39 protein-coding genes and 3 tRNA genes are annotated in these 45,985 nt (G+C 71.8%); 40 read left to right on the forward strand and 2 right to left on the reverse strand.

The features are described 5' to 3' along the window. From VKG64_08110 to VKG64_08260, 31 genes are all read left to right on the forward strand, one after another. On the forward strand, positions 1-2,834 hold a 2,834-nt coding region (locus VKG64_08110), incomplete at its 5' end, for a molybdopterin-dependent oxidoreductase (GenBank protein HKB25005.1). Further along, a complete protein-coding gene (gene nrfD, locus VKG64_08115) occupies positions 2,831-4,177 on the forward strand; it encodes an NrfD/PsrC family molybdoenzyme membrane anchor subunit (protein HKB25006.1) in 1,347 nt (448 codons plus the stop codon). The genes VKG64_08110 and nrfD, both read left to right, overlap by 4 nt. Then, on the forward strand, positions 4,161-4,700 hold the full coding sequence (locus tag VKG64_08120) for a DUF3341 domain-containing protein (GenBank protein HKB25007.1): 540 nt from the start codon (positions 4,161-4,163) through the stop codon (positions 4,698-4,700). The genes nrfD and VKG64_08120 overlap by 17 nt, the downstream gene beginning before the upstream one ends. After that, positions 4,697-5,203 (forward strand): cytochrome c, encoded by a 507-nt coding sequence (locus VKG64_08125; GenBank protein ID HKB25008.1) that lies wholly within the window; start codon positions 4,697-4,699, stop codon positions 5,201-5,203. Before VKG64_08120 ends, VKG64_08125 begins: the two co-directional genes overlap by 4 nt. Then, positions 5,200-6,312: a hypothetical protein gene (locus tag VKG64_08130; protein ID HKB25009.1), complete on the forward strand. Its 1,113-nt coding sequence runs from the start codon at positions 5,200-5,202 to the stop codon at positions 6,310-6,312. Before VKG64_08125 ends, VKG64_08130 begins: the two co-directional genes overlap by 4 nt. Positions 6,313-6,408: 96 nt before the next feature. After that, positions 6,409-7,635: a gephyrin-like molybdotransferase Glp gene (gene glp / locus VKG64_08135; GenBank protein HKB25010.1), complete on the forward strand. Its 1,227-nt coding sequence runs from the start codon at positions 6,409-6,411 to the stop codon at positions 7,633-7,635. A gap of 34 nt (positions 7,636-7,669) precedes the next feature. After that, the gene (ybgF, locus tag VKG64_08140) at positions 7,670-8,449 is read left to right on the forward strand and encodes a tol-pal system protein YbgF (GenBank protein HKB25011.1); all 780 of its coding nucleotides are present in this window, start codon (positions 7,670-7,672) and stop codon (positions 8,447-8,449) included. A 134-nt stretch (positions 8,450-8,583) separates the two neighbouring features. After that, complete coding sequence (gene dprA, locus VKG64_08145; protein HKB25012.1) at positions 8,584-9,477, forward strand: DNA-processing protein DprA; 894 nt, start codon at positions 8,584-8,586, stop codon at positions 9,475-9,477. Continuing rightward, the gene (gene topA / locus VKG64_08150; protein ID HKB25013.1) at positions 9,477-11,723 is read left to right on the forward strand and encodes a type I DNA topoisomerase; all 2,247 of its coding nucleotides are present in this window, start codon (positions 9,477-9,479) and stop codon (positions 11,721-11,723) included. The genes dprA and topA overlap by 1 nt, the downstream gene beginning before the upstream one ends. Further along, entirely contained in the window at positions 11,720-12,595 is an 876-nt protein-coding gene (gene xerA, locus VKG64_08155; GenBank protein ID HKB25014.1) for a site-specific tyrosine recombinase/integron integrase, read from the forward strand. The genes topA and xerA overlap by 4 nt, the downstream gene beginning before the upstream one ends. A gap of 8 nt (positions 12,596-12,603) precedes the next feature. Next, complete coding sequence (gene hslV, locus VKG64_08160) at positions 12,604-13,137, forward strand: ATP-dependent protease subunit HslV (protein HKB25015.1); 534 nt, start codon at positions 12,604-12,606, stop codon at positions 13,135-13,137. A gap of 91 nt (positions 13,138-13,228) precedes the next feature. Further along, positions 13,229-14,587, forward strand: a complete 1,359-nt coding sequence (gene hslU / locus VKG64_08165; GenBank protein ID HKB25016.1) for an ATP-dependent protease ATPase subunit HslU — start codon at positions 13,229-13,231, stop codon at positions 14,585-14,587. Then, entirely contained in the window at positions 14,584-15,450 is an 867-nt protein-coding gene (argB, locus tag VKG64_08170) for an acetylglutamate kinase (protein HKB25017.1), read from the forward strand. The genes hslU and argB overlap by 4 nt, the downstream gene beginning before the upstream one ends. A 16-nt stretch (positions 15,451-15,466) precedes the next feature. Next, positions 15,467-16,660 (forward strand): acetylornithine transaminase, encoded by a 1,194-nt coding sequence (locus VKG64_08175; GenBank protein HKB25018.1) that lies wholly within the window; start codon positions 15,467-15,469, stop codon positions 16,658-16,660. Beyond that, positions 16,660-17,583: an ornithine carbamoyltransferase gene (argF, locus tag VKG64_08180; protein ID HKB25019.1), complete on the forward strand. Its 924-nt coding sequence runs from the start codon at positions 16,660-16,662 to the stop codon at positions 17,581-17,583. The genes VKG64_08175 and argF overlap by 1 nt, the downstream gene beginning before the upstream one ends. Beyond that, the gene (locus VKG64_08185) at positions 17,573-18,781 is read left to right on the forward strand and encodes an argininosuccinate synthase (protein ID HKB25020.1); all 1,209 of its coding nucleotides are present in this window, start codon (positions 17,573-17,575) and stop codon (positions 18,779-18,781) included. The genes argF and VKG64_08185 overlap by 11 nt, the downstream gene beginning before the upstream one ends. A gap of 8 nt (positions 18,782-18,789) precedes the next feature. Beyond that, a complete protein-coding gene (locus VKG64_08190; GenBank protein ID HKB25021.1) occupies positions 18,790-19,509 on the forward strand; it encodes a 2-phosphosulfolactate phosphatase in 720 nt (239 codons plus the stop codon). A 37-nt stretch (positions 19,510-19,546) separates the two neighbouring features. Continuing rightward, positions 19,547-20,116: a CDP-diacylglycerol--glycerol-3-phosphate 3-phosphatidyltransferase gene (gene pgsA, locus VKG64_08195; protein HKB25022.1), complete on the forward strand. Its 570-nt coding sequence runs from the start codon at positions 19,547-19,549 to the stop codon at positions 20,114-20,116. Then, on the forward strand, positions 20,113-20,712 hold the full coding sequence (gene plsY / locus VKG64_08200) for a glycerol-3-phosphate 1-O-acyltransferase PlsY (GenBank protein HKB25023.1): 600 nt from the start codon (positions 20,113-20,115) through the stop codon (positions 20,710-20,712). The genes pgsA and plsY overlap by 4 nt, the downstream gene beginning before the upstream one ends. Then, positions 20,709-21,695 (forward strand): NAD(P)H-dependent glycerol-3-phosphate dehydrogenase, encoded by a 987-nt coding sequence (locus tag VKG64_08205; protein ID HKB25024.1) that lies wholly within the window; start codon positions 20,709-20,711, stop codon positions 21,693-21,695. Before plsY ends, VKG64_08205 begins: the two co-directional genes overlap by 4 nt. A 4-nt stretch (positions 21,696-21,699) precedes the next feature. After that, positions 21,700-22,695: a galactose-1-phosphate uridylyltransferase gene (galT, locus tag VKG64_08210; GenBank protein HKB25025.1), complete on the forward strand. Its 996-nt coding sequence runs from the start codon at positions 21,700-21,702 to the stop codon at positions 22,693-22,695. Between the two features lie 27 nt (positions 22,696-22,722). After that, a tRNA-Gly gene (locus VKG64_08215) sits at positions 22,723-22,797 on the forward strand. Between the two features lie 37 nt (positions 22,798-22,834). Continuing rightward, a tRNA-Cys gene (locus VKG64_08220) sits at positions 22,835-22,910 on the forward strand. Between the two features lie 39 nt (positions 22,911-22,949). Beyond that, positions 22,950-23,321, forward strand: coding sequence for a hypothetical protein (locus VKG64_08225; GenBank protein ID HKB25026.1), 372 nt, complete (start codon positions 22,950-22,952; stop codon positions 23,319-23,321). A 9-nt stretch (positions 23,322-23,330) separates the two neighbouring features. Further along, positions 23,331-23,417, forward strand: a tRNA-Leu gene (locus VKG64_08230). Positions 23,418-23,483: 66 nt separating this feature from the next. Then, complete coding sequence (gene lgt / locus VKG64_08235) at positions 23,484-24,275, forward strand: prolipoprotein diacylglyceryl transferase (GenBank protein ID HKB25027.1); 792 nt, start codon at positions 23,484-23,486, stop codon at positions 24,273-24,275. Positions 24,276-24,290: 15 nt separating this feature from the next. Beyond that, positions 24,291-25,691, forward strand: a complete 1,401-nt coding sequence (locus VKG64_08240) for an RtcB family protein (GenBank protein HKB25028.1) — start codon at positions 24,291-24,293, stop codon at positions 25,689-25,691. 75 nt (positions 25,692-25,766) lie between these two features. Further along, the gene (locus VKG64_08245) at positions 25,767-27,470 is read left to right on the forward strand and encodes a radical SAM protein (protein HKB25029.1); all 1,704 of its coding nucleotides are present in this window, start codon (positions 25,767-25,769) and stop codon (positions 27,468-27,470) included. Next, positions 27,470-28,489, forward strand: a complete 1,020-nt coding sequence (gene moaA, locus VKG64_08250) for a GTP 3',8-cyclase MoaA (protein ID HKB25030.1) — start codon at positions 27,470-27,472, stop codon at positions 28,487-28,489. The genes VKG64_08245 and moaA overlap by 1 nt, the downstream gene beginning before the upstream one ends. Positions 28,490-28,508: 19 nt before the next feature. After that, a complete protein-coding gene (locus VKG64_08255) occupies positions 28,509-29,219 on the forward strand; it encodes a chlorite dismutase family protein (GenBank protein ID HKB25031.1) in 711 nt (236 codons plus the stop codon). Between the two features lie 65 nt (positions 29,220-29,284). After that, positions 29,285-29,746, forward strand: coding sequence for a nitroreductase family deazaflavin-dependent oxidoreductase (locus VKG64_08260; protein ID HKB25032.1), 462 nt, complete (start codon positions 29,285-29,287; stop codon positions 29,744-29,746). Between the two features lie 158 nt (positions 29,747-29,904). Here VKG64_08260 and VKG64_08265 read toward each other — a convergent pair whose 3' ends face one another. Next, a complete protein-coding gene (locus VKG64_08265) occupies positions 29,905-31,353 on the reverse strand; it encodes a glutamate synthase subunit beta (protein HKB25033.1) in 1,449 nt (482 codons plus the stop codon). Next, on the reverse strand, positions 31,346-35,941 hold the full coding sequence (gene gltB / locus VKG64_08270; GenBank protein HKB25034.1) for a glutamate synthase large subunit: 4,596 nt from the start codon (positions 35,939-35,941) through the stop codon (positions 31,346-31,348). Before gltB ends, VKG64_08265 begins: the two co-directional genes overlap by 8 nt. 110 nt (positions 35,942-36,051) lie before the next feature. Between gltB and VKG64_08275 the strand changes: the two genes are divergently transcribed. The 9 genes from VKG64_08275 (at position 36,052) to VKG64_08315 (ending at position 45,854) form a co-directional block, all read left to right on the forward strand. Further along, complete coding sequence (locus tag VKG64_08275) at positions 36,052-37,050, forward strand: LysR family transcriptional regulator (GenBank protein ID HKB25035.1); 999 nt, start codon at positions 36,052-36,054, stop codon at positions 37,048-37,050. Then, positions 37,037-37,561 (forward strand): CBS domain-containing protein, encoded by a 525-nt coding sequence (locus VKG64_08280; GenBank protein ID HKB25036.1) that lies wholly within the window; start codon positions 37,037-37,039, stop codon positions 37,559-37,561. Before VKG64_08275 ends, VKG64_08280 begins: the two co-directional genes overlap by 14 nt. 201 nt (positions 37,562-37,762) lie before the next feature. Continuing rightward, complete coding sequence (locus VKG64_08285) at positions 37,763-39,634, forward strand: 2-oxoacid:acceptor oxidoreductase subunit alpha (protein HKB25037.1); 1,872 nt, start codon at positions 37,763-37,765, stop codon at positions 39,632-39,634. Next, positions 39,631-40,659 (forward strand): 2-oxoacid:ferredoxin oxidoreductase subunit beta, encoded by a 1,029-nt coding sequence (locus VKG64_08290; GenBank protein ID HKB25038.1) that lies wholly within the window; start codon positions 39,631-39,633, stop codon positions 40,657-40,659. Before VKG64_08285 ends, VKG64_08290 begins: the two co-directional genes overlap by 4 nt. Positions 40,660-40,678: 19 nt before the next feature. Then, on the forward strand, positions 40,679-42,124 hold the full coding sequence (locus VKG64_08295; protein ID HKB25039.1) for an FAD-linked oxidase C-terminal domain-containing protein: 1,446 nt from the start codon (positions 40,679-40,681) through the stop codon (positions 42,122-42,124). Between the two features lie 2 nt (positions 42,125-42,126). Beyond that, positions 42,127-43,443, forward strand: coding sequence for an FAD-binding oxidoreductase (locus VKG64_08300; GenBank protein ID HKB25040.1), 1,317 nt, complete (start codon positions 42,127-42,129; stop codon positions 43,441-43,443). Beyond that, positions 43,443-44,792: a (Fe-S)-binding protein gene (locus VKG64_08305; protein HKB25041.1), complete on the forward strand. Its 1,350-nt coding sequence runs from the start codon at positions 43,443-43,445 to the stop codon at positions 44,790-44,792. Before VKG64_08300 ends, VKG64_08305 begins: the two co-directional genes overlap by 1 nt. Beyond that, positions 44,792-45,115 carry a cupin domain-containing protein gene (locus VKG64_08310; protein HKB25042.1) on the forward strand — a complete coding sequence of 108 codons (324 nt, stop codon included), beginning with the start codon at positions 44,792-44,794 and terminating at the stop codon, positions 45,113-45,115. The genes VKG64_08305 and VKG64_08310 overlap by 1 nt, the downstream gene beginning before the upstream one ends. Before the next feature lie 4 nt (positions 45,116-45,119). Next, complete coding sequence (locus VKG64_08315; protein ID HKB25043.1) at positions 45,120-45,854, forward strand: (Fe-S)-binding protein; 735 nt, start codon at positions 45,120-45,122, stop codon at positions 45,852-45,854. Positions 45,855-45,985: the final 131 nt, after the last annotated feature.

Raw genomic sequence — 45,985 nt, forward strand, 5'->3', positions numbered from 1 at the left:
GCCAGCGGACGACCGAGAACATCCTGCCGCTGGTGGTGCCCAACGAGCAGCTCGTGCCCGGCGTCGCCGCGTGGTTCGCCACGGTGTGCCGCGAGTGTCCGGCGGGCTGCGGCGTGCTCGCGCGGAACCGTGAGGGGCGCGTGGTGAAGCTCGAGGGAAACCCCGACCATCCCGTGAACCACGGCGCGCTGTGCGTGCGCGGCCAGGCGGCGCTCCAGGGCCTCTACCATCCCGACCGCTTCGACGGGCCGGGCACGCCCGACGGACGCGGCGGGAAGCGCCTGGGCTGGGAGGCGGCGCTCAAGCAGGTGAGCGACAGGCTCGCCGAGCTCCGGAAGGCGGGGCAGGGGCGCGCGGTCGCCGTCGTCACGCAGCTCGAGAACGGCAGCCTCGGCGCGCTCCTCGACACGTGGGGCCGGACGCTCGGGGCCCGGCCGCGCGTGACACTCGAGCCCTTCGGCTACGAGGCGATCCGCGAGGCGAACCGGATCGTCTTCGGGCGGAGCGCGATCCCGTACCACGCGTTCGAGGACGCCGAGGTGGTGCTCTCGTTCGGCGCGGACTTCCTCGAGACGTGGCTGTCGAACGTGGCCCACGCGCGCGGCTTCGGGCGCATGCACACCTTCCGCGACGGCCGCGCCGGCACGTTCATCCACGTCGAGCCCCGGCAGTCCCTCACGGCCTCGAACGCCGACGTGTGGCTCAGGAACGCGCCGGGCACCGAGGCCATGCTGGCGCTCGCCGTGCTCAGGGCGATGCTCGAGGCGGGGCTCGGCGACCATCGCTTCGCTCCGTCCGTGGCGAAGGTCGACGTGGCGCGCGTCGCCGCCCAGAGCGGCGTGTCGGTCGAGCAGATCAAGCACGTCGCGGAGGTCTTCGGCCACGCCCGGCCCGGGCTCGCCGTCGGCGGCGGCGTCGCCGTGAGCGGGTCCAACGCCACGGACGCGCTGGTCGCGGTCAATCTCCTCAACGCGGCGGCCGGCAACGTCGGCAAGACGGTCCGCTTCGGTCCCGACTCCGCCTACGGCAAGGTGACGCCGTACGCGGAAGTGGTGGAGCTCGCGAAGGCGATGGAGCGCGGCGAGATCAAGCTCCTCCTGCTCGGGCCCGGGGTGAACCCGGCGTTCACGCTGCCCGGCGGCCTCAAGTTCGCCGACGCGATCGGGAAGGTCGGCCTCGTCGTGAGCTTCGCCGGCCTGCCCGACGAGACGACGGCGCTCGCCCACCTCGTCCTGCCGGACACGCACTGGCTCGAGTCGTGGGGCGACTACTCGCCCCGCGAGGGCGTCGCGGGCGTCATCCAACCGACCATGTCGCCCGTGCGCGATGCGAGGCCCATGGGCGACACGCTCCTGGCGCTCGCGCGCGCCGTCCTCGGCACGGAGGAGGGGAAGGGGCCCCTCCCGTGGCCGAGCTTCGAGGAGTACGTGAAGTCGGTCTGGGAGCCGGTCGTGAAGGGCGAGTGGGCGGCGGCGCTCCAGCGCGGCGGCGTCTTCAAGGACGTCGCGGCCGCGCCGGTCACGGCGAAGCCTGTCGCCGTCGAGGGCGCGCCGGCGAAGCTCGAGGGCGACGCGGGCGGGTTCGCGCTGCTCGCGTATCCCTCGCTCAGGTTCTACGACGGGCGCGGCGCGAGCCGGGCGTGGCTCCAGGAGACCCCGGACACGATGACGCAGGCCGTGTGGGACGCGTGGGTGGAGGTGCCGGCGGAGGCGGCCGGCAAGCTCGGCATCGTCACCGGCGACGTCGTGAAGGTGTCGTCGCCGTACGGCGCGATCGAGCTGCCCGCCTACGTCTCGCCGACGCTCCACGGCCAGGCGGTCGCGATCCCGATCGGCCACCGCTACTCGCCCTATCACGTGCCGCGCTACGTCGCGGCCCCGCGGACGCCGGCGAACCCGGTCGCGCTGCTCTCCGGGGCGGCCGACGCGGCCTCGGGCGGGCCGGCGTACCTCGCGGTCCGCGTGACGCTCGCGAAGACCGGCGCGCGCCGGCCGCTCGCCATCCTCCAGGCGACGCACGACCAGGAGGGTCGCGCGATCGCCGAGCACGTGGATCTGCGCGCGGCGCGCGAGCAGGCGCTCCGTGGCCGGCGCGCGAGCGAAGAGCACATCAGCATGTACCCCGAGAAGCCGTATCCGGGGTATCGCTGGGGCCTCACGATCGACGTGGACGCGTGCGTCGGCTGCCAGGCCTGCGTCGTCGCCTGCCAGGCCGAGAACAACGTCGCCGTCGTGGGCAAGGCGCAGGCCGCGTACGGACGGGGGATGCACTGGATCCGCATCGAGCGCTGGGCCGAGGGCAGGGCGGAGCACCCCACGAACGTCTTCCTGCCGATGCTCTGCCAGCATTGTGAGATCGCGCCGTGCGAGCCCGTCTGCCCCGTCTTCGCCGCGTATCGCACCGATGAGGGCCTGAACGCGCAGGTCTACAACCGCTGCGTGGGCACCCGCTACTGCGGCAACAACTGCCCGTATCACGTCCGCCGCTTCAACTGGTTCCAGTGGGAGATCCCGGCGCCGCTCGAGGTGCAGCTGAACCCCGACGTCACGGTGCGGCAGCTCGGCGTCATGGAAAAGTGCACGATGTGCCTCCAGCGGATCATCGCCGGCAAGGACCACGCGAGGGACGAGAAGCGGCCGGTGCGCGACGGCGACATCGTGACCGCCTGCCAGCAGACGTGCCCGACGCAGGCGATCACGTTCGGAAACCTCAAGGACGAGAAGAGCGCCGTGGCGAAGCACGTCCAGTCGCCCCGCGCCTACCACGTCCTCGCGGAGATCGGGACCCGGCCGTCGGTGACGTATCTCAAGAAGGTCGTGCGGGGGCACGCGTGAGCGACGGCCGCGCCGAGACGCCGACGTTCGCCGACGTCACCCGCGACGTCGCCCGCACGCTCGAGCCGCCGGGCAACCTCTACTTCGGCTGGATGTCCTTCGTGGCCCTGGTTCTCGCCGCGTTCATCGTCGCCTGGACGGGCCAGATCTGGTGGGGCATGGGCATGGCGGGCAAGCGCGTGCCCCAGATGTGGGCGATGTACATCACGAGCTTCGTGTTCTGGATCGGCATCGGCCACGCGGGCACGCTCATCTCGGCGATCCTCTACCTCTTCCGGGCGCGCTGGCGCACGCCCATCTACCGCGCGGCCGAGGCGATGACGATCTTCGCGGTGATGACGGCCGGGCTCTTTCCGCTGATCCACGCGGGCCGGATGTGGTTCGCGTATTTCCTGCTGCCGTATCCGAACCAGCGCGACCTCTGGCCGAACTTCCGCTCCCCGCTCGTCTGGGACGTGTTCGCGATCTCGACGTACCTCTCGATCTCGACCGTGTTCTTCATCGTCGGGCTCATCCCCGACGTCGCGGCACTCCGCGACGCGTCGACCGGCTGGCGGCGGCGCATCTACGGGATGCTCGCGCTCGGCTGGGAGGGCGCCGACTCGCAGTGGCGCCACTACCGGCGCGCCTACGGGCTGCTCGCCGCGCTCGCCACGCCGCTGGTGCTGTCGGTGCACAGCGTCGTGTCGTGGGACTTCGCGATGGCGCTCGTCCCGGGCTGGCACTCGACGCTCTTCGCCCCGTTCTTCGTCGACGGCGCCATCTTCTCGGGCTTCGCCATGGTGCTGATCCTGGTCCTGCCGATGCGGCACTTCTTCAAGCTCCACGCCTACATCCAGGAAAAGCACCTGGACGCGATGGGGAAGCTGATCCTCGTGACGGGCCTCGTGCTGACCTACTTCTACGTCTGCGAGATCTTCACGACGATCTACAGCGGCGACGAGATCGAGAAGGCCTCGCTCTTCTGGAAGGTCACGAAGTCCTACGCGTGGGCCCTGTGGCTCATGTACTTCTGCAACTGCGTCGCGCCGCTGATCCTCTTCTGGAAGAAGGCCCGGACGAGCCCGACGATCCTCTACGTGGTCTCGATCCTCGTCCTGATCGGCATGTGGTTCGAGCGGTTCAACATCATCGTCCCGTCCCTCGGCCACGACTTCTACCCGTACACGTGGGGCATCTTCTATCCGAGCCCGACCGACACGATGATCGTCATCGGCAGCTTCGCGTTCTTCTTCTTCCTGTTCCTCGGCTTCATCAAGCTCATGCCGTCGCTCTCGATCGTCGAGGTGAAGGAGACGATCCCCCTGCCCATGAGGGACCGGAGCCATGCCGGCCACCACTGAGACGATCCTCGGCGTCTTCGCCCACGTGGACACGACGGTCCGCGCGCTCGAGGATCTCAGGGCGAAGGGCTATCACGACCTGACGGTCTACACGCCCGTCCCGATCCACGAGATCGAGGAGGTGCTCGAGCGCGACCGCCCCCTCAGCCGCGTGCGCCTCTTCACGCTGGTCGGCGGCCTCACCGGGATCGCCTCGGCCTTCCTGCTGACCATCTGGACGTCGCTCGTGTGGGGGCTCGTCACCGGGGGCAAGTATTTCCAGTTCGGTCCCGACGGCATCGTGGGCTCGTCGCTGCCGCCGTTTTTCATCATCGCGTTCGAGCTGATGGTCCTCTTCGGCGGCGTCGCGACGGTGATCGGCATGGCGCTGCTCGCGCGGTTGCCGCGGTTCCGGCCGAGCGCCGCCTTCGATCCGCGCTTCACGAACGACCGCTTCGGCGTCGCGGTCCACGTGGCGCCCGGCCGCGGCGGGTCCGTGCGCGAGATCCTCCGAACGGCCGGCGCCGAGGACGTGCGGGCGTGAAATACGTCTTCGTCTTCATGCTCCTCGTCGTCGCCGTGGCGGGCGGGCTGATGGGCGCGGCGGTGGCGGTCCGCTGGAGCGACGACATGACCCAGACCCCCAGGATCGTGCCCGGCGAGCGCGTGTTCGCGATGCCCCGCGGCGTGGTCTCGCGCGGCGGTGCGCTCGTCATCCCGCGGGAGCAGCGCGACGTCGCGGCGAAGCAGCCGAACCCGGTGAAGGCGTCGCCGGCGTCGATCGCGATCGGCCGCGAGCGCTTTGCGACGTTCTGCGTGCCCTGCCACGGGCCCGAGGCGAAGGGCGGCGTGACGGGATTGGTCGCGACGAAGTTCATCCCGACGCCCGACCTCACGAGCGCGGACCTCCAGAAGCAGCGGACCGACGGGTACTGGCACAGCTACATCGTCGTCGGCGGCGCGGTGATGCCGGCCTACGGCGAGGCGCTCTCCTCGGAAGAGGCCTGGCACATCGTGAACTTCCTCCGGGCCGTGGCGCAGAAATGACGGTCGTCTGGGGTCTCGTCGTGGTCGCCGGCGCGATCGCCTTCCTGACGGGCGCGCGCTCCGCGGACGCTGCCCAGGTGTGGTCGATCTACCTCGTGAACCTGGTCTTCTGGTCCGGGCTCGCCGTGACGGGGCCCGCGATCGCCGCGATGATGCAGCTCACCGAGGCGCGCTGGTCGCCGAGCGTCCGGCGGCTCGCCCTCACGACGTCGGGCTTCCTGCCGGTCGCGTTCGTGCTCTTCCTGCTCCTGAGCCTGGGCGGCGTGACGCTGTACCCGTGGGTGACGACGCCGATCCCGGTCAAGGAGCCCTGGCTCACCTGGGGCTTCTTCTGGTCGCGGACGTGGATCGGCACGGGCGCGCTCTTCCTCGTCGCCCTGCTCTTCGTCACGGCGCTGCTCCGGGACGCCGTCCCGCCGGACGACGAGCGGGAGCGCGCGCGACGGAACCGACTCGCGGTCGTGCTCCTCGTGCTCTGGGTCGTCGTGGTCTCGCTCTGGGGCTTCGACCTCGTGATGTCGCTGGAGCCCACGTGGTACAGCGGCCTCTTCGGCGGGTACTTCGTCGTGACGTCCCTCTACACGGCGCTCTGCCTGCTCTCGATCCTGTCGGTCCGCGCGAACGCGCGCGGCCAGGCGTCCATCCCGCCCGCGGCGATCCAGGACGTCGCGAAGCTCCAGTTCGCGATCTCGATCATGTGGATGTACTTCTTCTGGTCGCAGTACCTCGTGATCTGGTACGGCAACGTGCCCGTCGAGACGCGCTTCTTCGTCAAGCGCTTTTTCGCCCAGCCCTGGCTCACGCTCGCGTGGGTCGTCTTCGTCGTCGGCTGGCTGATCCCGTTCGCGTACCTGGTGAAGCGCCTCACGGGCCGGCCGCCGCAGCGGCACGCGCCCCTCGTCGTCGTCGCGCTCTTCGGCCTCTTCGCGATCTTCCTCGAGCGCGTGTTCGTCGTGTTCCCCTCGGTCTCGGCCGCGGCGCGCCTGCCGTTCCGGGCGCGCGACGCGGCGATCACGCTCGGTTTCCTCGCGCTCTTCGTGCTCTGCCGCCGCGGCTTCTTCAACCGCTACAAGCCCGTCCTGAACCTGCCCCACACGGGGCATCATTAGATTTCGCTCGCCTCGCACGCTGGGTCCCCGGCCCCAGGCCGTGCCGCGGCTCGCCCTGCCACTAGACCCGCGGTCGGCGCCCGCTACAATAGCCATATGCTGAGCGTCGAAGAGGCGCTGGCGCAGATCCTGTCGCGCGTCCGTCCCCTCGGGACCGAGCAGGTGGACGTCCTGGGCGCGCTCGGCCGCGTGCTGGCCGAGCCGATCGTCGCGCGCCGCGAGCTCCCGCCGTGGCCCAACTCGTCGATGGACGGCTACGCCATCCGCGCCGAAGACACGCGGGCGGGCGGCGCCGAGCTGGCCGTCGTCGGGCGTGTGATCGCGGGCGACATGCCGTCGCGCGCGCTCCACGCGGGGGAGGCGATGCGGATCTTCACCGGCGCCCCGCTGCCCGCGGGCGCGGACGCCGTCGTGCCCCAGGAAGACGTGGGCGCCGACGGCGACCGGATCGCGGTCCGCGGCCGCGTCGATCGCGGCGCCTACGTGCGGCCCGCGGGGGAGGACGTGCGCGCTGGGGACGTCGTCGTCGCGCCGGGGCAGGCGGCGGGCCCGGCGGAGGTGGGGCTTCTCGCCACGCTCGGCTACGCCCGGGTCCGCGTCCACCGCCGCCCGCGCGTCGCGATCCTGTCGACCGGCAACGAGCTCGCCGAGCTCGGCACGGTCCCTCGGCCGGGCCAGATCCCGAACACGAACACCTACTCGCTGATGGCCCAGACGCTCGAGGCCGGCGCCGAGCCCGTGAGCCTGGGCGTCGTGCCCGACCGCCTCGAGGCGATCGTCGAGCGCCTCGGCTGGGCGGCGTCCGCGGACGTCCTCGTGTCCTCGGCCGGCGTCTCGGTCGGCGAGCTCGACCTGGTGCGCGAGGCCCTCCAGCGGAGCGGCGCCGAGCTCCACCTCTGGAAGGTCTCGATGCGCCCCGGCAAGCCGATCACCTTCGGCTCGCTCGGCGGCCGGCCGGTCTTCGGGCTGCCGGGCAACCCCGTGTCCGCGATGGTGACGTTCGAGCTCTTCGTCCGTCCGGCGCTCCGGCGGATGCTGGGGTGCGCGGCGACGGCGAGGCCCCGCATCGTGGCGCGGGCGCAGGGGCCCATCGGCAACCCCGGCGCGCGGCGCGGGTACCTGCGCGTGACGCTCTCGCGCGACCGCGACGGCTGGGGCGCCCGGCTCACGGGCGACCAGGGTTCCGGAATCCTGCGCTCGATGGTGCTCGCCGACGGGCTCGCGGTGGTCTCACCCGACACCGAGATCCCGGCGGGCGGGATGGTGGAGGTGATCGTGCTGCGCGGCCTCGAGCCGCGCGCGGAAAACGCGCCGGACCGTTGACTTCGTTTTCGGGCGCGTGCTAGGGTCGGCGCGGATGAACCGCGCCCTCGGCGTGCTGGCCGTCCTGGCTCTCCTCGCGACCGGCTGCGCCAGCCGAGGCACGGTGAACCGCCTCCGGACCGACGTCGCCAAGCTCCGCTCCGATCTCACCGCCGCCCGCGCCGCCCAGGCCGCCACGGCCCGCGATCTGTCCCAGGCGGGCCGCGACCTCGAGGCGCTCGACGCGCGGGTGCTCGAGCTCACCGCGGGCGTGCGGGAAGTCCGCGACGAGCTCGCGCGGCTCGGCGCGCGCCTGGACACCGCCGAGGAGGAGATCAAGAAGGCCCGCGCGCTCGCGGAGCCGCGTCCGCCGGCCGTCGCGCCGGCCCCGCCGGCGGCGCCCGCCGCGCCCCCGGCGCCGCCCGCGCCGCCCGCGCCGGCGCAGAAACGCGCCGAGCCGCGCCCGGCGCAGCAGGTGTACGCGGCGGCCCTGGCGACGTTCCACGCGCGCGAGTACGGCCAGGCGGTGCTCGACCTGACCGACTTCATCGGCACGCATCGCGGGCATCCGCTGGCGGCCAACGCGCAGTACTGGATCGGCGAGGCCTACTACGTCCAGCGGGACTACCGGCAGGCGCTCCTCGAGTTCCAGAAGGTGATCGAGATGCGCGCCGCCAAGGTCCCCGACGCGCTCGTGAAGGTCGGCCTGTGCCAGTGGAGCCTGCGCGACCCGCGGCGCGCTCGCGCGACGTGGCAGAGGGTCGTGCGCGAGTACGCGGGCACCGAGGCCGCGCGGACCGCGCGGACGCTCCTCCGCAAGCACGCCGCACGCTAGCCGCGGCGCCCGCGGCGTATCCGTCCGGACTCTCTTGCGGAGCCCCGCCCGCGTGGTGTAGCCGTGCTCCGATGAAGCCCCTCGCCTCGGCCGGCGGGGCCCCAGCCCCGCGACGTCCTGGGGCTCGTACCGCCATGCGCCCGCTCGAGCCCGGCGCCCCCGGATATCCCAAGCTGCTCGGCGTCGTCCCGTCGCCGCCCGCACTGTGGGTGCGCGGCACGCTCGGCGCGGAGGACGCGCTGGCGATCGCTATCGTGGGCGCGCGCCGCGCGACGCCGTACGGTCTCGCGACGGCCGAGCGGATCGCCGGCGAGCTCGCCGCGCGCGGCGTGACGATCGTGAGCGGCCTCGCGCGGGGGATCGACAGCGCTGCGCATCGCGGCGCGCTCGCGGCGGGTGGCCGGACGCTCGCGGTGCTCGGGTGCGGCATCGACGTCGTCTATCCGGCCGAGAACCGCGGGCTCGCCCGCGAGATCGCGGCGCGGGGCGCGCTCCTGTCCCAGTTCGCGCCGGGGATGCCCGCGCTGCCGGGCCACTTTCCGGCCCGCAACCGCACGCTGGCCGGGCTCACGCTGGGCGTCCTCGTGGTCGAGGCGGCGGAGCGGAGCGGCGCCCTGATCACCGCGGGTTTCGCGGGCGATCTTGGCCGCGAAGTGTTCGCCATTCCAGGCCGAATCACCTCCGAGCTGTCGGCCGGAACGAACCGGCTCATTCAGGACGGTGCTAAACTGATTTCTTGTTGGCAGGACATCGTGTCAGAATTACCGGAACGGTGGAGGCGTGCGGTGCGAAGCAGTGCGACGCACGAGTGCGACGCGGCGGCGCCTGCACCGGAGAGTGACGAGGGCCGGATGCTCGGGCTCCTGACGCCGGACGAGCCCCAGCACATCGAGCAGCTGATCGCGCGCGGCGGGTTCGATCCCGCACGCGCCGCGGCGACGCTCGTGACCCTCGAGCTCGAAGGCCGGGTCCGGCAGCTCGCGGGACAGCGATGGGTCTCGAGTGCGATGGGAGCGAGGAGAACGTAGTGGCCAAGCGATCGTTGGTGGTGGTGGAGTCGCCCACGAAGGTGAAGACGATCCAGAAGTATCTGGACTCGCACTTCATCGTCAAGGCCTCGATGGGCCACGTGCGCGACCTGCCCAAGTCGCAGCTGGGCGTGGACACGAAGAAGGGGTTCAAGCCGAAGTACGTCGTCGCGCCGGCGAAGAAGAAGGTCCTCGAGGAGCTGAAGAAGGCGGCCGAGAAGGTGGACGCGCTTTACGTCGCGACCGACCCCGACCGCGAGGGCGAGGCGATCGGCTGGCACCTCGCGCAGGAGCTCGGCGTCGACAAGAAGAACGTGCACCGGATCACCTTCAACGAGATCACCGAGCGCGCCGTGAGGGCGGCGTTCGCGAAGCCGGGGAAGATCGACCTGAAGCTCGTGGACGCGCAGCAGGCGCGGCGCGTTCTCGACCGGCTCGTGGGCTACAGCCTCTCGCCGCTCCTCTGGGAGAAGGTCCAGCGGGGCCTGTCCGCCGGCCGCGTGCAGTCGGTCACCGTGCGGCTCATCGTGGACCGCGAGCGCGAGATCCTGGCGTTCGTGCCCGTCGAGTACTGGTCGCTCCACGCCCGCCTCGCGGCGGCGCTGCCGCCCGAGTTCGTCGCGACCCTCAAGGAGGTCGGCGGCGAGAAGGCGAGCATCGCCGGCGAGGCCGAGGCCCAGGCGCTGATCGCGTCGCTCCGCGGCGTGTCGTACGTGGTGAAGTCGGTCACCCGGGGCGAGCGCCGCCGGAACCCCGCGCCGCCGTTCATCACGTCGACCCTCCAGCAGGAGGCGGGCCGCAAGCTCGGCTTCACGGCGAAGCGGACGATGACGATCGCCCAGCAGCTCTACGAGGGCATCGCCCTCGGCGACGCGGGTCCCGAGGGCCTCATCACGTACATGCGCACCGACTCGGTCCGCGTGGCGCGGGAGGCGCAGGAGGAGGCGCGCCGGTGGATCACGGGCCGCCTCGGTGGCGAGTACGTGCCCGAGGCGCCGCCCGCCTACCGCTCGCGCGGGAGCGCCCAGGAGGCGCACGAGGCGGTCCGGCCCTCGGACGTGGGCCACGATCCGAAGAGCATCGCGCAGTTCCTGCGGCCGGAGCAGCTCGCGCTCTACCGGCTGATCTGGGAGCGGTTCCTCGCGAGCCAGATGATGCCGGCGGTCTACGACACCGTGAGCGCGGACATCGAGGCCGGCCGCTGCCTCTTCCGCGCGCAGGGCGCGACGCTCAAGTTCAAGGGCTTCACCGCGGTCTACGAGGAGAGCCGCGAGGACGAGGTCCCGAGCGACGAGGACGGCGAGGGCGCGGTGCCGCAGCTCCGCGAAGGCGAGGTCCTGCGCCTGCGGCAGCTCGAGCCCAAGCAGCACTTCACCCAGCCGCCGCCGCGCTACACCGAGGCCTCGCTCATCAAGGCGCTCGAAGAGCTCGGCATCGGGCGGCCGTCCACGTACGCGTCGATCCTCGGCACGATCATCAACGAGCGCGGGTACGTGCGCCGCGACCGCAAGGCCCTCGTGCCGACGGAGCTCGGCATGGCGGTGACCGACAAGCTCAAGCCGTACTTCCCCGAGATCATGGACGTCGAGTTCACCGCGCAGATGGAGGACCACCTCGACAAGGTCGAGGAGGGCGAGCGCACGTGGGTCCAGACCGTGCAGGAGTTCTGGGACCCGTTCAAGAAGGACCTGGCGCGCGCGAAGAAGGAGATGGGCAGCGAGAAGAAGGGCGAGCCGACGGGCGAGGTGTGCCCCGAGTGCGGCGAGGAGCTGCTGCGCCGCCGCGGCCGCTTCGGCATGTTCCTCGCGTGCTCGGGCTACCCGGGCTGCCGGTACACCCGCAACCTCGACGGCAGCGTGCGGGCCGAGGACCAGCCGACGGGCGAGGCGTGCCCGACCTGCGGCAAGCCGATGGTGCTCAAGTACGGGCGGTTCGGCAAGTTCATCGCCTGCTCGGGCTATCCCGAGTGCAAGACCACGAAGCCCGTCACGCTCGGCATCGCGTGCCCCGAGCCCGGCTGCGCCGGCCAGCTCGCGGAGCGGCACTCCCGGCGCGGGCGCGTCTTCTACGGCTGCTCGGCGTACCCGAGCTGCACGTTCGTCGTCTGGCAGCGGCCCGTGCCGGAGCCCTGCCCGAAGTGCGAGGCCCCGTTCACGACCGAGCGCGCCGTGCGCGGTCGCGTGATCCGGCGGTGCGCGCGGGAGGGGTGCGACTTCGAGCGGGAGGTCGAGTCCACGGTCGCATGAAGGACCCGCTGTCGGCGTTCCTGCGCTACCTCTCGCTCGAGAAGGACGCGTCGCCGCACACGCTCAGGAGCTACCGGAGCGACCTCGTGGAGTTCGGACGTTTCGTGGGCCGGGACACCCCGCTCGACGCGGTGGACCCGCGCACCGTCCGCGCGTACCTCGCGCACCTGCACGCGCGCCGCCTCGAACCCGCGTCCGTCGGGCGCAAGCTCGCCGCGCTCCGCAGCTGGTTCCGCTTCCTCGTCCGGCGGGGCGCCCTCCGGCGGAACGCCGCCCGGGAGGTGCGCGGGCCGCGGCTCCCCAGGAAGCTCGTGTCGTTCCTGCCCCTCGACGAGGCGACGGCGCTCGTCGAGGGCCGGGCCCTCGCGGGCGCGGCGCGCGCGCGCGACCTCGCGATCCTCGAGCTGCTCTACGCCACGGGGCTCCGCGTCTCGGAGCTCGCCGGCCTCGACCTCGACGCGGTGGACCGCTCGGGGCGGACGGTGCGCGTCCTCGGCAAGGGGAGGAAGGAGCGGATCGTCCCCTTCGGCGGCGCCGCGGCCCGGGCGCTCGAGGCCTGCCTCGGGGAGCGCGCGGTGGCCCGCGGACCGCTCTTCACGAACCGGCGCGGCGGCCGGCTGACCCCGCGCGCGATCCACGAGATCGTCCGCCGGAGCGCCGCGGCCGCCGGGATCACGCGGCGCGTGAGCCCCCACACGCTCCGGCACACGTTTGCCACGCATCTGCTCGACGCGGGCGCCGACCTCCGGGCGATCCAGGAGCTCCTCGGCCACAGCCGGCTCTCGACGACGCAGCGCTACACCCACGTCGGCACCGCCCAGCTGATGCGCGTCTACGACGCCGCCCACCCGCGCGCCCGCGCGCGCGCCTGAACCGCGGCATGCCGCGCGTCCACGCCACGACCATCCTCGCGGTCCGTCACCGCGGCCAGGTCGCCCTCGCCGGCGACGGCCAGGTCTCGATCGGCGACACGATCGTCAAGCACGGCGCCCGCAAGGTGCGCAAGCTCTACCACGACCGGATCCTCGCCGGGTTTGCCGGCACCGCCGCCGACGCCTTCACGCTCTTCGCCCGCTTCGAGGCGAAGCTCGACGAGCACCGCGGCAGCCTCGCGCGCGCCGCGGTGGAGCTCGCCAAGGACTGGCGGAACGACCGGGTGCTGCGCCGGCTCGAGGCGCTCCTGGCCGTGGCCGACCGCGAACAGTCGTTCATCCTCTCGGGCACCGGCGATGTGATCGAGCCCGACGACGGGCTGATCGGCATCGGCTCCGGCGGCCCGTACGCGCTCGCGGCCGCGCGCGCGCTCGTCGCCCACGGCGACCTCGACGCCAAGGCGATCGTGACGGAGGCGATGCGGATCGCCGCGACGATCTGCGTGTACACGAACGAGCGCATCACCGTCGAGGTCCTGTGATGTCGGCGTATCGCGCCATGCGGAACGCAGCCGCCGCGCACCTGGATCAGGGCACGCCCCGAGTGTCACCGGCCTCGCGGTCCCCGCTACAATGACCGATCTCGCGCTGACGCCCGCGCAGATCGTCGCCGAGCTCGACCGCTACGTCGTCGGCCAGGAGCGCGCCAAGCGCGCCGTCGCGGTCGCCCTCCGGAACCGCTGGCGGCGCCAGAACCTGCCGCCCGAGCTCCGCGACGAGGTCGCGCCGAAGAACATCATCATGATCGGGCCGACCGGCGTCGGAAAGACGGAGATCGCGCGCCGCCTGGCGAAGCTCGCCCAGGCGCCCTTCCTGAAGGTCGAGGCGTCCAAGTACACGGAGGTCGGCTACGTCGGCCGCGACGTCGAGTCGATGGTCCGCGACCTGACCGAGCTCTCGGTCAACATGGTGAAGGCCGAGATGATGGGGCGCGTCACGGAAAAGGCGACCGAGCTCGCCGAGGAGCGCCTCCTCGACCTCCTGCTCCCCCGGCGCAGTCAGGAGCCCTTCTCGTCGAGCTCGCTCGAGGAGGTCGCGCCGGACGCCTCGCGGGAGGCGACGAAGGAGAAGCTGCGGGCCCAGCTCCGGGCGGGCCGGCTCGACGAGCGGATGGTGGAGCTCGAGACCCAGCAGCAGACGATCCCGACGATCGAGGTCCTCTCCGGCCAGGGGCTCGAGGAGATGGGGATCCACATCAAGGACATGCTCTCGAACCTCATGCCCACGCGGACCCGGAAGCGCCGGGTGAGGATCGCGGAGGCGCGCCGGCTCCTCGTCCAGGAGGAGGCGCAGAAGCTCGTGGACATGGAGGAGGTCGTCGCGCAGGCTATCAGGAAGGCGGAGAACTCCGGCATCGTCTTCCTCGACGAGCTCGACAAGATCGCCGGGCGCGAGGCGGGCCACGGTCCGGACGTCTCGCGGGAGGGCGTCCAGCGCGACCTCCTGCCCATCGTCGAGGGCTCGGCCGTGACGACGAAGTACGGGGTGGTCCGCACCGACCACGTCCTGTTCATCGCCGCCGGCGCCTTCCACGTCGCCAAGCCCTCGGACCTGATCCCCGAGCTCCAGGGGCGCTTCCCGATCCGGGTCGAGCTCGACCCCTTGACGCGCGAGGATTTCGTCCGCATTCTGACGGAACCTCAGAACGCGCTGCTCAGGCAGTACACGGAGCTCCTCCGGACGGAGCGGGTCGCCCTCCGGTTCGCGCCGGAGGCGGTGGAGGCGATCGCGGAGATCGCGATGAAGGTGAACGCGAGCACGGAGAACATCGGCGCGCGGCGCCTGTACACGGTCATGGAGAAGCTCCTCGAGGAGATCTCCTTCAACGCCCCCGACCTGCCCGGCAAGGAGCTCACGATCGACGCGGGCTACGTCCACGCGCGCCTGAGCGACATCACGCGGGATCAGGACCTGTCGAGGTACATCCTGTGACCGAGCCGCGGCAGAGCGCGGAGGTCCTGCTCGAGGCGCTCCCGTACATCCGGGAGTTCCGCGGCAAGACCGTCGTCATCAAGTACGGCGGCGCCGCGATGGACCGCGCCGATCTCAAAGAGCCCTTCGCGCTCGACGTGATCCTCCTGCGCTTCGTCGGCATCAAGCCCGTGATCGTCCACGGCGGCGGGCCCCAGATCGGCGCGCTGATGAAGCGGCTCGGCAAGGAGCCGCGCTTCGTCGGCGGCATGCGGGTGACCGACGCCGAGACGGTCGAGATCGTCGAGATGGTGCTCGTCGGCAAGATCAACAAGGAAATCGTCGGGCTCATCGGCCAGCACGGCGGCAAGGCCGTCGGCCTCTCGGGGAAGGACGCGGGACTCCTCCGCGCGCGCCGGCGCGGCCACCGGCTCGCGAGCGGCGAGGAGGTGGACATCGGCCTGGTCGGCGAGGTCGAGGCGGTCAACACCGAGCCCATCCGCCTCCTCGAGGACGCCGGGTTCATCCCGGTGATTGCGCCGGTCGGCGTCGGGAGCGGGGGCGAGACCTACAACATCAACGCGGATCTGGTCGCGGGCGAGATCGCGGCGGCGCTCGGCGCCGAGAAGCTGATCCACCTCACCGACGTCCAGGGGATCCTCGACAGCCGGCAGCGCCTGATCAGCACCCTCTCGCGTAAGGAGGCCGAGCGCCTCATGGGCGCCGGCGTGATCGAGGGGGGGATGCTGCCGAAGGTCGAGTCGTCGCTGCGGGCGCTCGAGGGCGGAACGTCGAAGGCGCACATCCTCGACGGCCGGGTGCCCCACGCGATCCTCCTCGAGCTCTTCACGCGCGAAGGCATCGGCACCGAGATCGTTCTCTAGGAAGGGCGGGGCAGGCATGGACACCAAGCAGCTCATGGCGTGGGCGGCGAAGTACCACACACCGAACTACTCGCGGGCCCCGATCTGCCTCGTGCGCGGCGACGGCGCGCGCGTGTGGGACTCGGACGGCAAGGAGTACCTCGACTTCGGCGCGGGCATCGCGGTCGCCTCGCTCGGCCACTGCCATCCGCGCGTGACGGGCGCCATCCGTGAGGCGGCGGCGACGCTCCTGCACGTGTCGAATCTCTACTACACGGCGCCCCAGATCCACCTGGCGAAGCTCCTCTGCGAGCACTCGTTCGCCGAGCGCGTCTTCTTCGGCAACTCGGGCGCCGAGGCCAACGAGGCGGCGCTCAAGCTCGCGCGCAAGTACGCGAAGGAGCGCCACGCCTCCGACCGCTACGAGATCATCGCCACGCGGAACTCGTTCCACGGCCGGACCTTCGCCACGGTCACGGCGACGGGCCAGGAGAAGTACTCCCACGGCTTCGAGCCGCTGGTCCCCGGCTTCAAGCACGTGCCGTACAACGACCTGCGCGCGATGGAGCGCGCGATCGACAACCGGACCGCCGCGGTCCTCGTCGAGCCGATCCAGGGCGAGGGCGGCGTGAACGTGCCCGACGACGACTACCTGCCCGGGCTCCGCAAGCTCTGCGACGCGTCGGGGGCGCTCCTGATCCTCGACGAGATCCAGACCGGCGTCGGGCGGACGGGCCGGCTCTGGGCGTACGAGCACGCCGGGATCGAGCCCGATATCATGACGCTCGCGAAGGCGCTCGCCAACGGCGTGCCGATCGGCGCGATGCTGACGCGCGACGAGATCGCGCGCGCCCTCGGGCCCGGGACCCACGGCTCGACCTTCGGCGGGACGCCGTTCGTGACCTCGGTAGCCCTCGCGACCATGCAGACGGTGATCGAGGAGAAGATCCCCGAGCGCGCGGCGAAGCTCGGGCGCCACCTGATGGACGGGCTGCGCCGGCTCGCCGCGGCGCCCGCGGGCGTGAAGGAGGTCCGCGGGCGCGGCCTCCTGATCGGCGTCGAGCTCGACCGGCCGGTCGCGCCCATCGTGGACGCCTGCCGCGACGCCGGCCTGCTCGTCCTCTCAGCGGGCGAGCGGGTGCTGCGGCTCGCGCCGCCGCTCATCGTCGAGGTGCGCGACTGCGACCGGGCGCTCGAGATCATCGGCCGCGCGTTCGCGCCCAAGGCGTGATGCGCCACTTCCTGTCCTCCGCGGACCTGACGCGCGACGCGGCGCTCCAGCTGTTCGCGCTGGCGGCCGACCTCAAGCAGCGCTGGAAGGCGGGCCGCCGGGGCACGCCGCTCGCGGGCCGGACGCTCGCGCTCATCTTCGAGAAGCCCTCGCTCCGGACGCGCGTGACCTTCGAGGTCGGCATCGTCCAGCTGGGCGGGCGGGCCGTGCACCTCTCGGGCCACGAAATCGGCCTCGGCACGCGCGAGTCGGTGCCCGACGTGGCGCGGAACCTCTCGCTCTGGGTGGACGGGATCGCCGCGCGCGTCTACTCGCACGAGACGATCGAGGCCCTCGCGCGCCACGCCTCGGTGCCGGTCATCAACGGGCTCTCCGACGGGGAGCACCCCTGCCAGGCGCTCGCCGACTTCTTCACGCTGTGGGAGCGCGGCGTGGACCTCGGCACGATGCGCCTGGCGTGGCTCGGCGACGGCAACAACGTCTGCCACTCCGTCCTGCTGCTCGGCGCGCTCCTCGGCGCCTCGCTGGTGGTCGCGTGCCCGCCCGGCTACGCCCCCGACGCGCGCGTCCAGGCCGCGGTGCGGAAGCTCGGCGGCCGGCTCGAGGTGACCGAGGACCCGCGGAAGGCCGCGACCGGCGCGGACGTGATCTACACCGACGTCTGGGTCAGCATGGGGCAAGAGGCGGAGCGCGAGCGGCGCCTCGAGGCGTTCGGCCGCTACCAGGTGAACGAGGCGGTGGTCGGCGCCGCCAAGCCGAGCGCGCTCGTCATGCACTGCCTGCCGGCGCACCGGGGCGAGGAGATCACCGACGCGGTGCTCGACGGCCCGCGGTCCATCGTGCTCGAGCAGGCCGAGAACCGGCTGCACGCGCAGAAGGCCGTGGTCCTGAGCCTGCTCGGTGGCTCGATCGATGACGTCTAGCCCGAAGCGCGTCGTCCTGGCGTACTCCGGCGGGCTCGACACCTCCGTGATCCTGCGCTGGCTGATCGAGCGGTACGGTTGCGAGGTGGTCGCCTTCTGCGCCGACCTCGGCCAGGGCGAGGAGCTGGTGCCGATCCGCGAGAAGGCGCTCCGCACCGGGGCGTCGGCCGTCCACGTGGTGGACCTCCGCGAGGAGTTCGTGCGCGACTTCATCTTCCCGATGCTGCGCGCGAACGCGGTCTACGAGGGCGCTTACCTGCTCGGCACCTCGATCGCGCGCCCGCTGATCGCCCGCGCGCAGGTGGAGATCGCCGCCAAGGAGGGCGCGGACGCCGTGGCCCACGGCGCGACCGGCAAGGGCAACGACCAGGTCCGCTTCGAGCTGACCTACGCGGCGCTGGCGCCGCACCTCACCGTGATCGCGCCCTGGCGGGAATGGGACCTCGGCTCGCGCACGGCGCTCATCGAGTTCGCGCGGCGACACGACATCCCGGTGCCGGTGACGGTGGAGCGGCCGTACAGCACCGACCGGAACCTGTTCCACATCTCCTACGAGGGCGGGGTCCTCGAAGACCCGTGGGCCGAGCCGCCGGCGAAGATGTTCCAGCTCACGAACGACCCGGAGGCGGCGCCCGACGTGCCCGTGCCCGTCGAGATCGAGTTCGAGGCGGGCAACCCGGTCGCGGTCGACGGCGCGCGGCTCGGGCCGGTCGCGCTGCTGACGCGGCTCAACCGCCTGGGCGGCGAGCACGGCGTCGGGCGCGTGGACCTCGTGGAGAACCGCTTCGTCGGCATGAAGTCGCGGGGCGTCTACGAGACGCCCGGCGGGACCATCCTCCACGGCGCGCGCCGCGCGCTCGAGTCGCTCACGCTCGACCGCGAGGTGCTCCACCTGCGCGACTCGCTCGTGCCGCGGTACGCCGAGATGATCTACTACGGCTTCTGGTTCTCACCCGAGCGGCAGATGCTCCAGACTCTCATGGACGAGTGCGCCCGGGACGTGACCGGCGGCGTGCGCCTGAAGCTCTACAAGGGCAACGTCATCGTGCTCGGCCGGCGGTCGCCGCGCTCGCTGTACCGGACCGACTTCGCGACGTTCGAGGCCGATACCGTCTACCGCCAGCGGGACGCCGAGGGCTTCATCCGCCTCAACGCCCTCCGGCTCAAGATCCGCGCCCTCCGCGACCGCCCGGGTTGACCCGCGCCGTGCGTGTGGACGTAGTGCTCACGGCCGAGGAGGTCGTCCCGGACCGGCTCGGCGGCGCGACGGCGCTCGTCGTGGACGTGCTCCGCGCCTCGACCACGATCATCGCGGCGCTCGCCGCCGGCTGCGCGGGCATCACCCCCGTCGCCGATCCCGACGAGGCGCGGCGGCGGGCGCGCGACGGCGCCCTCCTGGCGGGCGAGCAGCGGGGCGAGCCGATCGCCGGCTTCGACCTCGGCAACTCGCCCCTCGAGTTCACCCGGGACCGGGTGGCCGGCCGGACCGTCGTGCTCACGACCAGCAACGGCACCCGCGCGCTCCTGGCGGCGCGCCGGGCGCACGCGATCGGCGTCGCCGCGTTCGTCAACCTGAGCGCGGCGGCGGGCTGGGCCGCGGCGGAGGCGCGCGACATCGTGGTGGTGTGCTCGGGCGAGCGCGGCCGCCGCTCGCTCGAGGACCACGTGTGCGCGGGGTTTCTCGTCGAGCGGGTGCAGGCGCGCGCGCCGGGCGCGGCGCCGAGCCAGGCGGCCCTCGCGGCCCTCGCCGAGGGCCGGCGCTACGCGGGCCGGGTCGCGCGGCTCGCCGTCGACTCGCCGTGGGCGCGCCGGCTCGAAGCGTCCGGCCGCGGCGCCGACGTGACGGCCTGCCTCGCCCTCGACACGACGTCGCTCGTGCCGCGCTACCTGCCCGGCGTTGACAAGGTCGTTTCGGGGCGCGGATAATGGCCGCGGTGATCCGCCTCGTGGACGGAGCCGCCGCGTGAACCTGCCGATCGGCCTGACCCTCACGCGTATCGTCGCGGTGCCCCTGCTGATCCTGTTCCTGATCTCGTCCCTCCGCGTGCACGCGGTGATCGCCGCGGCGATCTTCATCCTGGCGGCGATGACGGACTGGGCGGACGGCGTCGTCGCGCGGCGGCGCAACCAGGTGACGACGCTCGGCACGCTCCTCGATCCGATCGCCGACAAGCTCCTCGTCGCCGCCGCGCTCGTCTCGCTGCTGGCCATCGACAAGCTCGCCGCGTGGATCGTCGTCGTGATCGTCGGCCGTGAGCTGGCGGTCACGGGGCTCCGCGCGGTCGCGGCGTCCGTCGGCGTCATCGTCCCGGCCTCGCGCCTCGCCAAGTGGAAGACGGTGAGCCAGTACGCCGCGATCACGCTGCTGATCGTCGAGAAGGGGTTCGACCCGCCCGGCTTCCACGTCGTCACCGCGGGCGTCCTGTGGATCGCGCTCGGGCTCACCGTGATCTCCGCCGTGGACTACTTCTACCGCTTCTTCCGGAAGGCGGACTACCGGGCGATCGTGCCGGGCGAAGAACGCTGGTCGTGAACGCGGCGTTGGCACTCGGCGCCGCGTACCTGGTCGGCGCGCTCCCCCTGGGCTTTCTCGTCGCGCGCGCGTTCGGCGTCGGCGACATCCGGCGCCACGGCAGCGGCACCATCGGCGCGACCAACGTCCTGCGCGCCGCGGGCTGGGTCCCGGCGCTCCTCACGCTGGGCGGCGACATCGCCAAGGGATACCTCGCCGTGGCGGCGGCCGCGGCGCTCGCGGGTGACCCGGCCGTGCGGGCCGCGGCCGCGGTCGCCGCGATCGTCGGCAACTGCTGGTCGGTCTTCCTCGGCTTCCGCGGCGGCAAGGGCGTCGCGACCGGCCTCGGCGGGCTGCTCGCCGTCGTGCCCTGGGCGGTGGCGCCCGCGGTTCCGGTGTGGCTCGCGGTCGCGGTGACGACGCGCTACGTGTCGCTCGGCTCGATCCTGGGGGCGCTCTGCGTGCCGCTCGGCGCGCTGCTCCTGGGCTACGGCGCGCCGGCCGTGGTCGCCGCGCTCGCGGCCGCGGCGATCATCGTCGCCCGGCACCACGAGAACATCGGGCGCCTCCTCGCCGGCACCGAGCGCCGGCTGGGAGAGAAACGGAGCACTGCGTGATCGCGATCGTCGGCGGCGGGAGCTGGGGCACGGCCCTCGCGATCCACCTCGCGCGGCAAGGCGCCGCGGTGCGTCTCTGGGCGCGCGAGCCCGAGGTCGTGGACGGGATCCGGCGGCAGCGTCGGAGCCCGTGGTACCTGCCCGACGTCGACGTGCCCCCGGGCGTCGAGCCGACGCTGGACCCCGCCGAGGCGATCCGTGACGCGGAGATCGTCATCATGGCGGTGCCGTCCGAGTTCTTCGCCGCGACGCTCGCGACCCTCCGGCTCGAGCGCGAGGGCGTGCCGATCGTCAGCGCGACGAAGGGGCTGGACCCGGTCCGTCATCTCCGGATGAGCCAGGTGATCGCCGAGCGGCTGCCGCGCGCGCGGATCGCCGCGCTGTCGGGCCCGACGTTCGCGCGCGAGGTGGCGCTGGGCCGCCCGACCGCCGCCGTCGTCGCGTCGCGCGACGACGTGCTGGCGGGGACGCTCCAGCGGCGGCTCGGCGCGCGCGAGTTCCGGCTCTACGCGAGCCAGGACGTCGTGGGCGCCGAGACGGGCGGCGCGCTGAAGAACGTGATGGCCATCGCGACCGGCCTCGCCGACGGGCTCGGCCTCGGCGAGAACGCGCGCGCGGCGCTCATCACGCGGGGCCTCGCCGAGATGACGCGTCTCGCGGTCGCGCTCGGCGCGGCGCCCGGGACGCTCGCCGGCCTCGCGGGGCTCGGCGACCTCGTCCTGACGTGCACGGGCAGCCTCTCGCGCAACCGCCAGCTCGGCATGGCGCTGGCGCGCGGCGAGACGGCGGCGGCCGTCGAGCGGGAGACGCGGATGATCGCGGAGGGCGCGCGCACCGTCACCTCGGCGCTCGCGCTCGCGAAGACGCACGCGGTGACGATGCCGATCTGCGAGGAGGTCGGCGCCGTGCTCTTCGCCGGCAAGCCGCCCGCCGACGCGGTGGCGTCGCTGCTCGAGCGCCCGCTCCGCCGCGAGGACCGCTAGGCCGATGCCCGAGCTCCGCAAGGACCCGGTCGTCGGGCGCTGGGTCATCATCGCGACCGAGCGCGCGCGGCGGCCGTCCGACTTCGCCGCCGCGGAGCCCGTCCGCCCCACGGGCACCGGCTGCCCCTTCTGTCCGGGCCGCGAGGCGACGACGCCGCCCGAGATCCTCGCGGGCCGCGCGCAGGGGGGGCCGAACGAGCCGGGATGGTCGTACCGCGTGATCGCGAACAAGTTTCCGGCGCTCCGGATCGAGGGCGACCTCGAGCCCACGGGCGAGGGGCTCTTCGACCGGATGAACGGCGTCGGCGCCCACGAGATCGTGATCGAGACACCGGACCACGCGGCCTCGCTCGCGACGCTCTCGACCGACGCCGTCGCCGGCGTCCTGCTGGCGTTCCGCGAGCGCATCCGTGATCTCAAGAAGGACCCGCGCTTCGAGTACGTGCTCGTGTTCAAGAACCACGGCGAGGCGGCGGGCGCCTCGCTCGAGCATCCGCACTCGCAGCTCATCGCGACGCCGATCATCCCGATCATGGTCGCCGACGAACTCGCCGGGTCGGCGCGCTATTACGCGATGAAGGAGCGCTGCGTCTGGTGCGACATCCTCCGGCAGGAGCGGCGCGGCGGGCGCCGCCGGATCCTCGAGGCGAACGGCTTCGTCGCCCTGGCGCCGTTCGCGCCGCGGTTTCCGTTCGAGACCTGGGTCCTGCCGATCGCCCACGGCGCCGCGTACGAGGACTCGAGCCCGGACCAGCTCCGCGGGCTCGCGGGGCTCCTGGGCGACTTCGTCCGGCGGATGAACCGGGTGCTCGGCGACCCGCCGTTCAACTTCATGCTCCACACGGCGCCCCTCCGGGACGCGCCGGGCGACTCCTTCCACTGGCACCTCGAGATCATTCCGAAGCTCACGCACGTCGCCGGGTTCGAGTGGGGGAGCGGCTTCTTCATCAACGCGATGCCGCCCGAGGACGCGGCCGCCGCCCTCCGGGCCGGCGGCTAGAATCGTGATACGATGTGGCGCTGTGGCGCGGGAATAGCTCAGTGGTAGAGCACGACCTTGCCAAGGTCGGGGTCGCGGGTTCGAATCCCGTTTCCCGCTCCACCAATTACCATCACGTCCTCGCGGAACACGCGTTCGAGGCGGCGTAGCCAAGTGGCCAAGGCGGAGGTCTGCAAAACCTCTATTCAGCGGTTCGAATCCGCTCGCCGCCTCCACTTCACCAACCCGTAGCGGAACCAGGCCGGAGACCGGACATGGCGGAAGAGATCAAGCGCGGCGGACCCCCGAAGGCGACCGACCTCAAGGGCGAGGAGTTCACCTGGACGGTGCCGCTCAGCGAGCCGCCCACGCGCGAGTGGTCGAAGCTCTTCTCGGAGCCGGCCGAGACCACAGTGATGTGCCACCCGAAGAAGCTCGGCATGATGCACCAGGCGCTCGTCTTCAAGTGTGAGGAGGCGAACCTGGGCACCTGGATCCAGCACATCGACCAGTGGATCCAGGGCGCGAACCACGCGCTCGCCGCCCAGGAGCAGCGCGAGAAGCAGAAGAAGGCCGAGCAGCTGCGCTACGACGAGGAGAAGAAAAAGCGCATCGAAGAGGTGAACGAGAAGTTCAGGAGGATCTAGGGCCGTGACGGGGGCGTGGCGGAATCGGAAAACGCTGAGGATTTAAAATCCTCCGTCCGCGAGGACTTGCAGGTTCGAATCCTGCCGCCCCTACCATCTCCGTCCGCGCTCGCCAGCCTGCGTTAGCGCTCCCGTCGCGCGCGCCGTGCTATCCTGCCTGTCGTGTTCAGCTCGCCCGGCGCCATCGCCATCCAGATCGGCCCCATCGTCATCCGCTGGTACGGGATCCTCATGGCCACCGCGATCGTGGTCGGCCTCTGGCTCGCCTACCGGCAGGCGAAGCGCGTGGGCCTGCCCGCGGACGACATCATCGCCTGCGCGCAGTGGGCGATCCTCGCCGGGCTCGTCGGCGCGCGTCTCTACGAGGTCGCGTTCAACTGGGACTACTACGGCCGTTACCCGTCGAAGATCGTCGCGGTGTGGGAGGGCGGCCTCGCGATCCACGGCGGCCTGATCCTGGGCCCGCTCGTCGGCGTGTGGCTCGCGCGCCGCTGGAAGCTTCCCGTGCTGCGCGTCCTCGACGTGGCGGCGCCCTCCGTCGCGCTCGGCCAGGCGATCGGGCGGTGGGGGAACTTCTTCAACGAGGAGGCGTTCGGCCGGCCGACGGGCTTGCCGTGGAAGCTCTACATCTCGCCCGCCCACCGGCCGCTCGGCTTCACCCAGTACGACTACTTCCACCCGGCGTTCCTCTACGAGTCGGTCTGGGACCTCCTCGTTTTCGCGCTCCTCGTCGCCTGGCTGTGCGCGCGCCTGCGCGGGAGGCCGGGCGCGCTCTTCTTCTGCTACCTCGGCCTCTACTCCCTGGGCCGGTTCGCGATCGAGGGGCTGAGGCTCGACAGCTTCTGGCTGGGCTCCTTCCGCGTCGCCCAGCTCGCGAGCATCGCCGGCGTCCTCGTCGCCGTCGTGGGGCTCGCCTGGACGCGGCGCGGCGGGTCGTCGGCCGCCGCGCGCTGACCGAGTCGCCGTCCGATGCAGCTCGAGCAGGTCGGCTCCCAGCTCTGGCGGATTCCCCGCGACGAGCGGCGCGGCATGCGGGTGCCCGGCCTCGTCGTCGCCGACGAGCGCCTGATCGCGTCCATCAGGAGCGACGCCTCGCTCGAGCAGCTCGCCAACGGCGCCACGCTCCCGGGGATCGTCCGCGCGGCCCTCGCGATGCCCGACATCCACCAGGGCTACGGCCTGCCCGTCGGCGGCGTCGTCGCGACCGACGCGGAGCGGGGCGTCGTGAGCCCGGGAGCGATCGGCTTCGACATCAACTGCGGCGTGCGGCTCCTCCGTACCGGCCTCGAGGCGCGCGAGCTCGAGGGCCGCCTCGAGGCGCTCGTGGACGCGCTCTACGCCGCGATCCCGACGGGCGTCGGCTCGCGCGGCGTCGCGGCCCTCGACGCGCGGCAGCTCGAAGAGGTCCTGGCGCGCGGCGCCGCCTGGGCGGTCGAGGCCGGGTACGGGCTCGCCGCGGACCTCGCGTCCATCGAGTCGGAGGGCCGGCTCGAGGGCGCCGATCCCGGGCGCGTCTCGCCCCGCGCGCGAGAGCGCGGCCGCGGTCAGCTCGGCACGCTCGGCTCCGGCAACCACTTCCTCGAGGTGCAGGTGGTGGATGAGGTCTACGACGCGCGGGCCGCCGCGGCGCTCGGGGTCGCGGCGGGGCAGGTGACGCTCATGATCCACACGGGCTCGCGCGGCCTCGGACATCAGGTGTGCACCGACTACCTCGACCTCACCGGCCGGGCGCTCAAGCGCTACGGGATCAGCGTGCCCGACCGCCAGCTCGCGTGCGCGCCGCTCGACTCCGACGAGGCGAGCGCGTACCTCGGCGCGATGCGGGCGGCGGCCAACTTCGCCTTCGCGAACCGCCAGGTGCTGACGCACTGGGCGCGGCATGTCTTCCGCCAGGCGCTCGGCGAGGCGGCGCGCGGCCTCGACATGGCCGTCGTCTACGACGTCGCCCACAACATCGCCAAGCTCGAGGACCACGTCGTGGACGGCGTCCCGCGGCGCCTGCTCGTGCACCGCAAGGGGGCGACGCGGGCGTTCCCGGGCCAGCCGGTCATCGTGCCGGGCGACATGGGGCGCTACTCGTTCCTCCTCCTGGGCACCGAGCTGGCGATGCGCGAGACGTTCGGCAGCACGTGTCACGGTGCCGGCCGCCTGCTCTCGCGCACGGCGGCGGTGAAGGCGGCGCGCGGCCGGCGGATCGATCAAGAGCTGCGCGCACGCGGCGTCGTGGCCCGCGCCACCGGCCGCGACGCGCTCGCCGAGGAGATGCCCGAGGCCTACAAGGACGTGAAGGACGTCGTGGACGTCGTCCACCGCTTCGGCATCTCGACGCGCGTGGCGCGTCTCCGCCCCGTTGGGGTCATCAAGGGCTGACGACGGCGCGACCACCAAGGGCGGAAGAAGCGGCGACTACCAAGGGCGGAAGAAACCCCATGGTAGACTAGGCCGATGTCCTGGACGCTGAAGAAGAAAGCCCAGGCCCTGCTCGTCGAGGAGCAGGGCACGGTGCGAAAGGATTGGGGCGGGAAGGTCGCGTTCGCCCTCGTGTACCCGAACAGCTACGCCGTCGGGATGTCGAACCTCGGCTTCCAGACGATCTACCGGCACCTGAACGCGCTCCCCGACGTCGTCTGCGAGCGCGTGTTCTTCCCCGACCCCGAGGACGTCACCGAGCTCCGGCGCACCGGCGGCGTGCCGTTCTCGCTCGAGTCGCTCCGGCCGCTGACCGACTTCCACATGCTCGGCTTCTCGGTGACGTACGAGGGCGACTACATCAACGTCCTGCGCCTGCTCGCGCTGGCGGGCATCCCGCTGCGCGCCGCCGAGCGCCGGCAGCGCGACCCGCTCGTCCTGATGGGTGGAGTGTGCGCCTTCTCGAACCCCGAGCCCCTCGCGCCCTTCATGGACCTGATCGCCGTCGGCGAGGGCGAGGAGCTCGTCGTCGAGCTGATCGAGCGCTACCGGGCGGCCGGCGCGGACCGCGAGACCTTTCTCGACGCGCTCGTCGGCGTCGAGGGTATCTACGTGCCCGAGCGCTACGACGTCACCTGGGAGCCCGGCGGCGTGCTCGCGGCCGTCACGCCGCGCGCGGGAGCGCCGGCGGTGGTCGCCAAGCGGCGGCTCAGGAACGTCAACGCGTTCGAGACGATCGCGACCGTCAAGACGCCGAACGCCGAGTACGGCCACATGGCCCTCCTCGAAGTGGGCAAGGGCTGCGGCCGCGGCTGCCGCTTCTGTCTCGAGGGCCAGGTGTACCGGCCGGTGAGGCACCGGAGCGTGGACGCGCTTCGCGAGACCGTGGCGCGCCTCGCCGAGAGCGGCGAGAAGCGGATCGGGCTCGTCGGCGCGTGTGTCTCCGACTATCCGTGGATCGGCGACCTCCTGAAGATCGTCGAGGAGAACGGCCTCGAGGTGTCGATCTCCTCGATCCGCGCCGACAGCCTGACGGACGACCTCGTCGCGGCGCTCGCGCGCGGCGGCCACCGCACGCTGACCGTCGCGCCCGAGGCGGGCACCGAGCGGCTGCGCCGCGCGATCCGCAAGGCGATCACCGACGAGCAGATCCTCGCGGCCTGCGACCTCGTGCGCGCCCACGGGATCCCGAACCTCAAGACCTACTTCATGCTCGGTCAGCCCACGGAGACGCGCGCGGACGTGGAGGCGATCCCGGCGCTCGCCGAGAGGATGCTCGAGCGCCTGCGCGTCCTCGATCCGGAGGGACACCCGTTCGGGCGGCTCACGCTCTCGATCTCGTCCTTCGTGCCGAAGCCCTGGACGCCGTTCCAGTGGGCGCCCTTCGACGGCGCCGACTCGCTCCAGACGAAGCTCGAGATCGTCAAGCGCGGCGTGCGCCGCTTCTCGAACGTGCGGGTCCTCCACGAGAACCCGCGCGAGGCGGCGCTCCAGGCGCTGCTCGCGCGCGGCGACCGCCGCGTCGCGGCCTTTCTCGAGCTCGCCGCCGGGTTCGATGGCGACTGGCGGCGCGCGCTCCGCGAGTGGGAGGGCGATCCCGGCTTCTACACGACGCGCGTTCGACCGGCCGATGAGCGCCTGCCCTGGGACCACTTCGACGTCGGGGTCAAGAAGGCGGGGCTGCTCCGCGAGTGGGAGCGGGCCCAGGCCGAGGGCGCCGTCACCGCCGGCGCGTCGTGATGGCACTCCTCGACACGCAGAACCGGCCGCTCAGCAATCTTCGCATCTCGGTCACCGACCGGTGCAACCTCCGCTGCGCCTACTGCATGCCGGAGGAGGACTACGTCTGGCTCCCGCGCGCCGAGATCCTCCACTTCGGCGAGGTGGCGGCCCTCGTGGACGTGTTCATGGGCCTCGGCGTGGACAAGGTTCGTCTCACCGGCGGCGAGCCGCTCCTGCGCCGCGAGCTGCCGCGCTTCGTCCGGATGCTCGCGGCGAAGCCGCTGCGCGATCTCGCGATGACGACCAACGGCGTCCTCCTCGCCGAGCACGCGCCGGCGCTCAAGGAGGCCGGGCTCCATCGGGTCACGGTGAGCCTCGACACCCTGCGCCCCGATCGCTTCGCAGCGCTGACGCGCCGCCAGAGCCACGCTCAGGTCCTCGAAGGGATCGAGTCCCTCGCGCGCGCCGGCTTCGCCGGGACGAAGCTCGACACGGTGGTCATCCGTGGCGTGAACGACGACGAGCTCGCCGATCTCATCGAGTTCGGCAAGCGGGTGCCCGCGGAGGTCCGCTTCATCGAGTACATGGACGTCGGGGGCGCGACGCGCTGGTCCATGGACCAGGTCGTGAGCCGGAAGCAGATGCTCGAGGCGCTGGAGGCACGCTACGGCCGGATCGAGCCCATCGTGGAGGAAACCAGCGCGCCGGCTGACCGGTACCGGCTCCCCGACGGCACCGTCTTCGGCATCATCGCCTCCACGACCGCGCCGTTCTGCTCGAGCTGCGACCGGAGCCGGCTCACCGCGGACGGTATGTGGTACCTCTGCCTCTACGCCCAGCGCGGCGTCGACCTGCGCGGTCCGTTCCGCCGGGGCGCGAGTCCGGAGGGACTGCGCGAGCTCGTCGCCGGCGGCTGGCGGCGGCGCGCCGACCGCGGCGCCGAGGAGCGCCTGGCCCTGCGCGAGCGCACGCCGCTCGTCCAGATCGCGCGGCTCAAGGAGGACCCGCACCTGGAGATGCACACCCGCGGGGGCTAGCGCCGCGAGGAGGGAACGCGTGAGCTCGTCCGACACGCCGAAGATCGACGTCCGGGAGCGCGGGGCCCAGCAGCAGACGTCCGAGCGCCGGCTGTACATGCAGCTCCACGCGTTCGGGGGCTGCCTCGACCCGAAGCCGCTCGTCCGGGCGCTCGAGTCGAGCCGGATCGAGGCCGTGCTCTACCAGGACACGAACGACCCACGCGGCGTGGGCGTCCTCGCGCTCCACGAGGACCCGGTCTTCTTCGTCCACGGTCTCCGCGAGCTCCTGAACGCCGAGCCCTTCGCGGGACTCGCGCCGAAGCCCGAGCTCACGATGTTCGGCCGGACGTACTCGTCGGGATTCGAGCAGGACCTCGACGAGTGGCTGCTCCGCCGGCCGCGGCGGACGGCGTTGAACCCGGCCTGGCCCTGGGCCGTCTGGTACCCGCTGCGCCGCACGGGCGCTTTCGCGCGGCTCTCGGGGGAGGAGCAGGGCAAGATCATCCGCGAGCACAGCGTGCTCGGCCACGCCTACGGCGACGCCGATCTCGCCCACGACGTCCGCCTCGCCTGCCACGGGCTCGACGTCCACGATAACGACTTCGTCATCGGTCTCGTGGGCAAGGACCTCCACCCGCTCTCGCACCTGATCCAGACCATGCGCAAGACCGTCCAGACCGCGCAGTACATCCAGACGCTCGGCCCGTTCTTCGTCGGCCACGCGCTCTGGCAGAGCCCGCTGCGCTGAGCTCCGGGCCCGAGCCCGGCACTTTAGAGACCCTTGCGGGAGGATGAACCCCCCGTGTGGAGGAGATTCCGATGGCGGAGTACATTCCCAGCCCCAGGGAGTGGGTGCGCGACCAGGTCGAGCTCTACGAGCGCAGTGGTGGAACCGAAGGCACCACGCTCCGCGACACCGGGCTGCCGGTGATCATCGTGACCCACACCGGCAACAAGACCGGCGCGATTCGCAAGACCCCATTGATGCGCGTCAAGGACGGCGCCAACTACATCCTCGTCGGTTCGCTTGGAGGAGCGCCGACAAACCCGGTCTGGGTGTACAACCTGCGCGCCAATCCGGCCATCGAGATCCGCGATCACACCGCGGTGCAGCCGATGCGGGTCCGCGAGGTTGAGGACGGGGCCGAGCGGGCGAGACTCTGGAAGCTCGCGGTCTCGGCGTATCCTCCGTACGCGGACTACCAGACGCGGACTACACGGCGGATCCCGATCTTCGTCGCGGAGCCTCGAAGCCAGCCGAAGCGGGAGGCGTAGGCGCTTCCGGTGGGCGGTCGCCGAACGCGATCCATGGCATCTACGCCGGCACCGGCCAGCGTCAAGAAACGGAGAATGGGTAGGATAGCTTGGTCCGCGTCAGCGATACTCTTCGCTGCTCGCCGCGCCATGGATGAGGAGGACAGGGGGACGATCGATCAGGGAAGGGGCGCGGGGAGGTCGGACTTGCCCATCAGATAGAGGTCCACGCCCCGCGCGGCAGAGCGGCCCTCGGCGATCGCCCAGACGATCAGCGACTGGCCGCGCTGCATGTCGCCGCAGGTGAAGACGCCGGGCACGCTCGTCATCCAGCTCGCATCGCGCCAGACGTTGCCGCGCTCCGTGATCGTGACGCCGAGGTCGGCGAGCATCCCGGGCTTCTCGGCGCCGAGAAAGCCCATCGCGAGGAGGACCAGCTCGCAGTCGATCGTGAACTCGCTCCCCGGTACGGGCTTGAAATCGAGCCGGCTGCCCTCGCGGACCATGTCCACCCGCATCGCCTCGAGTTGACGGACGCGCCCTGCGGTGTCGCCGTTGAAGCGCTGGGTGGAGACGGCGTAGACTCTCTCGCCGCCCTCCTCGTGGGCGCCCGACACGCGAAAGATGTTCGGCCACTGAGGCCACGGGTTGTCGGACGCGCGTGCGTCGGGCGGCCGCGGGAGCAGCTCGAACTGGTGGACCGACGCCGCGCCCTGGCGGTGGACGGTGCCGAGGCAGTCGGCGCCGGTATCGCCGCCGCCGATGATCACCACGCGCCTCCCCTTGGCCGTGATGAACTGCTCGTCCGGCACCACGTCGCCTTCGCAGCGCTTGTTCTGGAGCGTCAGGTACTCCATCGCGAAGTGGATACCCTGGAGCCCGCGCCCGGGCACGGGCAGATCGCGCGGCTGGCAGGCGCCGCCGGCGAGCACGAGCGCGTCGAACTCGCTGCGCAGGTCCGCGACCGCAACGTTCCCACCCACGTGGGCGTTCGTGCGGTAGGCGATGCCCTCCTTCTCCATGATCTGGAGGCGCCGGTCGAGGACGCGCTTCTCCATCTTGAACTCGGGGATGCCGTAGCGGAGGAGCCCGCCGATGCGGTCGGCGCGCTCGAGCACGATGACCGAGTGGCCGGCGCGGCAGAGCTGCTGGGCGCACGCGAGGCCGGCGGGGCCGGAGCCGACGACCGCGACCTTCTTGCCGGTGCGGACGGCGGGCGGCTCGGGGACGACCCAGCCCTCGTCGAAGGCGCGCGCGATGATCCGCTCCTCGACGGCCTTGATCGTGACCGCGTCGTCGTTGATCCCGAGGACGCACGAGCCCTCGCACGGCGCCGGGCAGAGGCGGCCCGTCCACTCGGGGAAGTTGTTCGTCGCGTGCAGGCGCTCGATCGCGTCCCGCCAGCGGTCGCGGTACACGAGATCGTTCCAGTCCGGGATGATGTTGCCGAGCGGGCAGCCCTGGTGGCAGAAGGGGATGCCGCAGTCCATGCAGCGCGCGGCCTGCTTTTTTAGATCGTCGACGGGGTAGGGGAGGTAGATCTCCCTCCAGTCGCGGAGCCGCTCCGCCACCGGGCGGGTCGGCCACTTCTTGCGCTGGATCTCGAGGAAGCCGGTGACCTTACCCACTCGGCGTCCCGACCAGCTCGGCGAACGTGGGCTCGCGCCCCTCGGCGCGGGCGCGCGCCTCGGCCGCCAGCACGCGCTTGTAGTCCTTCGCCATGACCTTGACGAACCGCGGCTGCACGCCGATCCAGTCGGCGAGGAGCTTGGCCGCGTAGGTCGAGTCGGTGAGCTGGATGTGGCGCTCGATGAGGCCGCGCACCAGCGCGATGTCCTCGGCGCGGTCGAAGGGCTCGAGGTCCACCATGCCGAGGTTGCAGCGCCGCTTGAAGTCGCCGTCCACGTCGAGCACGAACGCGATGCCGCCGGACATGCCCGCGGCGAAGTTGCGTCCCGTCCGTCCGAGGACGACGACGCGGCCGCCGGTCATGTACTCGCAGCCGTGGTCGCCGATCCCCTCGACGACCGCGTGGGCGCCGCTGTTCCTGACGGCGAACCGCTCGCCCGCGACCCCGCGCACGAACGCCTCGCCGCTCGTCGCGCCGTAGAGCGCGACGTTGCCGATGACGATGTTCTCCTCGGCGACGAACGTGGAGCGCTTCGGCGGATAGACGATGAGCCGACCGCCGGAGAGCCCCTTGCCCCAGTAGTCGTTGGCGTCGCCCTCGAGCGTGAACGTGATCCCGCGCGGGACGAACGCGCCGAACGACTGGCCGGCGGAGCCCGTGAAGTGGACGCGGATCGTGTCGTCCGGGAGGCCCTCGCCGCCCCAGCGGCGCGTGATCTCGTGGCCGAGCATGGTGCCGACGGTGCGGTTGACGTTCCGGATCGGCAGCGCGAGCTCGACGCGCTTCTGGCGCTCGATCGCGTCGCGGCACTTCGGGATGAGCGTGGTGCGGTCGAGGGCGCGGTCGAGCCCGTGGTCCTGGACCGTCACGCAGTGGCGCGCGACCTCGGGCGGCATGTCGGGCCGGTGGAAGATCGCCGAGAAGTCGAGCCCGCGCGCCTTCCAGTGGTCGAGCGCCGGCCTGAAGTCGAGCCGGTCGGCGCGCCCGATCATCTCGTCCATGGTCCGGAAGCCGAGCGCGGCCATGTACTCGCGCACCTCCTCGGCGATGAAGCGGAAGAAGGTCGTCACGAACTCGGGCCGGCCGTTGAAGCGCTTGCGGAGCTCCGGGTCCTGGGTGGCGATCCCGACGGGGCAGGTGTTCAGGTGGCAGACCCGCATCATGATGCAGCCGAGCACCACGAGCGGGGCCGTCGAGAAGCCGAACTCCTCGGCGCCCAGGAGCGCGGCGATCACGACGTCGCGGCCGGTCTTCATCTGGCCATCCACCTGGACGACGATCCGGTCGCGGAGCTTGTTCAGGACGAGGACCTGCTGGGTCTCGGCGATGCCGAGCTCCCAGGGAATGCCACCGTGCTTGATCGAGGTGAGTGGCGAGGCCCCCGTGCCGCCGTCGTGGCCGGAGATCAGGACGACGTCCGAGTGGGCCTTGGCGACGCCGGCCGCGACGGTGCCGACGCCGACTTCCGCGACGAGCTTCACGTGGATCCGCGCCTTTGGATTGGCGTTCTTCAGGTCGTGGATCAGCTGGGCCAGGTCCTCGATCGAGTAGATGTCGTGGTGCGGCGGCGGCGAGATGAGCTGCACGCCGGGCGTCGCGAAGCGCACCTTCGCGATCCAGGGGTACACCTTCGGACCGGGGAGCTGGCCGCCCTCGCCGGGCTTGGCCCCCTGGGCCATCTTGATCTGGAGGTCGTCCGCGTTCACGAGGTACTCGCTCGTCACGCCGAAGCGCGCGGAGGCGACCTGCTTGACCGCGCTCCGCCGGGAGTCGCCGTTCGCGTCGCGTGTGTAGCGGGCCGCGTCCTCGCCGCCCTCGCCCGTGTTCGACCGGCCGCCGATCCGGTTCATCGCGATGGCGAGGGTCTCGTGGGCTTCCTGGCTGATCGAGCCGTAGGACATGGCGCCGGTCGCGAACCGCCGGAGGATCGTCTCGACGGGCTCGACCTCCGCGAGCGGGACGGGCGCCAGCGCCGGCTTGAGCCCGATCAGGCCGCGCAGGGTCGCGAGGTTCCGGCTCTGCTCGTCCACGAGCTTCGTGTAGTCCTTGTAGATCTTGTACTGGCCCGCGCGCGTCGCGTGCTGGAGCCTGAAGACGGTGTCCGGGTTGAAGAGGTGGTACTCGCCGTCGCGCCGCCACTGGTACTCGCCTCCCCAGTCCAGCTCGGCCGCGCCCACCGGCCGGTCGGGGAACGCGCGCCCGTGCCAGCGGCGGACCTCCTCGGCGACGACGTCGAGGCCGATGCCCGAGACGCGCGAGGCCGTCCCGGTGAAGTAATGGTCCACGAGGTCGCGGTTCAGGCCGACGGCCTCGAAGATCTGGGCGCCGCAGTAGCTCTGCAGCGTCGAGATCCCCATCTTGGCCATGACCTTGAGGATCCCCTTGTTGAGCGCCTTGATGTAGTTCCGGACCGCCTTCTTGTGATCGGTCCCGGTGAGGATGCCCTGGCGGATCATGTCGTCCAGGGTCTCGAAGGCGACCCACGGGTTGACGGCGCCGGCGCCGTACCCGATGAGCAGGCACATGTGGTGCACCTCGCGCGCGTCGCCGGTCTCGACGACGAGCCCGCAGCGCGTGCGCTCGCCGCGGCGCACGAGGTGGTGGTGCACCGCGGCGGTGGCGAGGAGGCTCGGGATCGCCGCGCGACCGCGGCTCACGCCGCGGTCGGAGAGGACGACGACGTTGTGGCCCTCGGCGAGCGCCGCGCTCGCCGTCCGCTGGAGCTCCTCGAGGGCCCGCTCGAGCCCCGGCGCGCCCTCGCTGACGGTCCACAGCATGGGGAGCGTGATCGCCTTGAAGCCCGGCACGTCCACGTGCCTGAGCTTGGCGAGCTCCTCGTTCGAGAGCACCGGATCGGGGAGCACGATCTGGCGGCAGGACTCGGGCTCGGGCACGAGGAGATTCCGCTCGGGCCCGGCCGTGGACTCCATCGCCGTCACCAGCTCCTCCCGGATCTGGTCGAGCGGCGGGTTCGTCACCTGGGCGAAGAGCTGCTTGAAGTAGTCGTAGAGCGGCCGCGGCCGGTTCGACAGGACGGCGAGCGCCGTGTCGGTCCCCATCGAGCCGACCGGCTCCTCGCCGTTCTTCGCCATCGGCGCGAGGAGGATCCGGAGGTCCTCGTGCGTGTAGCCGAAGGCGATCTGCCGGTTCAGCACGGTCTCGTGGTCGGGCGCGGGCAGCGGCCGCTCGGGCAGGTCCTCGAGGCGCGCCGAGTGCTGCCTGAGCCACTCCGCGTAGGGATGCTCGGCGGCGAGCTTCGCCTTGATCTCGTCGTCGTCCACGATGCGGCCCTGCGCCGTGTCCACGAGGAAGATCCGGCCGGGATGCAGGCGCTCCTTGACCAGGATGTTCTCGGGCGGGACGTCGAGGACGCCGACCTCGGACGCCATGATCACGAGGCCGTCCTTGGTCACGTAGTACCGCGAGGGCCGGAGGCCGTTGCGGTCCAGCACCGCGCCGATCACCGTGCCGTCGGTGAAGGCGATCGAGGCCGGGCCGTCCCAGGGCTCCATCAGGGAGGCGTGGTACTCGTAGAACGCGCGCCGCTCCGGGCTCATGAACTCGTGGTTCTGCCAGGGCTCCGGGATCATCATGAGGATCGCGTGCGGGAGCGACCGGCCGTTCATCACGAGGAACTCGAGCACGTTGTCGAACGTCGCCGAGTCCGAGAGCCCCTCGCGCGTGACGGGCAGGACCTTCCGGAGATCGTCGCCCAGGAGGGGGGAGCGGCAGAGCGCCTCGCGCGCCCGCATCCAGTTGATGTTCCCGCGCAGCGTGTTGATCTCGCCGTTGTGGGCGATGTAGCGATAGGGGTGGGCGAGCGGCCACGAGGGGAACGTGTTGGTGCTGAACCGCTGGTGCACGAGCGCCAACGCCGTTTCCACGTCCGGATCCCCGAGGTCCGGGTACATGGCCTGGATCTGGTCGGCGGAGAGCATGCCCTTGTAGATCAGCGTGTTCGAGCTGAGGCTCGGCAGGTAGGCGAATTTGTTCTCGGGGATGTCGAGCGCCGCGACGGCCTTCTCGAAGAGCTTGCGGATCACGTAGAGCGTGCGCTCGAAGGCGGGGTGGTCGGCGACGCCCGCGCCCCGGCCGATGAAGACCTGCTGGATGTTCGGCTCGACCGAGCGCGCGGTGGCGCCGAGGAGATGGTCGTCGGTCGGCACGTCGCGCCAGCCGCAGAGCCGCTGGCCCTCCTCCTCGACGATCGAGTGGAGGAGCGCGCGCACCCGGTCGCGCTGCTCGGGGTCGCGCGGGAGGAAGACGAGCCCGCAGCCGTACTCGGTGACCGGGGGCAGGGGGATGCCGAGCCGCGCGCACTCGCGCCGGAGGAACCGGTCGGGCATCTGGAGCAGGATGCCGGCGCCGTCGCCGGTGTTCGGCTCGCAGCCGCACGCGCCGCGGTGGAGGAGGTTGATGAGGACCTCGAGCGCCCGGCGGACGATCGTGTGCGACTTCCGCCCCTTGATGTCCACGACGAAGCCGACGCCGCAGGCGTCGTGCTCGTGCTGCGGGTCGTAGAGGCCTTGGGCGGGCGGCTGGCCGGGCACCGGAGCGGGCGGCGTTCCGCGTTGAAGCTCGCTCATTACCGCATCCCCTTTGTGAACAGTTGCACGATACTACATATCCGGAGATTATTAGTCATCCAGAAAATTTGTATAGTGTGTATCAGCAAATCTGATAGTAAGATCAGGCGATGCACCTGGAGACGCTGCAACTCTACTGCGAGGTCGTCCGGCTCCGCTCCTTCTCCCGGGGCGCGGAGCAGAGCTTCGTCTCCCAGTCCGCGGCGAGCCAGGCCGTCCAGCAGCTCGAGGCCGAGCTCGGCGTGGCGCTGCTCGACCGGAGCAAGCGGCCGTTCGTCGTCACGCCCGAGGGCCAGGCGTTCTACGGGGCGTGCCGCGGGCTCCTGGAGTCGTGGGAGAAGGTGAAGACCGAGGTCGCCGCGGTGAAGGCGCGGGTGGACGGGACGGTGCGGGTCGCGGCGATCTACTCGGTGGGCCTCCACGACGTGAGCCGCCACATGCAGCGCTTCATGTCGCTCTACCCGGAGGCGCGCGTCCAGCTCGAGTGCCTGCACCCGCACAAGGTGGTGGAGGCGGTCATCGAGGGCGAGGCGGACGTGGGGATCATGTCCTACCCGCCCGCCGACCGCGCCCTCTCGATCGTGCCCCTGCGCGCCGAGCCGATGGCGTTCGTCTGCCACCCGAGCCACCGCCTGGCGCGGCGGCGGCAGATCCAGCCCGGAGACCTGAACGGCGAGACCTTCGTGGCGTTCGATCCCGGCCTCACCATCCGCAAGGCGATCGACAGGGCGCTCCGGCAGCACAACGTGAAGGTCAACATCGTGATGGAGTTCGACAACATCGAGACGATCAAGCAGGCGATCATCATCGATGCCGGCGTGAGCATCCTGCCGCGCCACACCGTCCAGAAGGAGGCGGGGATCCGGACGCTGGCGGTCGTGCCGCTGGCGATCCCCGACCTGGTCCGGCCGGTCGGGATCATCCACCGGCGGCAGAAGCTCCTGACGCCGACCGTGAGCCGGTTCATCCAGCTTCTCAAGGACGCGAGCGAAGAGCCCGCCGGGTCGGCGTCAACGTCCCGCGACGGCGGGCGCCCGCCCGCCAACTCGGGTAGGATGGCGGGTGGAGCCCGTGGAGGCATGAAGGGGGCAAGCAATGGGCGAGTTTGAGGACCAGTACACCCAGGAGCTCGAGGGCGACGTCAAGGCGACCCGGGGGGCACTCCTCGCCGACACCATTACCGTCCTGTCGCCGGCCGAGCCGATCTGCCTGAAGGAGACGGCGACCGTGCACGAGGCCGTCCAGACGATGCTGGCGCGCCGGCAGGCGGGGGTGCTGATCACCGACGCCGAGGGCCGGCTCACCGGGATCTTCACCGAGCGCGACGTGCTGACGCGGGTCCTCGGCCGGGACCTCGATACCCGGAAGACGGCGCTCTCGGCGGTGATGACGCCGAATCCCGACGCGCTCTCGGTGCGCGACCGGGTCGCCTGGGCGGTCCACTCGATGAGCGTCGCCGGCTACCGGACGGTGCCCCTGGTCGACGCGGAGCGGCGGCCGATCGGGGTCGTGACCGTCAGCGACGTCATCCGGTGGCTGGCCAACCTCTTTCCGGAAGCGGTCCTGAACCTGCCGCCGGGGGACCGGATCAAACGCCCCCACGAGATCGACGCGGGCTGACGGCCGGGGGGGCCGGTGGCCCGACCGGGGCGGCAAACCTTGCCGGGGTCTGGGCCGTCTTATAAAATGAGCGAGGTCCGCCGGAGTTCAGAGCGCGCCGACCGGGGGCGGGCGGCCTCAGCGGGGATTCCCGACACACCGATGGTCGTGGCCGGTGTGTGTGTGCGGCAGGGACGAGATTGAGCGAGGAGAGATGATTCGATGAGCGAGACGGCGACGCCTGCCGCGGGTGCGCACAAGTCGCTGAAGGAGCTGGACCGCGCGGTCATCCGGTTCGCGGGCGACTCCGGCGACGGCATGCAGCTGACCGGCGAGCAGTTCACCACCGAGTCGGCGTGGGCCGGCAACGACATCGCGACCCTGCCCAACTTCCCGGCGGAGATCCGCGCCCCGGCGGGCACGCTCTTCGGGGTGTCGAGCTTCCAGCTCCAGTTCGGCAGCCAGCGCGTCTACACGCCGGGCGATCGGCTCGACTGCCTCGTCGCGATGAACCCGGCCGCCCTCAAGGTGCACCTGCGCGACCTGAAGACCGGCGGGCTCCTGATCGTCAACACCCAGGCCTTCGACAAGCGCAACCTCGACAAGGCCGGCTACGCGTCGGACCCGCTCGCCGACCCGGCGCTCGGCGAGCGCTACCGCCTGCACAAGGTGGACATGACGGCGCTCACGCTCGAGGCCGTCAAGGACCTCCCGCTGAACACGAAGGAGAAGGACCGGACCAAGAACTTCTTCGCGCTCGGCCTGGTCTCGTGGATCTACACGCGGCCGCTCGAGCCCACGCTCGACTGGATCCAGAAGAAGTTCTCGAAGAACCCGGCCATCGCCGAGGCGAACACGCGCGTGCTGAAGGCGGGCCACGCCTACGGCGAGACCGCCGAGATCTTCAGCGAGCACTACGCGATCGAGCCGGCGGAGATGGCGCCGGGCCTCTACCGGGCGATGACGGGCAACCGCGCGCTCGCGTGGGGCCTCCTCGCGGCGGCGGCGCGCTCGAAGGTGCCCGTCGTCTACGGCGCGTACCCGATCACGCCCGCGAGCGACATCCTGCACGAGCTGGCCCTCCACAAGCGCTTCCGCGTGCGGACGATCCAGGCCGAGGACGAGATCGCGGCGGTGACGTCGGCGATCGGCGCCGCCTTCGGCGGGGCGATCGGCGTCACCGGCTCGAGCGGGCCCGGCATCGCGCTCAAGAGCGAGGCGATCGGCCTCGCCGTGACCGCGGAGCTGCCGCTGGTGGTCTTCAACATCCAGCGCGCGGGTCCGTCCACGGGCATGCCGACCAAGACCGAGCAGGCCGACCTGATGCAGGCGCTCTACGGGCGCAACAGCGAGTCGCCGGTCGTCGTGCTCGCGCCCGCCACGCCCGGCGACTGCTTCTACATCGCCTACGAGGCGGTGCGCATCGCGGCGAAGTACATGGTCCCGGTGATCGTCCTGAGCGACGGCTTCCTCGCGAACGGCTCGGAGCCGTGGCTGATCCCCGACGTCGGCACGCTGCCGCCGATCGAGATCGCGTTTCGGACGGAGCCGGAGGGCTTCTTCCCGTACCTGCGCGATCCAGCGACGCTCGCCCGCCCGTGGGTGCGCCCCGGCACGCCGGGGCTCGAGCACCGGATCGGCGGCATCGAGAAGCAGGACGTCACGGGCAACATCTCCTACGATCCCGACAACCACGACCACATGGTCCGGACGCGCGCCGAGAAGGTGCGGCGCGTGGCGCAGGAGATCCCGCCGACCTCGATCAACGGGCCGGCGACCGGCGACGTGCTCGTCGTCGGCTGGGGCGGGACGTACGGCGCCATCACGGCGGCGGTCGAACGCGCGCAGGGCGAGGGCAAGTCCGTCGCGTCCATCCACCTGCGCCACCTGAACCCGCTGCCGCCGGACCTCGGCCACATCCTGCGCGAGTACCGCCGGGTGCTCGTGCCCGAGATCAACAGCGGCCAGCTCGTGCGCGTGCTGCGCGCCGAGTACCTCGTGGACGCCGTCGGCTTCAACCGGGTGCGCGGGCTGCCGCTCGCGAGCGAGGAGATCCACGAGGCCATCACCCAGCTCCAGGAGAGTCGCGTATGAGCTCGAGCGGCGCCGACGCGAAGGAAGCGCCCAAGTACACGAAGAAGGACTTCGAGTCCGACCAGGACGTCCGCTGGTGCCCCGGCTGCGGGGACTACGCGATCCTGTCGGCGGCGCAGAAGGCGATGCCCGACCTCGGCATCCCGAAGGAGAACATCGTCTTCATCTCCGGGATCGGCTGCTCGAGCCGGTTCCCGTACTACATGAACACCTACGGCTTCCACACGATCCACGGCCGGGCGCCGGCCGTCGCGACGGGCCTGCGCCTCGCGCGGCCGGACCTCAAGGTGTTCGTGGTGACGGGCGACGGCGACGGGCTCTCGATCGGCGGCAACCACATGCTGCACGTGTTGCGCCGCAACGTGAACGTCACAATCTTATTGTTCAACAACCGGATCTACGGTCTCACGAAGGGCCAGTACTCGCCGACGAGCGAGCTCGGCAAGGTGACGAAGTCCACGCCCATGGGCTCGGCCGACCGGCCCGTGAACCCGCTCGCCTTCGCGCTCGGCTGCGGCGCCACGTTCGTCGCGCGCGCGGTGGACCGGAACATCCAGCACATGGAGGAGATGCTCAGGCGCGCCGCCCACCACCACGGCGCCGCGTTCCTCGAGATCCTCCAGAACTGCAACGTCTACAACGACCTCGCCTGGAACGTGCTCTACGACAAGGAGCAGAAGGTCCGGTACGAGCTCCGGCTGGAGCACGGCAAGCCGCTGCTGTTCGGGCCGCAGGACGACCGGAGCGCCGTCATCATGGACGGCGTCGTGCCGAAGGTGGTGAAGGCGAAGGACGTCCCCGAGAGCGCGCTCTGGATCCACGACGAGAAGAACGTGAACGCGGCGAAGCTCCTGGCGGACCTCTTCGCGCCCGACTTCCCGGTCCCGGTCGGCGTGCTCGCGGCCATCGAGGCGCCCGTCTACGAGGAGCTCATGCTCCAGCAGGAGCAGAAGGCGATCTCCGACCGCGGCCCCGGCGACATCGCGAAGCTCCTGACCTCCGGAGACACCTGGAAGATCTCCTGATCCTCTGGGATCCGCTGCCATGCCTCTGAGCCCCGGCCTCGTCGGCGAGCTCCAGCGGATCCTCGGCCCCGAGGGCCTCGTCCTGTCCTACGAGGGCCGGCTCGTCTACGAGTGCGACATGCACACCTTCTACAAGGGCGCGCCCGACGCCGTCGCGCTCCCGGCCACCACCGAGCAGGTCGTCGCGATCGTCGGGCTCTGCCGCCGCGCGGGCGTGCCCGTCGTGCCGCGCGGCTCGGGCACGGGACTGATCGGCGGCGCCATGGCGCCGTCGGGCGGCGTGATGGTCGCGCTCAACCGGATGAACCGGATCCTCGAGGTGGACCTCCCGAACCGCTGCGCGACCGTGGAGCCCGGGCTCATCAACCTGGCGCTCACGCGGGCGGTCGAGGCGCGCGGCTGGTTCTTCGCCCCCGACCCGTCGAGCCAGATGGTGTCGTCCATCGGCGGCAACGTCGGAACGAACGCCGGCGGGCCGCACTGCCTGAAGTACGGGATCACCACCAACCACGTCCTCGGCCTCGAGCTCGTCACGGGGACGGGGGAGCTCGTCAAGCTCGGCGGGAAGGTGGCCGACCGCCCGGGTTACGACCTCACGGGCGTCGCGGTGGGCTCCGAGGGGACGTTCGGCCTCGTCACCGCGGTCACGGTGCGGCTCCTGCACGCGGCGGAGGCGGTGAAGACGCTCCTCGCGTCGTTCACGGACATCGAGGACGCCTCGGAGGCCGTGTCGGCGATCATCGCCGCCGGCATCATCCCCGCGGCGCTCGAGATGCTCGACGAGTTGATGATCCGCGCGATCAACGAGGGGACGGGGGCGGGCTATCCGAAGGACGCGGCCGCGGTCCTCCTGATCGAGCTCGACGGCCCCGCCGCCGAGGTGGACGCGCAGGGCGAGCGCTGCGCGCGGATCTGCTGGGAGCGCGGCGCCCTCGAGGTGCGCGTCGCGCGCGACGCCACGGAGCGGGCGCTCCTCTGGAAGGGACGGAAGGAGGCGGCGGGCGCCGTCGGCCGCCTGGCGCCGACCTACCTCCTGCAGGACGCGGTCGTGCCGCGCTCCAAGCTCCCCGCGATCATGCGCGAGCTCCGCGCGATCGGCGCGCGTCACGGCGTCCAGATCGCCAACGTCTTCCACGCCGGTGACGGCAACCTCCACCCGCTCATCCTCTACGACGATCGGAACCCGGCCGAGCTCGAGCGGGCGAAGGCGGCAAACGAGGAGCTGCTCCACGCGTGCATCGCGATGGGCGGCACCGTCACGGGCGAGCACGGCGTCGGCCTCGACAAGGCGAAGAACCTGCCGCTCCAGTATGCGGATGCCGACCTGAACTTCATGTATCGCTTGAGGCGCATTTTCGACCCCGATCGGATCATGAACCCGGGCAAGCTCCTCCCCGCGCACCCCGCGTGCGGCGAAGGCTTCCGCCCGCCGCGGCCGCGCCTGCCCGAGGGCGCCTGGATCTGAGCGTGGGCGCCGTCACGGGCTCGGTCGGGGGGGCGCTGGCGGCGATCGCCGGACGTCCCCGGGTCGAGGAGGGCGCCGAGGTCCACGCGGGCTTCACGATCGACGGGCTGCTCCCGCGCTGGGTCGTCCGGCCGGCGACGCTCGAGCAGGTGAGCGGGGTCCTGGCGCTCGCCTGGGACGCCGGGCTCGCCGTCGTCCCGCACGGCTCGGGCGCGGCGCAGGAGCTCGGTGTGCCGCCCGCGAAGGTGGACGTGGTCCTGGACCTCCGTGACCTCGACCGGGTCGTCGAGTACAACCCCGACGACCTCACGATCACGGTGCAGGCCGGGGTGACGCTCGGCACGCTCGAATCCTGGCTCGCCGCGCGCCGCCAGTTCCTGCCGCTCGACCCGCCCGGCGCCCGGGCGCGGACGCTCGGCGGGATCGCCGCCACCGGCGCGAGCGGCCCGCTCCGCCTGCGCTACGGCACGCTGCGCGACCTGCTGCTGGGCGTGAGGTTCGTCCAGGCCGACGGCGTCGTGACCTGGGGCGGCGCCCGCGTGGTGAAGTCCGTGAGCGGCTACGACGTGCCGAAGCTGATGGTGGGCGCCTGCGGGACGCTCGGCGTCATCGGCGAGCTGACGCTCAGGCTCCACCCGCTGCCCGACGCCGAGCAGACCTGGGTCGTCCCGTGTCGCGACGCCGGCGCGGCGCAGGACTTCGTCCTGCGGCTCCTCGACTCGACGGTGCAGCCGAGCCGGGTCGAGTTCCTGAACGCCGCCGCCCTCGCGGCCTGCGAGATCGCGGGGAGCGCGGCGGCCGTCGCGGTCTCGATCGGGACGGCCGAGGCCGCGGTGCGCGCCCAGGGCGACGCGCTGGGCGCACTCGCGCGCGCGGCGGGGAGCGCGGCGGGACTGGTGGCCGCGGGCTTCTGGGACCGTTACGACGCGGCGATGGCTCCGGAGGAGGGCGTGAGGCTCGGCGTCGGGACGCTCGCCTCGAAGGTCGGCGAGACCGCCGGCGAGATCGAGCGCGCCGTCGCGGCGTCGCTCGCGGGCGCCGCGCCGACGCTCGGCGGGTGCGCGCCGCTCGGGAGCCTGCGCGCGTCCTTCCCGGGGACCGACCCCGCGCGGGTCAAGGCCATCGTCGAGCGGCTCCGCGCGGCCGTCGCGCCGGCGGGCGGCAGCGTGACGATCCAGCGCGCCCCGCGCGACGTCCGCCGCGTGGTGGATCCGTGGGGGCCGGTCGAGCCGGGGCCGCTCGCGCTCATGCGCGCGCTCAAGGAGGAGTTCGACGCGCGGCGCGTCCTGAACCCCGGCCGCTTCGTCGGGGGGCTCTGATGGAGTCCACCCTGGGCGCCTTCAGCGGGCCCGACGCCCCCGATCTCGACGAGCTGAGGAAGTGCGTCCACTGTGGAATCTGTCTCCCGCAGTGTCCGACCTATCGCGTGCTGGGCCAGGAGATGGACTCGCCGCGAGGCCGCATCTATCTGATGCGCGCCGCCGCCGAGGGCCGCGTCGGGCTGACGGCGACCTTCCAGCGCCACATCGATCTCTGCCTCGGCTGCCGCGCGTGCGAGAGCGCCTGCCCGTCGGGTGTCAGGTTCGGCTCGCTCCTCGAGGCGACGCGCATCCAGTTGAGGCGCCACGGCCCGCCGCCCCGGCGGCGGCTCCTCGAGGCGCTGCTCTTCTCCGTGTTCCCCGAGCCGGGGCGCGTGGGCGCGGCACTCAAGGCCTTCAGGCTCTACCGGCGCAGCGGGCTCCGCCCCCTCGTCAGGGCGACGGGCGTCCTCCGCCTCTTCCCGCGCCTCGCGGCGCTGGAAGCGCTGCTCGACGACGTTCCCGCCGCGGCGGCCCTGCCCGAGCTCGTCCCCGCGCGAGGCAGGGTGAGGGGACGCGTCGGGCTCCTCACCGGCTGCGTCCAGCGCCACCTCTATCCGGGAGTGAACCGCGACACCGCGCGGCTCCTGGCGCTCGCCGGCTACGACGTCGTCGTGCCGGGCGCCCAGGGCTGCTGTGGGGCCCTCGAGCTCCACGCGGGCCGCGTGGACGCGCTGCGCGCGCGGGCCCGGGCCCTCGTCGCCGCGTTCCCCGAGGACCTGGACTTCGTCGTCGCCAATGCTGCCGGCTGCGGGTCGGCGATGAAGGAGTACGGCCACTGGCTGCCGGAGGCGGTCGGCTTCGCCGAGCGCGTGAGGGACGTCGTCGAGGTGCTCGGCGAGGCGGACCTCCCGCTCGGGCGGCTCGACCTCACGGTGACCTACCACGACGCCTGCCACCTGGCCCACGGCCAGCGCCTCCGCCAGGAGCCGCGGGCGCTCCTGCGCAGGATCCCCGGGCTCAGGCTCGTCGAGCTCGGCGACAGCGACCTCTGCTGCGGCAGCGCCGGCGTCTACAATCTCCTCGAGCCCGCCCTCGCGCGCGAGCTCCTCGCGGCGAAGGTCGAGCGGATCGCCGAGACGGGCGCGCGCGTCGTCGCGACGGGCAATCCGGGCTGCCTCCTCCAGATCGCGCAGGGCTGCCGCGAGCGCGGCCTGGACGTGACGCTCGTCCATCCCGTAGAGTTGCTTGCGAGAGCCGTGGAAGCGCGAGACGCAGGACGTCGCGGGGCCGCAGCGCGAGCCGCAGCCGCAAGGCGAGGCGAGTCTGGGATCGAGTCCCCGCCGTCCGAGGCGAGCGAAATCGACTGATGCGCATCAGGGTCAGGGACCACGTGAAGCTCCAGCCGGACAGGATGGCGAAGGTCGCCCTCGCCTCGACGGAGCGCGCCCTCCTCGACCTCTACTGCGTGGCGCCCGGCCAGACCCAGAAGCCCCACACCCACGGCGACCAGGACAAGATCTACTACGTGGTGGAAGGCCGCGGGCGGTTCAGCGTGGGCGGCGAGGAGCTCGTGCTCGAGGCGGGGGACGCGACCGTGGCGCGGGCCGGCGTCGAGCACGGCCTCGTCAACGACGGCACGGCGCCGCTCCTCGTGCTCGTCGTCGTGACGCCGCCGCCGCCGCACGCCTGAGCCGATGGCCCCCGCGGTCCGCGCGTCGCTGATGGTGACCTGCCTCGGCGACATGTTCTTCCCCGAGGTGGGTGTCGCCACGGTGCGGCTCCTCCGGCGCCTCGGCGTCGCCGTGGACTTCCCCGAGGGCCAGACCTGCTGCGGCCAGCCGCTCTTCAACTCCGGCTACCACGCCGGCGCCGCGCGCGTCGGCGCCCGGATGGTCGAGCTCTTGAAGGACGCCCAGCACGTCGTGGTGCCCTCGGGCTCGTGCGCGTTCATGGTGAAGCACGAGCTGCCCGGCCTCCTCCACGACCCCGCGCAGCGCGCCGCCGCCGAGCGCGTCGCCGGGCGAACCTACGAGCTGTCCCAGTTCCTCGTGAAGGTGCTCGGCCGGACCGAGTTCAAGGCCTCGGTCGCGGGGCGCGTGACCTACCACGACTCCTGTCATCTCCTGCGTGGCCTCCACGAGTCGGCGACCCCGCGCGCGATCCTCCGGAAGCTCGTGGGCGCGGAGCTGGTCGAGCTCGGCGGAGCGGACGAGTGCTGCGGCTTCGGGGGCTCGTTCGCCGTGCGGCTGCCCGAGGTATCCTCGCAGATCCTCGACAAGAAGCTCGCGAACATCGAGGCGACCGGCGCCGCGTGCGTCGTCGCCTGCGACGCGGGCTGCCTCATGCAGATGGGGGGCGGGCTCCGGCGGCGGGGCTCGCGGGTGCGCGCGCTCCACCTCGCGGAGCTGATCGGCGGGGAAGGGACATGAGACATCCTGTGTCAACCATCGCGCGCTCAGGCAGCGGCGAGCGCCTGGGCGGCGCGATGCCGGCGGACGTCGTATGGGGTGCGATCCTGCCAGCAGCGCCAAAGGATGCGGGCCCACGCGCGGGCGAGGAT

The sequence above is a fragment of the Candidatus Methylomirabilota bacterium genome, assembly GCA_035260325.1.
Classification (GTDB): Bacteria; Methylomirabilota; Methylomirabilia; order Rokubacteriales; family CSP1-6; genus AR19.

Bases quoted from the DNA above. Each gene is read 5' to 3' on its own strand.
- VKG64_08120 (HKB25007.1), top strand. From the start codon at position 4,161: ATGCCGGCCACCACTGAGACGATCCTCGGCGTCTTCGCCCACGTGGAC.
- VKG64_08130 (HKB25009.1), top strand. From the start codon at position 5,200: ATGACGGTCGTCTGGGGTCTCGTCGTGGTCGCCGGCGCGATCGCCTTC.
- glp (HKB25010.1), top strand. From the start codon at position 6,409: ATGCTGAGCGTCGAAGAGGCGCTGGCGCAGATCCTGTCGCGCGTCCGT.
- ybgF (HKB25011.1), top strand. From the start codon at position 7,670: ATGAACCGCGCCCTCGGCGTGCTGGCCGTCCTGGCTCTCCTCGCGACC.
- dprA (HKB25012.1), top strand. From the start codon at position 8,584: ATGCGCCCGCTCGAGCCCGGCGCCCCCGGATATCCCAAGCTGCTCGGC.
- xerA (HKB25014.1), top strand. From the start codon at position 11,720: ATGAAGGACCCGCTGTCGGCGTTCCTGCGCTACCTCTCGCTCGAGAAG.
- hslV (HKB25015.1), top strand. From the start codon at position 12,604: ATGCCGCGCGTCCACGCCACGACCATCCTCGCGGTCCGTCACCGCGGC.
- hslU (HKB25016.1), top strand. From the start codon at position 13,229: ATGACCGATCTCGCGCTGACGCCCGCGCAGATCGTCGCCGAGCTCGAC.
- VKG64_08175 (HKB25018.1), top strand. From the start codon at position 15,467: ATGGACACCAAGCAGCTCATGGCGTGGGCGGCGAAGTACCACACACCG.
- argF (HKB25019.1), top strand. From the start codon at position 16,660: ATGCGCCACTTCCTGTCCTCCGCGGACCTGACGCGCGACGCGGCGCTC.
- VKG64_08185 (HKB25020.1), top strand. From the start codon at position 17,573: ATGACGTCTAGCCCGAAGCGCGTCGTCCTGGCGTACTCCGGCGGGCTC.
- galT (HKB25025.1), top strand. From the start codon at position 21,700: ATGCCCGAGCTCCGCAAGGACCCGGTCGTCGGGCGCTGGGTCATCATC.
- VKG64_08225 (HKB25026.1), top strand. From the start codon at position 22,950: ATGGCGGAAGAGATCAAGCGCGGCGGACCCCCGAAGGCGACCGACCTC.
- VKG64_08240 (HKB25028.1), top strand. From the start codon at position 24,291: ATGCAGCTCGAGCAGGTCGGCTCCCAGCTCTGGCGGATTCCCCGCGAC.
- VKG64_08245 (HKB25029.1), top strand. From the start codon at position 25,767: ATGTCCTGGACGCTGAAGAAGAAAGCCCAGGCCCTGCTCGTCGAGGAG.
- moaA (HKB25030.1), top strand. From the start codon at position 27,470: ATGGCACTCCTCGACACGCAGAACCGGCCGCTCAGCAATCTTCGCATC.
- gltB (HKB25034.1), bottom strand. From the start codon at position 35,941: ATGAGCGAGCTTCAACGCGGAACGCCGCCCGCTCCGGTGCCCGGCCAG.
- VKG64_08275 (HKB25035.1), top strand. From the start codon at position 36,052: ATGCACCTGGAGACGCTGCAACTCTACTGCGAGGTCGTCCGGCTCCGC.
- VKG64_08280 (HKB25036.1), top strand. From the start codon at position 37,037: ATGGGCGAGTTTGAGGACCAGTACACCCAGGAGCTCGAGGGCGACGTC.
- VKG64_08285 (HKB25037.1), top strand. From the start codon at position 37,763: ATGAGCGAGACGGCGACGCCTGCCGCGGGTGCGCACAAGTCGCTGAAG.
- VKG64_08290 (HKB25038.1), top strand. From the start codon at position 39,631: ATGAGCTCGAGCGGCGCCGACGCGAAGGAAGCGCCCAAGTACACGAAG.
- VKG64_08295 (HKB25039.1), top strand. From the start codon at position 40,679: ATGCCTCTGAGCCCCGGCCTCGTCGGCGAGCTCCAGCGGATCCTCGGC.
- VKG64_08305 (HKB25041.1), top strand. From the start codon at position 43,443: ATGGAGTCCACCCTGGGCGCCTTCAGCGGGCCCGACGCCCCCGATCTC.
- VKG64_08310 (HKB25042.1), top strand. From the start codon at position 44,792: ATGCGCATCAGGGTCAGGGACCACGTGAAGCTCCAGCCGGACAGGATG.
- VKG64_08315 (HKB25043.1), top strand. From the start codon at position 45,120: ATGGCCCCCGCGGTCCGCGCGTCGCTGATGGTGACCTGCCTCGGCGAC.